Source organism: Streptococcus sp. A11, from assembly GCF_043674225.1.
GTDB lineage: Bacteria > Bacillota > Bacilli > Lactobacillales > Streptococcaceae > Streptococcus > Streptococcus suis_V.
Window position 1 is genome coordinate 53328 of sequence record NZ_JBIMJS010000005.1, and the last position, 55763, is coordinate 109090.

The 55763-nt window shown below is 45.4% G+C and carries 61 protein-coding genes and 1 pseudogene (2 of these 62 cut by a window edge); 58 read left to right on the forward strand and 4 right to left on the reverse strand.

Annotated elements, in window-relative coordinates; genetic code table 11:
- The 9 genes and pseudogenes from ACHBIF_RS04385 to ACHBIF_RS04425 all read left to right on the forward strand — a co-directional run.
- A protein-coding gene (locus ACHBIF_RS04385; RefSeq protein WP_394718922.1) for a dihydrodipicolinate synthase family protein crosses the window boundary here: on the forward strand, nucleotides 1-692 show its 3' portion. 229 nt of this gene lie to the left of the window's left edge; the window shows 692 of its 921 coding nt (coding positions 230-921); its start codon lies off the left edge, out of view; it ends in the stop codon at nucleotides 690-692.
- Nucleotides 693-704: 12 nt separating this feature from the next.
- Nucleotides 705-1601: an ROK family protein gene (locus tag ACHBIF_RS04390; protein WP_394718924.1), complete on the forward strand. Its 897-nt coding sequence runs from the start codon at nucleotides 705-707 to the stop codon at nucleotides 1599-1601.
- A 4-nt stretch (nucleotides 1602-1605) separates the two neighbouring features.
- On the forward strand, nucleotides 1606-2574 hold the full coding sequence (locus tag ACHBIF_RS04395) for an acetylxylan esterase (RefSeq protein WP_394718926.1): 969 nt from the start codon (nucleotides 1606-1608) through the stop codon (nucleotides 2572-2574).
- A gap of 116 nt (nucleotides 2575-2690) precedes the next feature.
- Nucleotides 2691-3626: a manganese-dependent inorganic pyrophosphatase gene (locus tag ACHBIF_RS04400; protein ID WP_394718928.1), complete on the forward strand. Its 936-nt coding sequence runs from the start codon at nucleotides 2691-2693 to the stop codon at nucleotides 3624-3626.
- A gap of 88 nt (nucleotides 3627-3714) precedes the next feature.
- Nucleotides 3715-4179, forward strand: a pseudogene (locus ACHBIF_RS04405) (phage tail protein).
- A 151-nt stretch (nucleotides 4180-4330) separates the two neighbouring features.
- Nucleotides 4331-5284 (forward strand): ABC transporter permease, encoded by a 954-nt coding sequence (locus ACHBIF_RS04410; RefSeq protein WP_394718930.1) that lies wholly within the window; start codon nucleotides 4331-4333, stop codon nucleotides 5282-5284.
- Nucleotides 5281-6249, forward strand: coding sequence for an iron chelate uptake ABC transporter family permease subunit (locus tag ACHBIF_RS04415; RefSeq protein ID WP_394718932.1), 969 nt, complete (start codon nucleotides 5281-5283; stop codon nucleotides 6247-6249). Before ACHBIF_RS04410 ends, ACHBIF_RS04415 begins: the two co-directional genes overlap by 4 nt.
- Nucleotides 6249-7001 carry an ABC transporter ATP-binding protein gene (locus tag ACHBIF_RS04420; protein ID WP_394719004.1) on the forward strand — a complete coding sequence of 251 codons (753 nt, stop codon included), beginning with the start codon at nucleotides 6249-6251 and terminating at the stop codon, nucleotides 6999-7001. The genes ACHBIF_RS04415 and ACHBIF_RS04420 overlap by 1 nt, the downstream gene beginning before the upstream one ends.
- Before the next feature lie 12 nt (nucleotides 7002-7013).
- Entirely contained in the window at nucleotides 7014-7979 is a 966-nt protein-coding gene (locus tag ACHBIF_RS04425; RefSeq protein WP_172021546.1) for an ABC transporter substrate-binding protein, read from the forward strand.
- Nucleotides 7980-8029: 50 nt separating this feature from the next.
- Here the strand turns inward: ACHBIF_RS04425 and ACHBIF_RS04430 are convergent, their stop codons facing one another.
- A complete protein-coding gene (locus tag ACHBIF_RS04430) occupies nucleotides 8030-9346 on the reverse strand; it encodes a DUF2974 domain-containing protein (RefSeq protein WP_394718934.1) in 1317 nt (438 codons plus the stop codon).
- A gap of 98 nt (nucleotides 9347-9444) precedes the next feature.
- Here ACHBIF_RS04430 and ACHBIF_RS04435 point away from each other — a divergent pair, with 98 nt between their 5' ends.
- From ACHBIF_RS04435 to ACHBIF_RS04465, 7 genes are all read left to right on the forward strand, one after another.
- Entirely contained in the window at nucleotides 9445-10128 is a 684-nt protein-coding gene (locus ACHBIF_RS04435; RefSeq protein ID WP_394718936.1) for a response regulator transcription factor, read from the forward strand.
- Nucleotides 10121-11101, forward strand: a complete 981-nt coding sequence (locus ACHBIF_RS04440) for a sensor histidine kinase (protein ID WP_105160640.1) — start codon at nucleotides 10121-10123, stop codon at nucleotides 11099-11101. Before ACHBIF_RS04435 ends, ACHBIF_RS04440 begins: the two co-directional genes overlap by 8 nt.
- A 210-nt stretch (nucleotides 11102-11311) precedes the next feature.
- Entirely contained in the window at nucleotides 11312-12070 is a 759-nt protein-coding gene (locus tag ACHBIF_RS04445; RefSeq protein ID WP_105160641.1) for an ABC transporter ATP-binding protein, read from the forward strand.
- Between the two features lies 1 nt (nucleotide 12071).
- Nucleotides 12072-14072, forward strand: coding sequence for an ABC transporter permease (locus ACHBIF_RS04450; protein ID WP_394718939.1), 2001 nt, complete (start codon nucleotides 12072-12074; stop codon nucleotides 14070-14072).
- 365 nt (nucleotides 14073-14437) lie between these two features.
- Nucleotides 14438-14602, forward strand: a complete 165-nt coding sequence (locus tag ACHBIF_RS04455; RefSeq protein ID WP_394718941.1) for a hypothetical protein — start codon at nucleotides 14438-14440, stop codon at nucleotides 14600-14602.
- Entirely contained in the window at nucleotides 14599-14916 is a 318-nt protein-coding gene (locus ACHBIF_RS04460) for a PadR family transcriptional regulator (RefSeq protein WP_394718943.1), read from the forward strand. Before ACHBIF_RS04455 ends, ACHBIF_RS04460 begins: the two co-directional genes overlap by 4 nt.
- Nucleotide 14917: 1 nt before the next feature.
- Entirely contained in the window at nucleotides 14918-15721 is an 804-nt protein-coding gene (locus ACHBIF_RS04465; protein WP_172021556.1) for a hypothetical protein, read from the forward strand.
- Between the two features lie 253 nt (nucleotides 15722-15974).
- Here ACHBIF_RS04465 and ACHBIF_RS04470 read toward each other — a convergent pair whose 3' ends face one another.
- Nucleotides 15975-16067 carry a type I toxin-antitoxin system Fst family toxin gene (locus ACHBIF_RS04470; protein WP_153047860.1) on the reverse strand — a complete coding sequence of 31 codons (93 nt, stop codon included), beginning with the start codon at nucleotides 16065-16067 and terminating at the stop codon, nucleotides 15975-15977.
- A 254-nt stretch (nucleotides 16068-16321) separates the two neighbouring features.
- Between ACHBIF_RS04470 and ACHBIF_RS04475 the strand changes: the two genes are divergently transcribed.
- The 12 genes from ACHBIF_RS04475 to ACHBIF_RS04530 all read left to right on the forward strand — a co-directional run bounded on the left by ACHBIF_RS04475 (nucleotide 16322) and on the right by ACHBIF_RS04530 (nucleotide 23283).
- On the forward strand, nucleotides 16322-16558 hold the full coding sequence (locus ACHBIF_RS04475) for a DUF2829 domain-containing protein (RefSeq protein WP_004194840.1): 237 nt from the start codon (nucleotides 16322-16324) through the stop codon (nucleotides 16556-16558).
- Nucleotides 16551-17249, forward strand: coding sequence for a 3-oxoacyl-ACP reductase (locus ACHBIF_RS04480; protein WP_394718948.1), 699 nt, complete (start codon nucleotides 16551-16553; stop codon nucleotides 17247-17249). The genes ACHBIF_RS04475 and ACHBIF_RS04480 overlap by 8 nt, the downstream gene beginning before the upstream one ends.
- On the forward strand, nucleotides 17246-17626 hold the full coding sequence (locus ACHBIF_RS04485; RefSeq protein ID WP_394718950.1) for a hypothetical protein: 381 nt from the start codon (nucleotides 17246-17248) through the stop codon (nucleotides 17624-17626). Before ACHBIF_RS04480 ends, ACHBIF_RS04485 begins: the two co-directional genes overlap by 4 nt.
- Nucleotides 17623-17889: a hypothetical protein gene (locus ACHBIF_RS04490; RefSeq protein WP_394718952.1), complete on the forward strand. Its 267-nt coding sequence runs from the start codon at nucleotides 17623-17625 to the stop codon at nucleotides 17887-17889. The genes ACHBIF_RS04485 and ACHBIF_RS04490 overlap by 4 nt, the downstream gene beginning before the upstream one ends.
- Nucleotides 17890-18074: 185 nt before the next feature.
- Nucleotides 18075-18200 (forward strand): hypothetical protein, encoded by a 126-nt coding sequence (locus tag ACHBIF_RS04495; protein WP_394718954.1) that lies wholly within the window; start codon nucleotides 18075-18077, stop codon nucleotides 18198-18200.
- A 124-nt stretch (nucleotides 18201-18324) separates the two neighbouring features.
- Nucleotides 18325-18870: a GNAT family N-acetyltransferase gene (locus ACHBIF_RS04500; RefSeq protein WP_105123215.1), complete on the forward strand. Its 546-nt coding sequence runs from the start codon at nucleotides 18325-18327 to the stop codon at nucleotides 18868-18870.
- Entirely contained in the window at nucleotides 18870-19310 is a 441-nt protein-coding gene (locus ACHBIF_RS04505) for an ASCH domain-containing protein (protein WP_105123216.1), read from the forward strand. Before ACHBIF_RS04500 ends, ACHBIF_RS04505 begins: the two co-directional genes overlap by 1 nt.
- A 392-nt stretch (nucleotides 19311-19702) precedes the next feature.
- The gene (locus ACHBIF_RS04510) at nucleotides 19703-20014 is read left to right on the forward strand and encodes a hypothetical protein (protein WP_105160651.1); all 312 of its coding nucleotides are present in this window, start codon (nucleotides 19703-19705) and stop codon (nucleotides 20012-20014) included.
- Between the two features lie 301 nt (nucleotides 20015-20315).
- Complete coding sequence (gene glmU, locus ACHBIF_RS04515; protein ID WP_172010054.1) at nucleotides 20316-21698, forward strand: bifunctional UDP-N-acetylglucosamine diphosphorylase/glucosamine-1-phosphate N-acetyltransferase GlmU; 1383 nt, start codon at nucleotides 20316-20318, stop codon at nucleotides 21696-21698.
- 9 nt (nucleotides 21699-21707) lie between these two features.
- Nucleotides 21708-22253, forward strand: a complete 546-nt coding sequence (locus ACHBIF_RS04520) for an NUDIX hydrolase (protein ID WP_394718958.1) — start codon at nucleotides 21708-21710, stop codon at nucleotides 22251-22253.
- Between the two features lie 8 nt (nucleotides 22254-22261).
- Nucleotides 22262-22585, forward strand: coding sequence for a cell wall synthase accessory phosphoprotein MacP (macP, locus tag ACHBIF_RS04525; protein ID WP_172010052.1), 324 nt, complete (start codon nucleotides 22262-22264; stop codon nucleotides 22583-22585).
- Nucleotides 22586-22593: 8 nt separating this feature from the next.
- On the forward strand, nucleotides 22594-23283 hold the full coding sequence (locus tag ACHBIF_RS04530; RefSeq protein ID WP_172067313.1) for a 5'-methylthioadenosine/adenosylhomocysteine nucleosidase: 690 nt from the start codon (nucleotides 22594-22596) through the stop codon (nucleotides 23281-23283).
- A 26-nt stretch (nucleotides 23284-23309) separates the two neighbouring features.
- Here the strand turns inward: ACHBIF_RS04530 and ACHBIF_RS04535 are convergent, their stop codons facing one another.
- Complete coding sequence (locus tag ACHBIF_RS04535) at nucleotides 23310-24119, reverse strand: peptidylprolyl isomerase (RefSeq protein ID WP_125265665.1); 810 nt, start codon at nucleotides 24117-24119, stop codon at nucleotides 23310-23312.
- Nucleotides 24120-24241: 122 nt separating this feature from the next.
- On the opposite strand from ACHBIF_RS04535, the gene ACHBIF_RS04540 reads away from it, so the two are divergent.
- From ACHBIF_RS04540 to ezrA, 24 genes are all read left to right on the forward strand, one after another.
- A complete protein-coding gene (locus ACHBIF_RS04540; protein WP_105110993.1) occupies nucleotides 24242-24598 on the forward strand; it encodes a DUF2500 domain-containing protein in 357 nt (118 codons plus the stop codon).
- A 258-nt stretch (nucleotides 24599-24856) separates the two neighbouring features.
- The gene (locus tag ACHBIF_RS04545; RefSeq protein ID WP_394718962.1) at nucleotides 24857-25267 is read left to right on the forward strand and encodes a VOC family protein; all 411 of its coding nucleotides are present in this window, start codon (nucleotides 24857-24859) and stop codon (nucleotides 25265-25267) included.
- Between the two features lie 82 nt (nucleotides 25268-25349).
- Nucleotides 25350-25898, forward strand: a complete 549-nt coding sequence (locus ACHBIF_RS04550) for a hypothetical protein (RefSeq protein WP_105110991.1) — start codon at nucleotides 25350-25352, stop codon at nucleotides 25896-25898.
- Between the two features lie 373 nt (nucleotides 25899-26271).
- Nucleotides 26272-27261, forward strand: coding sequence for a LacI family DNA-binding transcriptional regulator (locus tag ACHBIF_RS04555; protein WP_394718964.1), 990 nt, complete (start codon nucleotides 26272-26274; stop codon nucleotides 27259-27261).
- Between the two features lie 156 nt (nucleotides 27262-27417).
- Nucleotides 27418-28338, forward strand: coding sequence for a sugar ABC transporter permease (locus ACHBIF_RS04560; RefSeq protein ID WP_105160657.1), 921 nt, complete (start codon nucleotides 27418-27420; stop codon nucleotides 28336-28338).
- Between the two features lie 9 nt (nucleotides 28339-28347).
- On the forward strand, nucleotides 28348-29235 hold the full coding sequence (locus tag ACHBIF_RS04565; protein ID WP_394718966.1) for a carbohydrate ABC transporter permease: 888 nt from the start codon (nucleotides 28348-28350) through the stop codon (nucleotides 29233-29235).
- A gap of 151 nt (nucleotides 29236-29386) precedes the next feature.
- On the forward strand, nucleotides 29387-30997 hold the full coding sequence (locus ACHBIF_RS04570; RefSeq protein ID WP_394718968.1) for an ABC transporter substrate-binding protein: 1611 nt from the start codon (nucleotides 29387-29389) through the stop codon (nucleotides 30995-30997).
- An 18-nt stretch (nucleotides 30998-31015) separates the two neighbouring features.
- Nucleotides 31016-32377: a glycoside hydrolase family 32 protein gene (locus ACHBIF_RS04575; protein ID WP_394718970.1), complete on the forward strand. Its 1362-nt coding sequence runs from the start codon at nucleotides 31016-31018 to the stop codon at nucleotides 32375-32377.
- A gap of 132 nt (nucleotides 32378-32509) precedes the next feature.
- The gene (locus ACHBIF_RS04580; protein WP_394718972.1) at nucleotides 32510-33538 is read left to right on the forward strand and encodes a YeiH family protein; all 1029 of its coding nucleotides are present in this window, start codon (nucleotides 32510-32512) and stop codon (nucleotides 33536-33538) included.
- A 148-nt stretch (nucleotides 33539-33686) separates the two neighbouring features.
- Nucleotides 33687-34562: a tRNA pseudouridine(55) synthase TruB gene (truB, locus tag ACHBIF_RS04585; RefSeq protein ID WP_394719006.1), complete on the forward strand. Its 876-nt coding sequence runs from the start codon at nucleotides 33687-33689 to the stop codon at nucleotides 34560-34562.
- Nucleotides 34563-34595: 33 nt separating this feature from the next.
- Entirely contained in the window at nucleotides 34596-35519 is a 924-nt protein-coding gene (locus tag ACHBIF_RS04590; protein WP_394718974.1) for a bifunctional riboflavin kinase/FAD synthetase, read from the forward strand.
- Complete coding sequence (locus ACHBIF_RS04595) at nucleotides 35512-36243, forward strand: potassium channel family protein (RefSeq protein WP_105110984.1); 732 nt, start codon at nucleotides 35512-35514, stop codon at nucleotides 36241-36243. Before ACHBIF_RS04590 ends, ACHBIF_RS04595 begins: the two co-directional genes overlap by 8 nt.
- A 79-nt stretch (nucleotides 36244-36322) precedes the next feature.
- Nucleotides 36323-36724 (forward strand): Spx/MgsR family RNA polymerase-binding regulatory protein, encoded by a 402-nt coding sequence (locus ACHBIF_RS04600; RefSeq protein ID WP_105123231.1) that lies wholly within the window; start codon nucleotides 36323-36325, stop codon nucleotides 36722-36724.
- A 6-nt stretch (nucleotides 36725-36730) separates the two neighbouring features.
- Complete coding sequence (locus tag ACHBIF_RS04605) at nucleotides 36731-37009, forward strand: UPF0223 family protein (RefSeq protein WP_105123232.1); 279 nt, start codon at nucleotides 36731-36733, stop codon at nucleotides 37007-37009.
- A complete protein-coding gene (locus tag ACHBIF_RS04610) occupies nucleotides 36999-37760 on the forward strand; it encodes an inositol monophosphatase family protein (protein ID WP_394718977.1) in 762 nt (253 codons plus the stop codon). Before ACHBIF_RS04605 ends, ACHBIF_RS04610 begins: the two co-directional genes overlap by 11 nt.
- Entirely contained in the window at nucleotides 37757-39058 is a 1302-nt protein-coding gene (locus ACHBIF_RS04615; protein WP_394718979.1) for an RsmF rRNA methyltransferase first C-terminal domain-containing protein, read from the forward strand. The genes ACHBIF_RS04610 and ACHBIF_RS04615 overlap by 4 nt, the downstream gene beginning before the upstream one ends.
- A 136-nt stretch (nucleotides 39059-39194) precedes the next feature.
- Entirely contained in the window at nucleotides 39195-40064 is an 870-nt protein-coding gene (locus ACHBIF_RS04620) for a phosphate ABC transporter substrate-binding protein PstS family protein (protein WP_172010043.1), read from the forward strand.
- 2 nt (nucleotides 40065-40066) lie between these two features.
- Nucleotides 40067-40984: a phosphate ABC transporter permease subunit PstC gene (pstC, locus tag ACHBIF_RS04625; RefSeq protein WP_105110978.1), complete on the forward strand. Its 918-nt coding sequence runs from the start codon at nucleotides 40067-40069 to the stop codon at nucleotides 40982-40984.
- Nucleotides 40974-41861, forward strand: coding sequence for a phosphate ABC transporter permease PstA (gene pstA, locus ACHBIF_RS04630; RefSeq protein WP_105123236.1), 888 nt, complete (start codon nucleotides 40974-40976; stop codon nucleotides 41859-41861). The genes pstC and pstA overlap by 11 nt, the downstream gene beginning before the upstream one ends.
- Nucleotides 41862-41885: 24 nt before the next feature.
- Entirely contained in the window at nucleotides 41886-42689 is an 804-nt protein-coding gene (gene pstB, locus ACHBIF_RS04635; protein ID WP_105160662.1) for a phosphate ABC transporter ATP-binding protein PstB, read from the forward strand.
- Between the two features lie 12 nt (nucleotides 42690-42701).
- Nucleotides 42702-43460 (forward strand): phosphate ABC transporter ATP-binding protein PstB, encoded by a 759-nt coding sequence (gene pstB, locus ACHBIF_RS04640; protein WP_105110975.1) that lies wholly within the window; start codon nucleotides 42702-42704, stop codon nucleotides 43458-43460.
- A gap of 30 nt (nucleotides 43461-43490) precedes the next feature.
- Nucleotides 43491-44147, forward strand: coding sequence for a phosphate signaling complex protein PhoU (phoU, locus tag ACHBIF_RS04645; protein WP_105110974.1), 657 nt, complete (start codon nucleotides 43491-43493; stop codon nucleotides 44145-44147).
- 404 nt (nucleotides 44148-44551) lie between these two features.
- Nucleotides 44552-46504: a DNA topoisomerase (ATP-hydrolyzing) subunit B gene (gene gyrB, locus ACHBIF_RS04650; RefSeq protein ID WP_105110973.1), complete on the forward strand. Its 1953-nt coding sequence runs from the start codon at nucleotides 44552-44554 to the stop codon at nucleotides 46502-46504.
- A 98-nt stretch (nucleotides 46505-46602) separates the two neighbouring features.
- Nucleotides 46603-48327 carry a septation ring formation regulator EzrA gene (ezrA, locus tag ACHBIF_RS04655; RefSeq protein ID WP_394718984.1) on the forward strand — a complete coding sequence of 575 codons (1725 nt, stop codon included), beginning with the start codon at nucleotides 46603-46605 and terminating at the stop codon, nucleotides 48325-48327.
- A gap of 212 nt (nucleotides 48328-48539) precedes the next feature.
- Here the strand turns inward: ezrA and ACHBIF_RS04660 are convergent, their stop codons facing one another.
- Nucleotides 48540-50735, reverse strand: coding sequence for an LTA synthase family protein (locus ACHBIF_RS04660; RefSeq protein WP_394719008.1), 2196 nt, complete (start codon nucleotides 50733-50735; stop codon nucleotides 48540-48542).
- A 194-nt stretch (nucleotides 50736-50929) separates the two neighbouring features.
- On the opposite strand from ACHBIF_RS04660, the gene ACHBIF_RS04665 reads away from it, so the two are divergent.
- The 6 genes in view from ACHBIF_RS04665 to ACHBIF_RS04690 are tightly spaced (at most 53 nt apart) and all read left to right on the forward strand, a layout consistent with a single transcriptional unit that may run on beyond the window.
- Entirely contained in the window at nucleotides 50930-52090 is a 1161-nt protein-coding gene (locus ACHBIF_RS04665) for a class I SAM-dependent rRNA methyltransferase (protein ID WP_394719010.1), read from the forward strand.
- Complete coding sequence (aroD, locus tag ACHBIF_RS04670; RefSeq protein ID WP_172062066.1) at nucleotides 52087-52761, forward strand: type I 3-dehydroquinate dehydratase; 675 nt, start codon at nucleotides 52087-52089, stop codon at nucleotides 52759-52761. The genes ACHBIF_RS04665 and aroD overlap by 4 nt, the downstream gene beginning before the upstream one ends.
- Before the next feature lies 1 nt (nucleotide 52762).
- Complete coding sequence (gene aroC, locus ACHBIF_RS04675) at nucleotides 52763-53929, forward strand: chorismate synthase (protein ID WP_172062067.1); 1167 nt, start codon at nucleotides 52763-52765, stop codon at nucleotides 53927-53929.
- Nucleotides 53930-53936: 7 nt separating this feature from the next.
- Entirely contained in the window at nucleotides 53937-55040 is a 1104-nt protein-coding gene (locus tag ACHBIF_RS04680) for a prephenate dehydrogenase (protein WP_394718987.1), read from the forward strand.
- 9 nt (nucleotides 55041-55049) lie between these two features.
- Nucleotides 55050-55388 (forward strand): YlbF/YmcA family competence regulator, encoded by a 339-nt coding sequence (locus ACHBIF_RS04685; protein WP_105110968.1) that lies wholly within the window; start codon nucleotides 55050-55052, stop codon nucleotides 55386-55388.
- A gap of 53 nt (nucleotides 55389-55441) precedes the next feature.
- Nucleotides 55442-55763, forward strand: partial view of a DUF3885 domain-containing protein gene (locus ACHBIF_RS04690; protein WP_394718989.1) — the 5' portion only. Its footprint extends 290 nt past the window's final position; the window shows 322 of its 612 coding nt (coding positions 1-322); its start codon is at nucleotides 55442-55444; its stop codon lies beyond the right edge, outside the window.

Here is a 55763-nt window from a genome sequence, read left to right on the forward strand (position 1 = left end):
CCATTATCAACCATGTGGCCTGCAACAATCTCAAGGACAGTCAAGAATTGGCCCGTCACTCTGAAGAATTGGGTGTTGATGCCATTGCGGCTATTCCACCGATTTATTTCCGCCTGCCAGAGTACGGCATCGCTGACTACTGGAACGGGATCAGCAGTGCCGCACCAAATACGGACTTCATGATTTACAACATTCCGCAGTTAGCTGGTGTGGCTTTGACGCCAAGCCTCTACAAGGAAATGCTGAAGAATCCTCGTGTCATCGGGGTGAAAAATTCATCCATGCCAGTGCAGGACATTGACACCTTTATCAACATTGCTGGTCCAGACTATATTGTCTTCAATGGTCCAGATGAGCAATTCTTGGGCGGTCGTCTCATGGGAGCTGGCGGTGGTATCGGTGGTACCTATGGTTCTATGCCGGAACTCTTCCTGGCCCTAGATGACTTGATTGCCAAGAAAGAACTGGAAAAAGCCCGTGAACTCCAGGCTGAAATCAACCGAATTATTACGAAACTCTGCTCCGGTCACGGTCACATGTACGCTGTCATCAAGGAAGTTCTCCGCATCAATGAAGGCCTGGACATAGGATCAGTTCGGGAACCATTGTCCTCTCTTAAAGATACAGATTTGGCCATTGCCAAGGAGGCGGCGGCCATGATTACTCAAGCTAAGATAACGTTTATCAGCTAATGGAGGTGACTTATGACACGCTATTTAGCAGTAGATATAGGTGGTACCCAGATCAAATACGGACTGGTTAATCAGGATGGGAAACTTCTGGAGCAGTATAAAATGGATACCCAGGCTCACCTGGGAGGGCCACATATTCTTGCGACAGTTAAGGATTTGGTAAGAAAATACAAGGACAATTCTGATATTTCAGGTGTAGCTATTTCTTCAGCAGGAATGGTCGACCATGTTAAAGGTGAAATCTTCTACTCTGGACCGCAAATTCCTAACTACGCCGGAACAAAATTCAAGGCTGAAATTGAGGCTGAATTTGGATTGCCCTGTGAAATAGAAAATGATGTCAACTGTGCAGGTCTAGCAGAAGGAATTTCGGGTTCGGGTCAAGACAATCAAATTTGCCTTTGCCTGACGATTGGCACAGGTATTGGTGGCTGTCTTCTTATCGACAAGGAAATCTACCACGGATCCAGTAATGCAGCCTGTGAAGTAGGCTATCTCCCCTTGTCTGACGGGGCCTTTCAAGATATTGCTTCAACGACAGCTCTAGTTCAGCATGTGGCAGACCTGCATGGGGATAATCCATCCGAATGGGATGGTTATCGGATTTTTCAAGAAGCCCAAAATGGCAACAGCAAGTGTCAAGTGGCTATTCATCAACTAGTGGACAATCTTGGTAAGGGCATTGCAACCATTACTTATGTAGTCAATCCGGAGATTGTCATCCTAGGTGGTGGAATAATGGGGCAGAAAGAATATCTGGAACCCATGATTCAAGAAGCAATAAAACGTCATTTATTACCAAGCTTGGTTGAAAAAACAAGGATTGCATTTGCTAAACATGAAAATGCAGCTGGCATGCTAGGGGCCTTCTATCATTTTGCCCAAAAACAGGGCTTGAAAGTTGGGTGAGTCTATGATTGATACCATGTCCCTGGAGGCTATGCGTACCTATCGTGGTCGTCATGAGCTTCCAGAAGATTTTGATAGTTTTTGGCAGCAGCAACTAGCTGCATTGCCAGAACTGCCAGATTATGATTTGCTTGAAAAGCCAGCTGGTTTGCCTGGTGTGATTTGCTATGAACTCTATTTTACAGGTACCAACGGCTCACGGGTCTTTGCCAAAACTATTTTTCCGGAAGCTGAACAGCCTGTGCCTGTTCTCTTCTATTTCCACGGCTACCAAGGCCAATCACCTGACTGGGCTGAATTGCTCAAGTTTACGGCAGCTGGCTACGGTGTTGTGGCCATGGACGTGCGTGGTCAGGCCGGTTGTTCCCAGGATTTGGGCCAATTTAAGGGCCTGACAGTCAAGGGGCAGGTCATTCGTGGCATGTTGCAGGGACCAGACCATCTTTTCTACAAGGATGTTTACCTGGATGTCTACCAGCTGATTAAGCTAGTGGCTGGCTTTGACTTTGTGGATGAGCACCAGCTGATGAGTTATGGGGCCTCCCAAGGCGGGGCCCTGGCTCTGGTAGCGGCCAGCCTCTATTCAGACCTATCAAAATGCCTGTCTATTTATCCTTTCCTATCGGACTTCAAGCGAGTCTTGGAATTGGGTAATAACAGCGAGGCCTATGATGAGCTCTTCCGTTATTTCAAATACTCGGATCCCTTCCATGAGACGGAGGAGCAGGTATTGCAGACCCTGTCCTACATTGACATTAAAAACTTGGCTCATTTGGTAAAATGCCCTGTGGCCATGGTGACTGGTCTAGAGGACGGAGTTTGTCCACCTTCGACCCAGTTTGCGGCCTATAACCGCCTGGAAGTTGAAAAAGAAATGAAAATCCTTCCAGACTATGGGCACGATGCCCTCAACGTCAAGGTTAATGACTATGCCTTTGATTACTTGGTGGGGACACGATTTTTAGGTGATTAATTTTTCGATACAATGAATGCAGAAACTAGGTCGTGAAAAGCCTGGTTTCTTTTGTTTTCAAGAGTCATCTTTTATGGTAAAATGTAGGAGATTATTAGAAAAATGAGGTTGTAGACATGTCTAAATTTTTAGTTTTTGGTCACCAAAATCCTGATACAGATGCCATTGCATCATCATATGGCTGGGCTCACTTGGAGCGTGAAGTGTTTGGTCGTGATGCGGAAGCAGTTGCACTTGGAACGCCAAATGAAGAAACAGCTTTTGCCCTTGACTATTTTGGTGTTACTGCACCGCGCGTGGTTGAATCTGCAAAAGCAGAAGGCGTTAGCCAAGTCATCTTGACAGACCACAATGAATTCCAACAATCAATCGCAGACATCAAGGATGTGGAAGTAGCTGCTGTTATTGACCACCACCGTGTCGCAAACTTTGAAACGGCAAATCCATTGTACATGCGTTTGGAACCGGTTGGTTCAGCATCTTCAATCGTTTATCGTGCCTTCAAAGAAAATGGTGTGACGCCTCCAAAAGAAGTGGCTGGACTTCTCCTATCAGGTTTGATTTCAGATACCCTTTTGCTTAAATCGCCAACCACTCATGCAACAGATTCACAAGTAGCAGCTGAATTGGCGGAAGTTGCTGGTGTAAACTTGGAAGAATACGGCTTGGCACTCTTGAAAGCAGGTACCAATCTTGCTAGCAAGTCAGCAGAAGAATTGATCGACATCGACGCAAAAACCTTTGGTTTGAATGGCAATGATGTGCGTGTAGCCCAAGTCAATACAGTGGACATTGCGGAAGTCTTGGAACGTCAAGCAGAAATTGAAGCAGCTATGACAGCAGCATCAACAGCAAATGGCTACTCTGACTTTGTTTTGATGATTACCGACATTGTGAACTCAAACTCCGAAATCCTTGCCCTCGGTAGCAACATGGACAAGGTGGAAGCAGCCTTCAACTTCAAGTTGGAAAACAACCATGCCTTCCTTGCGGGTGCCGTTTCCCGTAAGAAACAAGTGGTACCACAATTGACAGAAGCGTTTAACGCCTAATGAATTTTTTCTACCGACCTCGAACCTGAAGTTGGTAGAGAAGCCTTACCTAGCACCTTCGGGTGCTTTCTTTATTGAAAGGAAAATCATGGCTTATACAGTAAATTTTAAAGAAGTCGAAACGACAGGCTTGGAAACTAGTCCAGTCGCAGAAGTCTTGGCCGGTCTGCGTGCCAACGAAGCTCGCTATTTCTGGAACAAATACAAGCAGGAGTTCGTGGTCTATAGCCCAGAGGAGAAGCCTGAAATCCTGCCCTTCATAGAGCAGGTCTTGGCAGAGCGGGACATGAACTTTCCATACACCCCGCTTAACGTAGCCCAGCTTGAGGTAGATGGCGTTCTCTAGTCTTTTGTCTTTTATGACAATGGCCTGGCTGTCAATGTCCTCTATACGCTAGAAGAAGGAGGCAAACGAGCGGTCGGTTTCAAATTGTCGGACGGGATTGACATTCCCAAAGAATTTGAAGGAAAATTCAAGTTTGCCCGCCAACGCTCCAAACTAGCTGGGGAAATCCGTGGGACTTACTTTAATGTTAAGGGTGAATATTTATAAGTTAGAATCTCAAGCAGTTGATTTTGCTTGGGATTTTTTTATGCTGTTGAGACTGATTCTATTTTAAATTAGAATTATCTGACAATTATAATCAAAGATTGACATTTACCTGCTTTTCTGTTAAGCTTGTACTATTGAAAAATGAGGTATCATGAAAAATAAAATTCTCCTAGCTGGTCTGACGGCTAGTTTAATCATTCTTTCTTTATCCATTGGCAGTCATGTCGGCTTTTCCTGGCTTGGGCTTTTTCAGGGACAGGATACGTCTAAGACCCTCTTTTGGGAATCGCGACTTCCCAGAACTCTTGCCATTATCTTAGCCAGTGGGGCTATTTCCTTGTCGGGCTTACTCATGCAAACCGTGTCACAAAATCCCTACGCAGCCCCCTCGACAACAGGGACGACAGAGGCAGCCCAGCTGGGTATTCTCTTGTCTTTATTTGCCTTTCCCAAGGCCACTCTCTTTCAAAAAATGAGTTTTGCCTTTCTTGCTGCCCTGCTCTTTACAACGGTTTTCATCCAAGTTATCCGGCGCTTGCAGTTCAAGGAAAAGTGGGTTCTGCCCTTGGTAGGGCTGATTTACAGTGGTATTATCGGCTCTTTTGCCCAGATGATTGCCTTTCGGTTTAACCTCATTCAGTCCATGACCGCATGGAGTCAGGGTTCTTTTTCCATGATTCAGCGCAATCAGTACGAATGGCTCTTCTTGTTGGTTTTCGTTTTGATTGCCATTTGGTACTATTCGGATGCCTTTTCGGTCATGGCTCTGGGTGAGGATGCCAGTCGGAATTTGGGTTTGCCTTACCAAGCCTATGAGACCTTGGCTCTAGCCTTGGTGTCTCTGACCTCGGCTGTGACCATGATTACGGTCGGCGCTCTGCCATTTCTGGGCGTTATCATTCCCAATCTGGTTCGGCAGTACGCAGGCGATTATTTCAAGAAAGTCAAAGGCTTGGTGGTCATCTGGGGCATCCTCTTGGTCTTGGTCTGTGACATCTTGGCACGTTTGGTCATCTGGCCTTACGAGGTCTCAGTTTCTTTGATTTTGGGAGTGGTCGGCACCCTAGCCTTTCTCCTCATTATCTGGCAAGGAGCGCGTGCATGAACCGTATCAAACGCTCAACCTTGCTTCTGATTGGCATTTTGTCGGCCATCGCTGTTTTGGGGACGCTATTTTATCTCCTGCCAGATGGTAGCCTGCCCAATTCTTACATCCTGAACCTACGCTTGAAAAAATTGCTGGTCTATCTGGTGGTGGCTGTCATTGCTAGTTTTTCCACCTTCAGCTTTCAGGCGGTGACGGGCAATCGATTCCTGACCCCGTCTGTGCTGGGACTGGAAAGTTTCTACGTCCTTATGCAGTCTCTTTTCCTATTTTTCTTTTGGAAATGGTCGCAGGGATTGGCACCAAATTCCCTGACCGAATTTTTCATGGTGCTATGCTTGCAGGCTGGATTTTTCTTGCTCTTGCAACCAGCTATCAAGGCACTTTTGAATAAGGGAATTGGTCTTATTCTTCTCATTTGCATGACCTTGGGAACCTTTTTCCGTAGTACATCCACCTTTCTACAAGTCTTGATGGAGCCCAATGAATATGACAAACTGCAGTCCAAACTCTTTGCCTCCTTGCAGAATGTCAATGAAGGCGTCCTACTTGTGGTAGTGGGATTGGCCATTCTGATTTGTGGTTTGCTCTACCGCAAGGGCAAGGTACTGGATACCTTTTATCTGGGAAAAGACAATGCTCGGCTCTTGGGCGTGGACGTGGAAAAGGAGCAGCAACAGCTTCTCTGGTTGGTTGCTCTGTTAGTTTCAGCCTCCACAGCCTTGGTCGGTCCCTTGTCTTTCTTGGGCTTCATTCTGGCTAATCTCACCTATCAGCTGGTCAATGATTTTCGTCATCGAACCCTCTTTTTAGTTGGCTCTCTGCTCGGCTTTGTTAGCCTTTTACTGGCTCAAACCTTGGTCGAAAGAGTCTTTAACTTCAATATCAGCATTCGGACGGTCATTGAATTGATCGGTGGTATTTTCTTCTTTTATCTCTTGTACAAGGAGCGTAATAAGCTATGATTAAAATGGAAAATATTTCCAAGAAATATGGGACCAATCCAATCTTAGACGAAATTGGTCTTAACATCGAAAAAGCTAAGTTTACCGCCTTTATCGGACCAAATGGCGCAGGCAAATCAACGCTTTTATCGCTGATTAGCCGACTTTTGCCCAAGGAGCAGGGGCTGCTCTATATCAAGGGGCAGGAAATCGAAAGTTGGGACTCGGTTGAATTAGCCAAGGAATTATCCATGCTCAAGCAAAAGGTGGATTATCAAGTCAAATTAACGGTCGAGGAGCTAATTTCCTTCGGTCGCTATCCCTACAGCAAGGGGCGCTTGACAGCTGTCGACTATGAGCATATCAATCAGGCTATTTCCTATATGGAATTGGAGAATTTCCGCCATCGTCCTATTGACCAGTTATCGGGGGGGCAGTTGCAGCGGGTCAACATTGCCATGATTTTGGCTCAGGATACGGAGATTATCCTCTTGGACGAGCCGCTCAATAATCTGGACATCAAGCAAGGGATTTTGATGATGAAAACCCTCCGTCGTCTGGTGGATGACCTGTACAAGACGGTGGTGGTTGTCATTCACGACATCAATGTGGCTAGCCAATTTGTCGACCAGATGGTCGCCTTTAAAGACGGCAAGGTCTATTCCCAGGGGCAACCCCATGAGGTCATGACGGAGCCTATCCTCAGCTCCCTTTATGATATGGAGCTGACCATCGCCGATATTGACGGCAAGAAAATTTGTCTCTATAAATAGAAAGGAAAAATTATGAAACGCATCACACTCGCATTTTTAGCACTCTTTAGCATCATTGCTCTAGCTGCTTGTTCGTCAGCGGAGCAGGTCAGCACCTCTCAGGACATTACTATTCAAACCTCGACGGGTGAGACAACCGTTCCAAGTAATCCCCAAAAGATTGTGGTTTTGGACTACGGTGTGGCTGACAGCCTGCGTGCCCTTGGCAAGGAAGACACTATCGTCGGGATGCCAAAAGACAGCCTGCCAACCTATTTGAAGGACTTGAAGGATAAAAAAGAGATTACAAACGTTGGTAATCTGCGCGAAGTCAACCTTGAAACGGTTGCGGAGTTGGAACCGGATTTGATTATCCTGTCCAGTCGTACGCAGGACCAGCAGGCAGAGTTTGAGAAAATTGCGCCAGCTATATACTTTGAGACCTCTACTTCTGATTATTTGAACTCTGTCAAGACCAATGCTACTGAATTGGCAAAACTCTTCGGAGACGAGGCAGTCAAAGAAGCTGAAAGCAAGCTGGCTGATATCGACACACTTGTTCAAACAGCTCAAGACAAAAACAAGAACACCCAATTGACCACTCTAACTGTCCTGCTCAATGAAGGCAGTATGGCAGGCATTGCTCCAGACGGCCGTTATTCCTTTATTTATAAGACACTGGGCTTTCAACCAACTGACCTCAAGCTGGAAGAAAACACCCAAGGAAATCAAGGCAGAAGTCACGGTTCCAGCCTGAGCTTAGAGAGTGTCAGCCAGATCAACCCAGACATCATCTTTGTTGTTGACCGCACCCTGGCCATCGGTGGCGACGATACGCAAAATTCGGACATTCTCAACAACGCCCTCATCCAGGAAACCAATGCTGGTAAGAACAAGAAAATCATCACGCTGACACCAGACCTCTGGTACCTGTCAGGTGGTGGTCTTGAGTCAACCAAGCTTATGTTTGAAGAAGTAGTTGCTCATCTTGAAAAATAAAATGCTCGACTAGAACATCAAATATAATAGAAAAAACTAGCTTTTCTAGGCTAGTTTTCTTTGTCTTTCTTATCGCTTGGTCCTCTCAACCAGTCGTTCCAATCTGGGAATTTGAAGTTAGGTACTCTGAGAAAATCGTCCGGCTGGACCTTCCTTCTTTCGTTCACATAGTTTTCTGTGTTGTTTTTGAAACCAGGAACCTTCAATTCAGGACTGGGAAAATGGAGGGAGAACTGAGGCAATTTGAAATTGGTATGAGGCAGGTTTTGGTAGATGCCTTCCAGCCAGATTTTATAGCGGGTGTCAATTAGTAAGCGGCTCAATTTGTCCAACATCTGGGCCTTTTCATCTGGCAATTCCTTGCGCAGTCGGTCGATTTCCTGCAATTTTTGGAGGGGATTGACGGTCAAGTCCGCTAGTTTTTCAATACCAGCCTCCATGATGAGCCCGAAGAAGAGATCGAAAAATTCCTGTAATTCCTCCTCTGTCAGGCTGGCTGTCCAGGTTTTGAGGGTTTGGTCAACCTGCAAGCTATCCTCTGTTAGTGCTGGAGCAGGCTTGAAGTCGTTGCCGTTAATTTCCCAGGAAAAGCTAATATGCTGGAGGAGACCAATGGTATTGCTCTGGACGATTTGAACATGGTCAGGAGTTTCCAGCATCATACCGACCACAGAATTTTGCGGGATAATGGGGTGGACCCGATCAGCAAGCATCAGGTAGCTCGGACTTTCCAGATGTTTCTTATGGAGTCCAGGAGCATCGTAGGGATAGACCTGCAAAATCCGTTCCTGCAAGTCAGGCGCAAGCTTGCTGCTGGCATAGAGTGCCAGGTTGCCCCCCTTGGAGTGACCAGAGATATAAAACAGTCCTGGCTGGCTCCCTATCAGCCCTTCCAAGTATTCCTTGGCGGACTTTTGGGCAGGAATCTCCTCCATGTAGGTCATGTGGAAATCTTCCTTCCAGCCGATAATGGTATCATCTGTCCCCCGGAAGCAGGTGACAATGGTCTGCCGGTCTAGGCGGTAGCTGATGACCGCAAACTGTTTCTGCAGGTCCAATTCATATTGGTCGACATAGGCAAAGGCCCGTAGATGCTTGAAGCGCTTGGCCTGGGCTAGCAACTGAAACATGGCTAGTCGGCTCTTTGTCACCATAGAAAAAGGTGGGAATTCATCCTGGTATTTAGCTGCGAAATCTTCTGCTAATTGGTCGATTCGGACGCCTTTTTCAGTAAAGTCAGCTGGGACTAGACTGTCGAAGGGCAGATAGGCTAGCTCGGTCAGGGCCAAAATATCTAGCTTGTTGAGCGGCCGATCATAAAAACTATCGAATTGACTTTCTTTTAGGTAATCAAGTAGGTTTGCCATAGTAGTCTTAGTATAGCGGATATTGTGGAAAATGACAAATTTGAAAGGTTTCTGGAGCAATTTTACGATATAATAATAGTATAGCCAAGGAGGTCCCTATGCAAAAGATTCTATTGATAGAAGACGATAAGGTCATCAGCCAGCTGGTGGCCAAGAATTTACGAAATTGGAGCTATGAGGTGGAGGAAGTGGCTGACTTTCAGGATATTCTCAGCCAGATTGACCGCTTTCAGCCACACTTGATTCTCCTGGATATCGGTTTGCCCTTTTTCAACGGTTACTATTGGTGCCAGGAAATTCGCAAGGCCTCCCGCATTCCGATTATGTTTTTGTCCTCTCATGACCAACCCATGGACATTGTCATGGCCATTAACATGGGGGCTGATGATTATGTGACCAAGCCCTTTGAGATGACGGTCCTCTTGGCCAAGATACAAGGCCTGCTCCGTCGGACCTATGATTTTGTTGGTGAGCAGAGCCTACTCTGGTTTGGAGAGATTTCCCTTGACCTTAAGACCATGCAGGTTCAGTACGACCAGAAGGTGGAGGAGTTGACCAAGAACGAATTTCAGATTTTGCGGGTTCTTTTCGAGCATGGTCAGGAAGTGGTCAGTCGGGAGGAGCTCATGCGCCAGCTCTGGAATAGCGATATTTTCGTAGATGACAATACCTTGTCTGTCAACATGGCCCGCCTTCGGAAGAAGTTGGATGAACTGGGGCTACCGGGCTTGATTGCTACCAAGAAAGGGGTCGGCTACGGCCTGGTGAAAGCTCATGACTAGAGAAGATTATCGGCTCTTTCTGACCAGCTGGATCCGCCACCGCCTGCCCTATCTCCTGGCCTACCCGGCCCTGGCCCTCTTCATCTACGGCCTCAGTTACCTCTTTGAGCTGGACCGCCCCCTCATCTCCTATGGTCTCTTGCTCCTGAGCCTGGTCTGGCTCTTGGCATTAGGCTGGGACTTGTTGGCGGATGTTTCTCGCTTTGGTAAATACTGGCGTGGTCAGCAGGCGGCATCAGGTAGCCCAGCAGAGCGGTATTTGCAGGAAAAGGTCCAGCAGCTAGAAGCCCAAAACAAGCTCTTGCAGGAGCAGCAACTTCAAGCCAAGACCGAATTGGACGACTACTATACCCTCTGGGCCCACCAGATGAAGATCCCGATCGCTGCCAGTCAGCTCCTGGCCAAGGAAATCGACCAGCCAGACATCCGTTACCAGCTGGAAAACCAACTCTTCAAAATCGAGCAATACACAGGTCTGGTCCTCAATTATCTCCGCCTGCAATCCTTTCATGACGACCTGGTTATTGAGCGGGTGGACCTGGAAGAACTGGTCAAGAACCTGGTCAAAAAATATTCCCTCTTTTTTATACAGGCCAGAACCAAGCTGGATTTGGGAGACCTATCGCGAGTCCTAAAAACAGACAAACGCTGGCTGGGTCTCTTGATTGAACAAGTCCTCTCCAATGCCCTCAAATATTGTGAGAATGGGACCATTTCCATTTTCCTAGACGGTCATGACCTGGTCATTCGAGATACGGGTCTGGGGATTGCGGAGAGTGACCTGCAGCGGATATTTGAGCGTGGTTTTTCAGGTTTTAACGGTCGTAGAACCCAACAGTCTTCGGGCCTTGGGCTTTATCTCTCCAAGAAAATCGCTGCGGAGCTGGGCTATTCCCTTGCCCTCAAATCCAAGTTAGGCCAAGGCACTGAAGTCCGGATTGGGATAAAAGAGACAGAACTGGCCTTGGATTAAGTGACAATTTTGTAAGGTAAATGAAAGTTTGGGCTATGGCAGGCCTTGGGTTGAAACTGTAAAATGGGATTATAAAAATAAGAACTTGTATTCACAGTTCGGTAACTGATTTAAGGCTAGTTTGCTACCCCTCATAGCCCTTAATTAGCAAAAACTATCTCTTATCTCAGTGACCGCACTTGTGGATACAGTTTCCAAAGGAGAAGTATCATGGTTCTACTAGACGTGCAACACGTACAAAAGATTTATAGTTCTCGGTTTAAGGCGGGGCAGGTCGAGGCTCTCAAGGATATCCATTTTACGGTGGAGGAGGGCGAATACCTGGCCATCATGGGTGAGTCAGGTTCTGGAAAATCCACCTTGCTCAATATTCTTGCGACCCTGGACAAGCCGACCCGTGGCCATGTCCTGCTCAATGGTGTCAATACAGAAACTATTAAGAGCAAGGAATCCGCTGCCTTTCGCCGAGAGAAATTGGGCTTTGTCTTTCAGGACTTTAACCTCTTGGACACCCTCTCTGTCAAGGACAATGTGCTTTTACCATTGGTTCTATCCCGTTTTCCGCTTGACCAGATGAATAAGCGTTTGATTCAAACCCTCAACAGTCTGGGAATTGCGACCTTGCAGGACAAAATGCCCTACGAGATTTCGGGTGGTCAGCAGCAACGGGTAGCGGTGGCGCGTGCCATCATCACCCAGCCAGAAATCCTCTTGGCGGATGAACCGACTGGAGCCCTCGACTCCAAATCAACAGCAACCCTTCTCGATATCTTTGAAAAAATCAATCAAGAAGGGCAAACCATTTTGATGGTAACCCACTCGACAGCGGCAGCCAGTCGTGCCAAACGGGTCCTCTTTATCAAGGACGGTATCCTCTACAATCAAATCTACCGTGGTGAGCGAACTAGTCAGGAAATGTACCAGCTGATTTCAGATACCTTGACAGTCATGGCGAATCGAGGTGAGTAGTATGTTTGGACTAACCTTTCGATTGGGCTTAACCAATCTCAAAAAGAACCGCAGGCTTTATTTTCCCTATGCTCTGATGACCATTTTATCCACAGCCATTGCCTATATTTTTGCCTCGCTTGCCTTTCATCCTGATTTAGGTCAGGTCAAGGGGGCCAATGGGGTGATTCAAGTGCTGGGCTTTGGTATGATTGTGGTCATGTTGGCCGTTTCCATCATGGTCTTCTATGCCAATAGTTTTGTTATGAAGCAGCGGTCAAAAGAGTTTGGCGTCTATAGTATCCTAGGCTTGGAGAAAAAACACCTCCTCTTGATGACTTTTCTGGAAAATCTGGTCTTTTCAGCCAGCACTATTCTGTCAGGCTTACTCTTGGGTCTGGCTCTGGACAAACTCTTCTATGCGCTTTTGCTGAAGGCCATGCAGATGCCTGTAGTTCTGGCGTCAACCTTTCAGTTGAAGAGTCTGGTAACTGTAGTCATCTACCTCTTTGGAATTTTTGCCTTGGTCAGCCTCTTTAATATTGGAAAACTGGGCTTGACCGACTCACTCAAACTGGTTCAGGGCAAGAAGCGAGGGGACAAGAAAACAGGCTTCCTCTGGCTACAAACCCTCTTAGCCCTTAGCCTATTGGGGGCAGGCTACGCCATTGCCCAACTAGTGACCAGTCCGCTGACAGCTATTCCAAGTTTCTTCGGAGCGACGCTTCTGGTTATCTTTGGGACTTATTTGCTTTTCCAATCAGGTGTCATCAGTCTCTTAAACTGGCTAAAACAGCGTCAGACTTATTACTACAAGCCAGAGAATTTTATTTCTATATCCAACTTGATTTTCCGTATGCGGAAAAATGCTCTGGGCCTTGCGACCATTACCATCCTATCTAGCATGTTCTTGGTGACCATGGTTGGAGGACTCAATATTTACATCGGTGGCAAAGATTATATCGCCAATCAAAATCCAAATGACTATTCGATTGATGTTGGTATGCAGCCAACCACTTCAAAATCACAAGTGGAGGAGTGGGCGGAAGCTATCTTAGAAGAGAAGGATATTCCTGTTGAAAGTAAGGTGGTCTATCCTTACCAGCAAGCCTCTTTTACTGAGGTGACAAACCAGCACGTAAGATTTTTTACGGTTGAAGATGTGGCTAGCGTAGATTTCTCTGACCTGGGTGTTGGTTTTTTCCTTGATCAAGCCAGCTATGAAAAGATGACGGGAGAAAAACTCCAGTTGGCATCTGACCAAGTGGTAATTTTTAGTAAGGGAGTCCAGTATCAAGCGGGTCAAACTCTCACCTTTGATGAAAAGGAGATGGAAGTTGTCCAAGTCTTGCCCAAGAATGTGACCTTGGGTCATCTGCCTGACCATATGTCTTTCAATGTCAGTCAGTACTTAGTCGTTGTGGTTCAAGATTTGACGATATTTGAAAATCAAGCTGAGAATCGCTATTATATGGGCTTTGAAAGCAGTCTATCAGAAGAAGAACAAGTAAGTAGCCAGGAGGTCTTCCTATCCGGTACTTTTGAAAGCGAACTGTGGACTTCTAATATTTTGCCAGATGGTACTAACACGGTTAGTCTCGCCTACCGTGCCTATGCGATGCGAAGTTTCTTCAGTTTTGCAGGCTCACTTTTCTTCATCGGCCTCTTGCTTTCACTTATCTTTTTGATGGCGGTGGTGCTGGTGATTTACTTCAAACAAATTTCAGAAGGCTATGAAGACAGAGATCGCTTCGTCATTATGACCAAGGTTGGTCTGGATGAGGATCAGACCAGACAGTCCGTTCGCAAGCAATTGCTGACAGTTTTCTTCCTGCCTATCCTACTTGCCTTTGTTCACCTAGCCTTTGCCTACAAGATGCTATCGTCTATCTTGTTGTCTATCGGCGTGGTCAATGCAGGACTTATGATGCAGGTGACAGTGGCTATCTGTGGTGGCTATCTCCTCCTCTACCTAGTGGTCTATGCCATCACGACACGGTCTTACAAACAGATTATTTCCTAAACTTGGGGCAACCCAAGTTTTTTTATATGTTTTTAGATATATTGCTACCGCAACTTTTTATTTCCAACCTCCAACAATTTCCAAGATTGTTTGGACACAAACTGCGTATGTTTTATTTCCCACCTTCAACAGTCTCTCCCCAGACTGTTGAAGCAATCTATCACTGTGCTGAGATGTTGACACTAACTTTGAGTAGTAGTGCTGATTTTTTCTCATTTTCCACTATTTTGCTTTACATACTAGCTACCTTGTGTTACACTATAGATACAAAACTAATAGGTAAAACAAACTAGTGATAGAAGACAAAGAAATCACTTTTATTTTTATCAGACTAGTTGGTATTACAAACTAGGTAGGGAGGCAGTATGAAGTTGGATAAGAAAAGTCGGGAAAATTGGAAACTAGCAGCTGTCACCCTTGTGACGGCGATTATAACAGGCTGGGCTTTGGATTCTATTTTGATCTTAGGTATCATGTTAGCATCAGGCTTATTGTTTGGATTTTTTACAGATGATGAGGAGGGCTTATGAAAGAAACCCAGATGCTCAAAGGGGTCCTAGACGGCTGTGTTTTACAAATTATCAGTAAGAAGGAGATTTATGGGTATGAGTTGGTCCAGGAGTTGAGAAAGCAGGGCTTTGAAAACATGGTCGGGGGAACAGTCTATCCACTCCTTCAGAAGTTAGAGAAAAATAGCCTGATTTTTAGTCAGAACAAGCCTTCGCCAGATGGACCCGACAGGAAGTATTTTTATTTGACGGACCAAGGGCAGAGCTACTTAAACGATTTTTGGGTCCAGTGGGGAGAACTCGTCGAAAAAGTGGAGAAAGTGAAAGGAGAATAAGATGAGCAAACAAATGGAATACCGCAAACATATTGAAGTGATTGAAAACCAGCTGACCAAGGAAAACAAGGAATACATGGGCCGTATCAATGGTTATATGATGATTGCCTCTGTCTTTCACAGGCAGGAAGAAGCAGTGACTGCTCAGCTTTTATCCATTTACCAAGATGTTCTGGAAGCCCAAAAAGACGGGCTTTCTGCGGAGGATTTTCTGGGCAAAGACAGCAAGCAGATGGCGGATGATTTGTTGAACTATTTGCCTCCGATCGGAGTCAAGGAAGTTGGACGCCTGGCAGGGCTTGTCTGGCTAGTCTATGTCGGCAGTCGATTTCTCATGGAATTTGCAGGATCAGGCACAGTCCAATTTAATTGGTTAGCACTGGTGTGTGATAGTTTGCTGGCCTTTCTACTGCCGGCTGGCATCATGCTCTTGTTACGGAATTTGATTTACCAAACTTCTAAACTGAAAATTTGGGCGACCTATATTGGTTTTCCACTGGTCTATGTAGCAATTTTGGCCGGTCGTTTCATCCTATTGCCGGATGGTACAGACATCTCTTTGACTGGTTGGACAAGCCTGATTCCAGTCATCCTCATCGGTCTCGCTCTGCTATGTTACCGTAAGGAAAAGCTAGTCAGCCATGTCTTTATGCCAACCTATGGACTCATGCTTGCTGGTGGAATTCTCAATCTGGTTATGATGGTGCCAACTTGGTTAAATCTGGTCTTGGTTATTCTGCCAGCGGTGGTTTTCTGGATTGGCTCTATGGTCTTGCTGGTGAGAAAACCGAAAGTGGTCAAGTAATTTTTTGGTATAATGAGATGAACTATAAAATAATTAACTAAGATATTCGGAGGATGAGGTGATATATTTCAGAGGAGAAAGACTAGAAGTCAATCGACATGTTGGTTAAAAACATTTGACAATTGAATGAGGGGATGCTATACTTTAGCTAATGATAAGTAAGTTCCATTGGAACACAAAAAGCCCCTGACAGATTCCACAATGTCAGGGGTTTTCTTTTGGCTCTTAGCTAGTTCTAGCTAGCACCCTAGGGTTATTTGTTGCGTGAGTTGAGCCAATACTCAAACAATGCTGTTAGGATAGATACCAGCAAAGGTGCAACAAACACGATGATAAATAAGTCCATTAGATCACTTCACCCCCTCTCTATCCCAAAGGGGAAAGGAAAGATACCAGAAATCTGTCCAGCCTATCAAAGGCTCAAAAAGTCTTTGGATCATTCTATTTTCCTGATAAACCAACAAGATTGTATTTTCAACGGTCGGATAGATACAAATTACTGTAACTTCACAAAAAGGTGAAAAAATTACAAAATTAACTCAATACAAGGTGCTAGAAACCTTATTAAATCAACGTTTATAGACAATAAAGGAGTAAACCATGACATTTGAAGAGATTTTACCCGGCCTCAAGGCCAAGAAAAAGTACGTCCGCACAGGCTGGGGCGGGGCGGAGAACTACGTCCAGCTCTTTGACACCATCGAGGTCCACGGGCAAAAGCTAGAGGCGACCCCCTATTTCCTCATCAATGTGACCGGCGAGGGTGAGGGCTTCTCCATGTGGAGCCCGACCCCTTGCGACGTCCTTGCCACCGACTGGGTAGAAGTCCATGACTAAGACAGCCCTCATCACAGGAGTTTCCAGCGGCATCGGACTGGCACAGGCAGAGATTTTTTTGGAAAATGGCTGGCGTGTCTACGGGGTTGATCAGGCTAGCAAGCCTGATTTGGCAGGCGATTTCCACTTTCTACAGTTAGACCTGACAGGCGATTTATCGCCTGTATTTGACTGGTGTCAGGAAGTTGACTTGCTCCTTCACACAGCTGGCGCTTTGGACGATTACAAGCCACACTTGCAAGTCACCGATGAAGCATTAGAGCAACTCTTCGCCGTCAACTTTTTCTCGGTGACTAGACTGACCCGCCCCTATTTGGAAAAAATGGTGGCTAGAAAATCGGGGACCATCATTACCATGTGTTCCATTGCCTCTAGTCTGGCTGGTGGCGGGGGTTCTGCCTATACAGCCTCCAAGCACGCTCTAGCAGGCTTCACCAAGCAATTAGCCTTGGATTACGCCAAGGACCATATCCAAGTGTTTGGCATTGCACCGGGCGCGGTTCAGACAGGTATGACGGCTGCCGATTTTGAGACGGGTGGCTTGGCGGATTGGGTCGCGGAGCAGACACCGATTGGTCGTTGGACCCAGCCTGAGGAAATCGCAGAGCTGACATTTATGCTGGCCTCTGGCAAACTAGCATCCATGCAGGGACAGATTATCACCATCGACGGTGGTTGGAGTTTGAAATGATAAAAAATGTTTTACTAGGCTTGGTCAAGACCCTGCTTGTTCCCCTAGCCTTGTTGCTAGTTACCAAATTTTGGTGGAACTGGCCCGGTGCCTTAGTTTATTTGCTCATTTTGAATGCCTATCTGATGTTATTTTATCTGTTTGAAGTATCCAAGCAGCAGTTGAAAAAGAAGTTGGCCTTTATTCGGTCGGCGCTCTGGTGTCAGTTGATTTTCTTGGCTTTCTTTCTCACCATTGGTCTGCCTAATAGACACGGTCAGACCAGCGAGAGTTTTTGGCAAATGGCCCATCCTGTCAAATTTCTAATCGTCGGCTTGGCAGTAGCCGTCGTCATCAGTCTGTTCCTATGGAAGAAAAAGGAAGCGGGTCAGTCATGAAATGTGTAGCCTTGGTATTTGAAGATTTTGAAACCTTGGATTTATTTGGTCCGGTGGAATTGTTGGCTGGTATTTCAGCTATTGAACTTTCCTATCAGTCACTAGCTGGTGGGCTAGTCCGTAATCGTCAGGGGGTAGAAATACTGACTCAGCCTATTGTTCTGGCTGGTCCTATTGATATGTTGCTCCTGCCGGGTAGTCGGGGAACGCGTACTTTGGTTGCAAATGAAGCCTTCTTGACCAGCTTTGGACAACTGGCTTAGCAAGCATCATTTGTTTTGTCTGTTTGCACTGGTAGCGCCCTCTTAGCAAAAGTGGGTCTGCTCGATGCTAAGGAGGCGACCAGCAATAAACTTGCTTTTGACTAGGTCCAGCGGTCAACTGGAAGAGACAGGCATGCTGGGTTCGTGAAGGGAAGTATTACACTTCTTCAGGTGTCTCCGCGGGCATGGATATGGCGCTCGGTTTTGTGCGGGACCAATTTGGTCAGGAACTGGCTGAGCAGATTGCCCGACAGGCAGAATATCATTGGCAGGATGACCCAGACAGGGATGATTTTGCTCCTGCCGGGTAATTTGGAAACAAGCAGCTTGGCCGTTGAACTCAGTCTTGAGAAGGTAGAGATTTGTTTGGGATGAACTGGTTGCTGCGTAGAGGGCAGATTATCAACAGTTAGAGTTTTGAAATAGGAGAATTTTATGATAGAAACACCACGTTTATTGCTCCGTCCTTGGACGGTGGATGATGCGGAGAACCTCTTTGCTCTGGCCTCGCATCCTGAAATCGGACTGCGTGCAGGGTGGCCAGCCCACCAATCCTTAGAAGAAAGTCGAAACGTTATCGAGACGGTCTTTACCCAACCAGAAACCTATGCTCTTGTAGATAAGATTACTGGAAAGCCTGTCGGTGCTATTAGCTTAATGATTGGCGGTGCTAGTAAATTGACGACTTCGGATAAGGAAGCGGAGCTGGGCTACTGGCTAGGACGTGATTATTGGGGACAAGGTTTGGTTCCAGAGGCAATCCGAAAACTGCTCTGCCATGCCTTTGAAACCCTAAAATTAGAAACTGTCTGGTGTGGCTATTTTGAGGGCAATGAGCAATCCAGGCGTGCCCAGGAGAAGTGTGGTTTTACCTATCATCACAAGCTGGAGAATGTTGAGTGTTCGCTGATTGGTGAGGTTCGGACGGAGCATGTGACCCGTCTGACCAGAGCTAGTTGGCTAGAAAGTAAGGAGGAATGATGATTCCAATACAATTATGGCAAGAATATTTGACCGTCAATCCGCAGGCGGGCCCTGAGCCAGAGGCTTGGGCTTTTGGTGCAGTACCAGATGAATTAGCTGACCTAGTGGCGCGTGGAATCAAGACGGCAACCAGCTCTGCTTACCCACTTTACGAACTAGAAGGGGAAGAAATTCCACAGATTGGTGGTTACGACATCATTCTTGATAGCCAAGGTAATTCCGTTTGCATTATCGAAACGACCAAGGTTTATGTTACCCCTTTTTCGCAAGTGACGGAAGAACATGCTTTTAAAGAAGGCGAGGGTAATCGTAGTCTGTCCTATTGGCGTCAGGTTCATGAGGAACTCTTCACCATTTGGCTGGAAGAGGGAGGTCTGACCTTCTCTGAAGATATGCTGGTGGTCTGCGAAGAATTTGAATTAGTCTATCCAAAATAGAGAATATTTCCGAGTTTGTAGACAAAGTCTCTTTTCGGACTTTCCTGAGGTGATGTCGGACGGTAGTAAACTTTCTAGTTTCTGGGTTTACTCCTCAAACAGTCTCCCAGACTGTTTGAGCTACCTTCGGAATTCCATACCTAGTCATTGAGCCTAAGGTCTCAATGACTCCGAACGCTAGAAACGACAACGTTTCTAGCGTTTTCATCACAGCAGAAAGTCCCGACTTAGGGCTCACTCCGCTCGCAAAATAAACTTAATTTTTATTTTTCATAGCAGAGCTACTCAGTTTATTTATCCAGAGTTTAGTTTGTCTACGTTCTGTATTTCCTTGTATTTTTTTGTTGATTTGATATAATAAATATAAATAAAAGATTCACAAGGAGGTCTTTATGGACAAAGAAAAAGTGCTTGGTTTGTTGGACCAGTTGAAACCCATACTGGCTGGTAAGGCAGAGTCAATCGGTGCTGAAATGGCAAAACAGCTGACTGCAACCCTTGACCATACTCGGGCTGAAGTAGTGCGGAGCGAGGGGATGGCTCTGGGAATAAGATTGCAGGGCTTGGTTCAAGCTGTTTCCAATGCTAGTCTACCGGGAACAGAACTGCGTTTCACAGACGAGGAAAAACCTGTCTGGGAAGAACTAAAAAGCTTGACAGATAAAGAACGGACAGATATTTTTCGAGGTGTCCACTTGTTTTAATTGTCGGCCAGGAGGATGACCAGATGAAGCGATTATTGATGATGATAGTTATATTTTTGTCCGTCTTTGGTGTGTTTTTCGGACTGCTCGATTTACCAGATAATTGGTTCACTATGTTCCTAGCAGTTTTTAGTGCCACTTTGTTATCCGAACTGGCCTATAGAAAATGGCTCCATAAATTCTAAAGAGGTTTCGACCTCTTTTTCTTTATCCAATGCAGACTTGATTTTTGCTCTGCCATTTTCCAAAACAATCAAAATTTGCTATAATGGTAGCAGTATCTATGAAAAGAGAGTAAATCATGAGCAATAACTATGCAATTATCCTAGCGGCGGGCAAGGGAACCCGCATGAAGTCAGACCTGCCAAAAGTTCTCCATAAGGTGGCAGGCATCACCATGTTGGAGCATGTCAAGCGAGCTGTGGATGCTGTCAATCCTGCCAAGACCGTGACGATTGTGGGCCACAAGGCAGAATTGGTCCAAGCGGTCCTTGAAGGTCAGTCTGAGTTTGCCCTGCAATCAGAGCAGTTGGGAACAGGCCATGCAGTCATGATGGCGGAGCCAGCTCTAGCAGGTCTTGAGGGCCAGACTTTGGTTATCGCAGGTGACACACCTTTGATTACGGGTGAGAGCTTGAAAAATCTGATTAACTTCCACATCAGTCATAAGAACGTGGCGACGATTTTGACAGCTCAGGCGGACAATCCTTTTGGCTACGGTCGCATTATCCGTAACGCTGACGGCGAAGTACTGAAAATCGTTGAGCAAAAGGATGCCAGCGATTTCGAACAACAGGTCAAGGAAATCAATACAGGTACCTATCTCTTTGACAACAAGCGTCTCTTCGAGGCTCTCAAGGATATCAACACGGACAATGCCCAAGGGGAATACTATTTGACCGATGTTATTTCTATTTTCCGTCAGGCTGGTGAGAAGGTCGGGGCCTATATCCTCCGTGATTTTGATGAGAGTTTGGGGGTCAATGACCGTATTGCTCTTGCGACGGCGGAAGCTGTTATGCGCAAGCGGATCAATGAAAAACACATGATCAACGGCGTAACCTTTATCAATCCAGATGCGACTTACATTGACATTGACGTAGAAATCGGTGCGGAGGCAGTCATCGAGGCCAATGTTGTCCTCAAGGGCGCAACGACCATCGGTGAGCGGACAGTTTTGACCAACGGCACCCGAGTTCGTGATTCCAAGATTGCAGCGGATGTGGTTATTACAAACTCCGATATTGAAGAATCTGTCATTGAAACAGGCGTGACAGTGGGGCCATTCGCCCATATCCGTCCTCAGTCCATTCTTGGTAAAGATGCCCACGTCGGCAACTTTGTTGAAGTTAAAGCTACGACAATCGGTGAACAGTCCAAGATTGGTCATCTGACTTATCTCGGTAATGCAACCATTGGAAAAGATGTCAACGTCGGTGCTGGTACGATTACAGCCAATTACGACGGGCAACACAAGTACCAGACAGTGATTGGTGATGGTGTATTTGTCGGCTCAAACTCAACCATCATTGCACCGGTAACTGTTGGCGATAATGCCCTCCTAGCAGCAGGTTCAACCATTACCAAAGATGTTCCGACGGATTCGATTGGAATCGGTCGCGGTCGCCAGGAAAATAAAGAAGGCTCTGCCAAACGTTTTCCTTTCCACCCTAGTCAAAAGTAGGAGTTTTTCATGAACTTTGAAGAAAAAACTATTGAGCGGACAGAGATTTTTAAGGGCAAAATTTTTGACGTCGTTGTCGATGATGTTGCCCTGCCAAATGGCGGAACCAGCAAGCGTGAGCTGGTTTTCCACAAGGGAGCAGTCTGTGTGCTGGCTCTGACAGCGGAGGGTAAGATTATCCTGGTCAAGCAGTATCGCAAGGCCATTGAACGCGCTATTTATGAAATCCCCGCTGGCAAGCTGGAACTGGGTGAAGAATTTACACAAGAAGATGCAGCCCTGCGGGAATTGGAAGAGGAAACCGGCTATCGGGCAGACAAGCTGACCCTCTTGGCAGACTTCTATTCTGCTATTGGTTTTTGTAACGAGCGCATCTATCTTTATCTGGCTGAAAATCTGGTCAAGGTAGAAAATCCCCGTCCCATGGACGAGGACGAGGTCATCGAGCTATATGAAGTGACCTTGGATCAGGCCCTGGACTTGGTGGCAAGTGGTGACATTTGCGACGCCAAGACCATCATGGCTATTCAATATGCACAACTAATGAGAAAGTAGGTCTAAACATGGGCAAGCCCCTGTTGACAGATGAAATACTAAAACGATTTAAGAAGGGTCAGAAACTGGAAGATACCAGTCAGTTTGGCCATTACAATCCGGATAAGGAAGTCTATTTGGAACCAGATGATTTTCAGGACTATCTGGACGAGGAAGGATACGAGGGCTATGTAGAAGGGCATACCATCCGCATCCCTGTCCAACCCTCGGTTGTTAAAAGCCGACGGATTGAGACCAATAAGCGCGAAGCCTTTCGCAGCAAGGTCAATACAATCTTGTTTTGGGTAGTGATTCTTGTTCTTCTGTTTATCGTAGCGGTTATTTTTTGGTAGGAGAGATTATGAAATTTGGAATTATCGCAGCCATGCCCCAGGAACTCAAGGTTTTGGTGGACTATTTGCAGGAGCCAGTCGAGACAGAAGTGCTTGGCAGAACCTATTATCAAGGCAAACTTGGCCAGCATGAGGTAGTTTTGGTCCAGTCAGGCATCGGTAAGGTCATGTCAGCCATGTCGGTGGCCATTTTGGTGGACCGCTTTGCTGTTGATGCCATTGTCAATACAGGGTCGGCTGGTGCAGTGGCAGAGGGCATTTCAATCGGTGATGTGGTAGTGGCTGACAAGTTAGCCTACCATGACGTGGATTTGACAGCCTTCGGCTATGCCTATGGGCAAATGTCAGGGCAGGAACTGTATTTCCCGGCTGACCAGGCCTTACTTGAGAAGGTGACAGCCGTTTTGGCAGAGCAGGAAATCGACAGTCATGTGGGTCTAATCGCAACAGGAGACAGTTTTATTGCAGGTGCTGACAAGATTGCGGCCATCAAAGGACATTTTCCACAGGTCCTTGCTGTTGAAATGGAAGGAGCCGCCATTGCCCAGGCAGCAGTCAATCTGAGCAAGCCTTTCTTGGTCATTCGTGCCATGAGCGACACGGCTCAAGGCGATGCTAATATTACCTTTGATGAATTTATCATCCAGGCAGGCGAACGTTCTGCCAAGACATTGATTGCCTTTTTGGAGAAAGATTAAAACCCAGTCGTCGACTGGGTTTTGGTCTATTCTGTCGGGAAGGTGTAGTCTTTCAGGATTTCGATGCTTTCGATTTTCACATCTGTTTTGGGTTTGTCGTTTTCGCCGGTTTCTACAGCGGCGATTTTATCCACAACGTCCATGCCTTCGGTAACTTGACCAAAGACGGTGTGCTTGGTATCCAGGTTTGGATTGCCCCCGTTTTTGTAGGCTTGTAGGATTTTTTCAGGATAGCCTGCGCCAGCCAATTGACCGGACATATCGGTTGTGTTTTGGTTGATGAAGAACTGGCTGCCGTTTGTCCCCGCGCCAGCATTGGCCATGGAAAGAGAGCCACGGATATTGTAGAGGAAGGCAGAAATTTCATCCTTGAAACCATAGCCGGCATCCTTGGTCGTCCCCTTGCCAGCCCAAATGGACTCGCCACCGGTACCATTGCCCAGGGGATCTCCGCCTTGAATCATAAAGTCCTTGATAACCCTGTGGAAAATCGTACCATCGTAGTAGCCTTCTTTGGCGTGGGTCAGGAAGTTTTCCACCGTCATAGGGGCCAATTCAGGGAAGAGCTTGATGGTGATGTCTCCCTCGGTTGTTTTTATCTTGACCAGGGCCTCATTGTCAGCAACCTCTGGGCTCAACTGTGGAAAAACGGCGTCAGGATTGTTGACAGCGTAGGCCAGGTCTTTTTTGAATTTGCTGGATGCTGTTGAGTCAGAAGTTGTTTGCAGGGTAGAGCTTGAATTAGCCTCTTCAGTGCTGCTTGGTGTCGTTGTTGAGTTGGCGCAGGCTGTCAGTAGGAGGCTGCTAGCAAGGCCTAGAAAAAGTAGTTTTTTCATTTGTGTCATCACTTTCATTTCAAAATTATGCTTCATTTTATCATGATTTTAGTCAATATTCAATTTCCTGGCCATTCAAAATATGATATACTATTCTTATAAATGTAAAAGGAGTATCTACTATGTTTGACAATCTTTTAGGTCCAGGTGGAAGTGTGGATGTAATTATGCTATTCATTTATGCAGTTGCCACCATTATTTTGGGGATTGTTGTCTATCAAATCGTCCGAAATTTTTTGGAATGGCATCGCAATAACCAGTCTCCGGTGGAAATTCGGCAGGCCAAGCTAGTGTCCAAGCGCACTCATGTCTTTGGCAATGAAATGGCTAGGACCAATTACTATGTGACCTTTGAATGGCAGAAGGAGCGCAGGGAGTTTCGTGTCAAGCCTGAGGAATATGCCCTACTTGCTGAAGGTGACCAGGGAGAATTGACCTTCCAAGGCAGCCGCTTGCTCCAGTTTAAAAGACAAGATTAGACCAAGTTCCTGCAGTCATCTTCTGGCTAGCAGGAATTTTATTTGATTAAAAATAACTAAAGATTTACAAATGATTTTAAGTTAATATTTTAATAAATATCGATAAAAAGTTGATTATTTCAATATTTATGAATTGACTTTAATTATCTGAAATTCGTTTATTTTTGAAATTTACTACAAAAATTGTATAATAAAAACTGCCGTTTTGCATAATGAAGAAGTTACAGAATGCTTATTTATCAATGTTAGGATGTTAAAATGATACAAGCGCTAGAAATCAATCTAGTAATGAATGGAAATGGGGTGGAAGCGGTCCAGTTTTACCAAGATGCCCTGCAGGCTGAGGTCTGTAATCTGAAGAAATGGGCAGACTTTGTCCATCCTTGTCCCAAGGAGCACGAACATTTGCTTTTGAGTGCTGAATTAGTGGTCGGAGAGCATCGACTGATGATTTCGGATGAAAATCCTGCCTTTGAATACCGACAGGGCTACAATGTTTCGGCCTCTATTGTGGTGGATACGGCGGATAATGCTAGACGTATTTACGAGAAATTGAGCCGGGATGCACGGAAGATTATTGCTGAATACCAGGAAACACCCTGGGCTCCTGCCTATGCCAACCTTGAGGACCAATTTGGTATCTGCTGGCAGATTATGGTTGGTGCCTAACAGTCTGCAGTTCTTCTTCTTGTTCTATGCCCATAAATAGGCTATAATTGAGTAGAAGTTTAAGTTTGGCGAGGAAGAGAACATGTCATTTGAGAAACGCATTGAGGAAATGTATAAAGACCATGAGGTCAAGCCTTATATTTCTCATGAACGCGATTTGGGTCAATGGTTGCTAGAACCCAAGCCGGTTCCCAAGCGCAATATGGTCCGTCTGGAAGAGGGAATTTTGCCGGGCGATATTATCTTGCTCTGGCGCATTAGTCTAGGTTCTTTTGAAACGACGACGCCCTATTCCAAGTATTTTGAGTACAGCTATGGGATTGACGGTCCTGCCCATATGGAACAACTGATTGCGGATGGCTATGCCCGCGTCGAAACAGCATTTGAGTCGCTGGATCACATTACTTCAACGGCCAAGAAAAATATTCTTAAGGCAGAAGGTGTGACCGGTTTGTCGAAAATGAAGGCGGCAGAAGTTGATCAAGCCCTCAAAGACCATTTGACGGAGGAGCAATTGGCACCTTACTTCAAGGTTCGTGGCTACGCCTTGACCGAAAAAGGCCAGGCAGCACTGGACAATCACCCAGAAGTCATTGCCAAGCACCCGATGAAGAAGATGTATAAATCGTAAGGAATGGACGGCTCTATTTAAAACAAAAGGCTATAAACATTTCACGGACTTTAGGGGTAAATAACAATGAGCAAACTATTTAAAAATAAGAATTTCTATTTAGTATTATCTCTTCTAGTTTTGTTTGTTTTGTATTTTAGCAATCTTGATTCAAGATGGTTCTTTCTAGCTTATTTTGTTTATCTTATTCCTTATTGTTTGTTGGATTTATTTGATTATTTGAAAAGAAAGAAAAAGAAATAATTAGACTTTGTCAGCTCAATGGACTGGCTCAGCTGGTCTATTTTATTTTTTCTTGACAGAAAACGCTATCAATGATATTCTAGTGTAAATTATTGAAACGTTTCAAAAATGTTTTGGAAAGGAGCCGTTTGTGGAAGAACAAAAATCAATTACTATGAAAGATGTTGCACGGGTTGCCGGTGTTAGCGTTGGGACAGTTTCAAGGGTTATCAACAAGGAGCCTGGCATCAAGGAAGCAACTCTTGAAAAAGTCAATACAGCCATTAAGGAATTGAACTACATCCCAGATGTTTACGCCCGTGGCATGAAAAAGAACAAGACAGAAACCATTGCCTTAATCATTCCGACAGTTTGGCATCCCTTTTTTGGAGAGTTTGCCTATCATGTCGAAGTAGCCCTGAGCAAGAAGAACTACAAACTCTTGCTTTGCAATATCTCAGGCCCTAAGCGGGAACTGGACTACCTAACCATGCTCCAACAAAATAAGGTGGATGGCATTATCGCCATCACCTATAGTCCAATTGATGATTACCTATCGTCCAATATCCCCTTTGTCAGTATCGACCGCACCTATGAAAATAAGGCTATCCCTTGTGTCAGCTCGGACAACCAGGCTGGTGCGGAGCTGGCAGCTGATACCTTGATAGCAAAAGGTGGCCGCCATTTTGCCTTTATCGGTGGGCACAATAAAACCATCAACGAAACCAAGAAGCGAAGAATCTATTTTGAAAAACGGATAGTAGAAGCTGGTTTTCCTTGTCAAGTCTTGGATTTGGAAGAACCCTATGATGATTTTGTTGGAACAGTAGAGAAATTTTTGATTGCCAACCCGCAAATTGATGCCATTTTTACCATCAATGATTTTGTGGCTCTTGACACCCTTTCCATTTTGGAAAAACTGGGACGACGGGTTCCAGAAGATGTGCAGGTAATCGGCTATGACGGTATTCAATTGGCAAGTGAACGTTCTTTAGAACTTTCCACCATTCGTCAGCCATTGGAGGCTATGGCCCAAGAAGCAGTTGCCTGTTTAGTCGATATTATTGAGAAAAGGGAGCGTCCTCTCCAAGTCACATTACCAATTTCTTACCTAGAAGGAAAAACGACAAAAAATTTTTAAAAAAGTAGTTGACAGAAAGCGGTTACAATGATAAAATAAAATCATCAATAAACAGTTGGTTTTATTTTTACAAGAAAAATGAAACGTTTCAAAAATAGAGGAGTTTATCCTCTTTCTAAAACAGAAAATTTTGAAACGTTTCAAAAAGAAGTTCTTATGAAAACATCTAAACTGCAACAAGCTAGTCTATTAGATAGAATCAAGCAACAGAAACTCTTGTTACTGATGTTACTTCCAGGCTTGGTCTTGACTTTCATCTTCCGTTACATTCCCATGTACGGGGTGCTGATTGCCTTCAAGGACTATAACCCTTTAAAAGGTGTTCTAGGTAGTGAGTGGATTGGGTTTGAAGAGTTTACCAAGTTTCTCTCTTCTCCAAACTTTGGTAATTTGCTTGCCAATACCTTGAAATTGAGTGTCTACGGACTTCTCCTAGGATTTCTTCCACCCATTATTTTGGCAATCATGCTCAACCAATTATTGAGCGATAAGGCTAAAAAACGGATTCAATTGGTGCTATATGCTCCAAACTTTATCTCGGTCGTGGTCATCGTCGGTATGATTTTCCTCTTCTTCTCGGTAGGAGGACCGGTCAATTCCATCCTAGGTATGTTTGGGTTGGAGGCCAACTTCCTGACGAATCCTGATTACTTCAGACCTCTCTATATTCTCAGTGGTATCTGGCAGGGAATGGGTTGGGCATCAACGCTCTACACAGCAACCTTGGTCAATGTTGATCCGGCCTTGATTGAAGCAGCTAAGTTAGACGGTGCCAATATCTTCCAACGTATCTGGCATATTGACTTACCAGCGCTAAAACCAGTTATGGTCATTCAGTTTATCCTGGCAGCAGGGGGCATCATGAACGTTGGTTACGAAAAAGCCTTTCTGATGCAGACTTCCCTCAACCTAACCAGTTCTGAAATCATTTCAACCTATGTCTATAAAATCGGTTTGGTGTCAGGGGACTACTCTTACTCAACAGCGGTTGGCTTGTTCAATGCCTTTATCAATATTATCCTGCTGATTGCAGTCAATAAGATTGTCCAACGCATCAACGATGGACAAGGCTTATAGGAGGTTCGTATGAATACACAAATGTACACAAAATTTGACAAGCGAATGCTGATTGTCAATAAAATCTTGCTGGCATTTCTTGTTCTCATAACAGTTGTGCCTATGGTCTATATCTTAGTCGCTTCCTTCATGGATCCGCAGGCTTTGGTCAGCAAAGGCATTAGCTTTGATCCAAAGGACTGGACAGTAGAAGGCTATCAACGGGTATTTTCAGACAAGTCTATCCTACGCGGATTCTTCAACTCCCTCTTTTATTCCTTCTCCTTTGCCTTTGTGACTGTAGCCATTTCGGTCATGACTGCTTATCCTCTTTCAAAAAAGGATTTGGTTGTGAAAAAATGGATCAATGCCTTTCTAGTTTTCACCATGTTCTTCGGTGGTGGACTCGTTCCGACCTATCTCTTGGTTAAAGATTTGGGAATGTTGAACACTGTCTGGGCCATTATTATTCCTGGAGCAGTCAATGTTTGGAATATCATCTTGGCACGGACCTATTTTCAAGGCTTGCCAGATGAGTTGGTTGAAGCAGCCGTTATGGACGGTGCCAATGAATTTCAGATTTTCTGGAAAATCATGATTCCGCTGGCAAAACCGATTATGTTTGTACTCTTCCTCTATGCCTTTGTCGGTCAATGGAATTCTTACTTTGATGCTATGATTTACATCAAGGATCCAGACTTGGAGCCACTCCAACTAGTACTTCGTAAAATCCTCATTCAAAGCGAGCCTGCTAAGGACATGATTGGTGCCCAGGCTGCCATGAATGAAATGAAACGAATCGCAGAAATGATTAAGTATGCGACCATTGTCATCTCTAGCTTGCCACTCATTGTCATGTATCCATTCTTCCAGAAATACTTTGATAAGGGTATCATGGCTGGTTCATTAAAAGGTTAATCCTCTTCGAAAATCAAAAGCAGACGTTGTTGACTTGATTTGATGAACGTCAGTTCTATCTGCATCTGCGTCGCCTAGTCTGTTTTTGATTTTCATTGAGTATAATAAGTATTAATTATTTTTTAGAAAACAATATAGGAGGTTGTTTCTGATGAAACACAAATTTGGAAAAACAGTTGTTACGCTTCTAGCAAGTACCGTTTTGTTGGCTGCTTGTGGCTCAAAAAATACCGCATCAAGCCCTGATTATGAATTGAAAGATATTCAGTTCCCTTTGGAAAAATCCGTTACGCTTAAGTTCATGACAGCTAGTTCACCTCTAGCTCCAGCTGATCCTAATGAAAAGTTGATTTTTCAACGTCTTGAGGAAGAAACTGGCGTTCATATTGAATGGACAAACTACCAGTCAGACTTTGGTGAAAAGCGGAATTTGGACATTGCTTCGGGTGACTTGCCAGATGCCATCCATAACGACGGGGCTTCTGATGTGGAATTGATGAACTGGGCTAAACAAGGTGTTATCGTACCAGTTGAAGACTTGATCGATGAGCATATGCCAAACCTCAAGAAAATTTTGGATGAAAATCCAGAATACCGTTCTATGATTACAGCACCAGACGGTCATATCTACTCATTCCCATGGATTGAAGAGCTAGGTGAAGGCAAGGAATCCATCCATACTGTCAGTGATATTGCTTGGATTAACAAGGGATGGTTGGACAAACTTGGTCTTGAAATGCCAAAAACAACAGATGACTTGATCAAGGTACTTGAAGCCTTCAAGACCAAGGATCCAAATGGAAATGGCAAGGCAGATGAAATTCCAATGTCCTTTGTCAACGGTAACGGCGGCGAAGATTTCAAGATTCTCTTTGGTGCCTTCGGTGTCGGTGATAACGATGAGCATATCGTCGTAAACAATGATGGAACAGTTGACTTCACAGCGGACAACGAAGATTACAAAGAAGGTGTTGAGTTCATGCGTACCCTGCAAGAAAAAGGCCTCATTGACCCAGAAGCCTTTGAACAAGACTGGAATACTTATCTTGCAAAAGGTAGTGAAAACCTCTATGGTGTGTACTTCACATGGGACAAGGCAAACATCACTGGTATGAATGATACCTATGACATCTTGCCAGTCTTGGCAGGTCCTGACGGAACCAAGCACATCACTCGTACCAACGGTATGGGCTTCCAACGTGACCGCATGGTCATTACTTCAGCTAACAAAAACTTGGAATTGACAGCCAAGTGGATTGATGCCCAATACAAACCAATCCAGTCTGTTCAAAACAACTGGGGTACCTATGGTGATGAAACCCAACAAAACATCTTCGAATACGATGCAGCGACAGATAGCTTGAAACACTTGCCGTTGAACGGTACTGCACCGGGCGAATTGCGTCAGAAGACAGAAGTTGGTGGACCGCTTGCTATTCTTGATGAGTACTACGGAACTGTGACAACTATGCCAGACGATGCCAAATGGCGTTTGGACTTGATGCACGAAACCTATCTTGACTATGTGACCAACGATGACATCTACCCTCGTGTCTTCATGGAACAAGAAGATTTGGACAAGATTGCCCAAGTTGAAGCAGATATGAACGACTTCATCTACCGCAAACGTGCAGAATGGATTGTCAACGGTGGTATCGAAGAAGAGTGGGATAGCTACTTGAAAGAATTGGAAAGCTATGGTCTTTCTGACTGGTTAGCTATCAAGCAAAAATACTACGATCAGTACAAAGCAAATCAGTAATTTAAAAGGAGGCTGCCTGTGAAAACAGTTGATAAAGCCAATCAATTTATTCAGACAGAAAAAGGAAAAATCAATCCGATTTTCAAACCGCAAGCCCATTTAACACCGGAAACTGGCTGGATTAACGACCCCAATGGATTTATCTACTTCCGTGGAGAATATCATCTCTTCTACCAATTCAACCCTTACGAAAGTGTTTGGGGACCGATGCACTGGGGTCATGCGAAAAGTAAGGACTTGGTCAACTGGGAACAGCTTCCAGTTGCCCTAGCTCCTGATAAAGCATACGATAAAGACGGCTGTTTCTCGGGCTCTGCCATTGTCAAAGATGATGTCCTCTGGCTCATGTACACAGGTCATATCGTCAACGAAGACGGGACAGTTAGTCAAGTTCAGAACATGGCCTTCTCAACTGACGGTATTCACTTTGAAAAAATCGAGCAGAATCCAGTCGCAACAGCAGATGGACTGCCAGAAGAAGTGATTGCCAATGACTTCCGCGATCCGAAGATTTTTGAGAAAGATGGTCACTACTACTCTGTTGTCGCAACCAAGCACAAGGACAATGTCGGCTGTATCGTCTTACTCAGCTCTCCCAACCTGACGGATTGGAAATTTGAGTCTATCTTCTTGAAAGGTGAGGCCAACCAAGGCTTTGTCTGGGAATGTCCTGACTACTTTGAAGTAGATGGTCAAGAGTACCTGATTATCTCTCCAATGCGTTACCAAAAAGACGGAAATAACTTTACCAATATCAACTCCAACATCTTCGTGACAGGCCATGTGGACTGGGATAAGAAGGTCTTTGTGGCAGATTCCTTTAAGGAAATTGACCACGGACATGACTTCTACGCAGCTCAGACTACCCAAGGTCCAGAAGGCGAACGTGTCATGGTAGCCTGGATGCATACTTGGGGTCGCAAGTTGGTGACCAATGACCTAGGCCATAAGTGGTACGGTCAGATGACCCTTCCACGCATTCTCAAGAAGACTGAAAACGGATTGCACCAAGTTCTGCCAACAAGTGTCTTGGAAGCCTTCAAGGATATTGAAATTGGACAAAGTATCCAAGGTCCAAGCAAGCTCTCTCTTAAACTGGAAGATAGTTTGGAAGTAAAACTTGGAAGCGACCAAGATTACCTGCAATTTGGTTACGATAAGGAAAGCCAAGAAGTCTACATTGACCGTAGCCACCTCAAAATCCAGCAAGCTGGTGAAGAAGAGTGGCCAACGGTTCGCCGAGCAGTTACTGTCCAAGCGACAGACCTACTGGTCTTGGTTGATAGCAACTGTGTGGAAATCCTTGTCAATGACGGGCAGGAAAGCCTGACATCGACTTTCTATATTGAGGGTGACTACCAAGTTACCGCTCTAGATTAACTGCCCCCTAAAATTCAAGACCTGCTTGTGCGGGTCTTTTCTAATGGGCCTGAGGTGTTTATCATCCCTCCCAGGCATTTTTTACAGAAAAAGAGTATAATGTTTGAAAAGTTTCCTTTGGGGGAGGTTAGGATGGAATTTAGGAGAAAAGCAGCTGGTATCGGTGTTTGTGCCATTATTGCCTTGGCCAGTCAGTGGCTGGGAAGTCAATTTCCGCTGGTTGGTGGAGCAGTCTTTGCCTTGATAATAGGACTGGTCTTAGCATTTTTTATCAAGGATAGCTATGTTTTGGATGCTGGATTGGCCTTTACATCTAAAAAAATATTGCAATATGCGGTTATTCTACTAGGGTTTGGTCTCAATCTGGGTGTCATCTGGGAGACTGGCAAGCAGTCCTTGCCTATTATCCTTGCGACGATTTCAACAGCCCTGCTAGTGGCCTATCTTGGGAACAAGTATTGTGCGATTGAAGCGCCGATTGCAATCCTGGTCGGAGTTGGTTCTTCGATTTGTGGGGGTTCTGCCATTGCAGCAACAGCGCCTGTTATCAAGGCCAAGGATGAAGAGGTTGCCCAAGCCATCTCGGTGATTTTTTTCTTTAATCTCTTGGCAGCACTGCTATTTCCCAGTTTAGGACAAATCCTGGGATTTTCCACCCAATCGGGTCAAGAATTTGGCTTGTTTGTAGGAACTGCCATCAATGATACCTCCTCTGTCACAGCGGCAGCAAGCACCTGGGATAATCTTTACCAGCTGGGAAGTCAGACCCTAGATACAGGTGTAACAGTCAAATTGACACGAACTCTGGCCATCATACCGATTACTCTTGTTCTGGCCATTCTGCAAGCCAAAAAAGCTCGGTCCAGCCAGTCAGATTTCTCGCTCAAAACGGTCTTTCCGACCTTTATCCTCTTTTTCCTTGGGGCCAGTCTTTTTACGACGATTTGGACTGGTCTGGGCTATTCTCAAGCAATTTTTGCGCCCATCAAGGATTTGTCTAAGTTCTTCATCACCATGGCCATGGCAGCGATTGGACTCAAGACAGACCTGCTTCATCTGCTCAGGACAGGTGGAAGAGCCATTCTGCTAGGGGCCAGCTGCTGGATTAGCATTACCTGCATCTCCCTCCTCTTGCAGTATCTGCTAGGGATGATTGGCTAGTCAGGAATTTATAAACCTGTATTTACAGTTCAACACCTTTAACTAAGGAAATTTTCTAAATGACATTTACTTGTAAATACAGCTTCTTAGAAAGTAAGCGAGGACTTGCTCACAAGAGCGGTCCTTTTATGGTATAATTAAATCTATGATTTCAGGAATTATCAATTTAAAAAAAGAGGCTGGCATGACCAGTCATGATGCGGTTTTCAAGCTCCGCAAGATCCTACAGGAAAAGAAAATTGGCCATGGGGGGACCCTGGACCCAGATGTGACAGGTGTTCTACCCATTGCGGTTGGCAAGGCTACTCGCATGATTGAGTTCATGCAGGAGGAGGGCAAGGTCTACGAGGGCGAGATTACCATTGGCTACTCGACTACGACAGAAGATGCGTCCGGGGAAACTTTGGAGACGACGCCTGTTTTGGAAATAGCAGAGCAGGCAGTGGATGAGGCTATGGCTAGCTTTGTCGGTCGGATTACCCAGATTCCGCCTATGTACTCAGCTGTCAAGATCAATGGCCGTAAACTCTATGAATATGCACGAGCAGGAGAGCAGGTAGAGCGTCCCCAACGCCAGGTGGACATTTACAGCTTTGAACGCACTAGCCCTATTCAGCTGTCAGACGGCTGTGCCAGATTTACGTTCCGTGTCAAATGCGGCAAGGGAACCTATGTTCGGACCCTGTCTGTGGACCTGGGTGCCAAGCTAGGTTATGCCAGCCACATGTCCAAATTGGAGCGGACTGGTTCAGCAGGCATGTGCCTGGATGACGCCCTGACCTTGGAGGAAATAGCGGTCTTGGTTGCTAGAGATGATTTCTCCTTCCTTCGCCCCATTGAGCAAGGCATTGGTGATCTGCCGATTGTGACCTTGAATGAAGAGCAGGTGGCAGATGCTGGCTTTGGCCGTTTTCTCCAATTGGATGCCAGTGCAGACCGAGTAGCTGGCTTATATGAGGACAAGTTGATTGCTGTTTTTGAAAAACGAGACGACCTCTACAAACCAAGCAAGGTTTTTGCCTAGTTTTCGTCCAAAAATATGATAAAATAAACTGTTATGGAAATTATAGAGATAAATGATTACAGGGATTTGAACCAGCAGGAGCCTACGGTGCTGGTTTTGGGTTATTTTGATGGGATTCACCTGGGCCACCAGGCACTCTTGCAGCGGGCCAGAAAAATTGCGGATCAAGAGGGGTTGACCGTGACGGTTTTGACCTTTCCTGAGTCACCCAAGCTGGCTTTTGCCCGCTTCTCGCCGGACTTACTCCTTCATTTGACCAGCCCGGAGCAACGCTACCAGCTCTTGGCAGACCATGGTGTAGAACGGCTATTTTTGACGCCCTTTACCAGTGAATTTGCCAGCAATCAGCCGGAGCAATTTGTAGAACGCTATATCAAGGGGCTCAAGGCTCAGGTCTTGGTGGCAGGTTTCGACTATCATTTTGGCAATTGCAGAGCAGATGTTACGGCTTTGGCAGAACTGTTTGATGGTCGGGTTGAGGTTGTGGAGGCAGTGACCATGGGCGGTGAAAAAATTTCTTCCACCCGCATTCGCCAAGCTATTAAAGAAGGGAATGTCACCCTTGCTAATCAATTGCTGGGCTACACCTTTACGACTCAAGGCCTGGTTGTTCACGGGGATGCTAGAGGTCGAACCATTGGCTATCCTACCGCTAATTTGGCTCCTTACGATAGAGTTCATCTACCGTCGGACGGTGTTTATGTAGCAGATGTAGAGGTCGGTGGCCGACGTTACCGAGCCATGACCAGCGTAGGGAAAAATGTCACCTTTGATGGGACTGAACTGCGGATTGAGGCCCATATTTTTGACTTTGAAGACTTTATCTACGGAGAAAGCATGACTATTTTCTGGTTGGAAAAAATTCGTGACATGATTAAGTTTGATGGCATTGAGGCTCTGATGGAGCAGATGAAGAGTGATGAAGCCTATTCACTCAACTGGGGGCAGCATGATTAAAAAATGGGTCCAACACCCTATTTATGAAAAGGTCATGACCTATCTGGCCCTGGCCTACGTTCTTTTGATTGTCTTGGAACTGCTGGATACCAGCCTTGTGTATAATTCTGGCTTTCAGACCTTGGATTGGTGCCTCTGGTTCATTTTTGTAGTGGACTATTTCGTTCAGCTTTATTATGCAGAAGATAATCTGCAATATATACAGGACCATATCTTGGAATTGATTGCCATTATTCCCTTCGATTCGGTCTTTCGTTTCCTGCAGATTGGTCGGCTGGCGCGGCTTTTTCGCCTGGTCAAGGTTGCCCGCATTTTTGCTCTGTCCAATCGTTTCTGGGACACGCTCAATAAGCTCCTCCACACCAATAGCCTGTCCAAGGTTCTGATGCTCAATGTATCAGCTGTCCTAGTGGCCAGTGGGGTCCTGTCTATCATCGAGAAGAAGTCCTTCTTTGATGCCCTCTGGTGGTCTATTGTAACCATGACAACGGTTGGTTACGGGGATATTGTTCCTACGGATACTATTTCAAAAATTATGGCCATCCTCCTGATGTTGATTGGCATCTGCACCTTCGGTATGGTGACTTCGACCATTACCCGCTTTTTTACCGACAATGAGCGCGAGACCAAGATGGATATTCTCCTTGCCAAAATCGAGGAACAAGGTCTGAAGATTCAGGAGCTGGAGAAAAAAATCGACATTTTGATTAAGAAAGAGGAATAAATCCAGGAATAGCCTTGAAAACGTTCTAAAGTTACGATATAATATAAGTGATTAGGAATGTAGAAGGGAGCTGAAACAGATGATTACCTTGTTTTTATCGCCGAGCTGTACTAGTTGTCGCAAGGCGCGTACATGGTTGACCAATCATGAAGTCCCTTTTATTGAGCACAATATTATGACCAGTCCGCTGACTGCTGTCGAGCTTAAGCAAATTTTAGCCTTGACAGAAAATGGAACGGACGACCTCATTTCGACACGTTCTAAGGTTTTTCAAAAGTTGAATGTGGATGTCGATGACCTGTCCATTGGTCAATTGATTGAATTAATAGAAACCCATCCGAGTCTCTTACGTCGTCCCATTATCTTGGATGAAAAGCGGATGCAGATTGGGTTTAATGAAGATGAAATCCGTGCCTTCCTTCCTAGAAAATACCGTAAACAAGAATTAAAAAATGCTACATTGCGAGCAGAAATAGGATAAATTGATATGAACAAAAATTATTCATATCCACTTGATTTTTCGTGGAGCACAGAGGAGATTTCCTCCGTGCTTTCTTTTTTGAATCAGGTGGAGCTGGCCTATGAAAAGGGAGCTGATGCAGGACAGGTTTTGACAGCCTACCGTGCCTTCAAGGAAGTGGTTCCCAGTAAGGCCCAAGAAAAGCAAATTGACCGTGATTTTGAGGATGTTTCTGGCTACTCTAGCTACCGTGTAGTCAAGGCTGCCCAAGAAAGGCAGAAGGGGGTGGTCAGACTTGGACGCTAAATATCAGTTTGCCCTGACGATTGTCAAGGAAGCCGGGAACTTTCTCCTGGAACATCTGGACGACCAGTTGGAAATCACTGCAAAGACTAATCCCCAGGACTTGGTAACCCATGTGGATATGGCTATCCAGGAGCGTCTCAGTCAGGCTATTTTATCGCATTATTCTGACGACCATATCTTGGGTGAAGAAGGTGGCGATGTTTCCAGCATTGATACTGGTCATGTCTGGGTCATCGACCCTATTGATGGGACCACGAACTTTATCGCGCAGAAGGCGGATTTTGCCATTATGCTGGCTTATTTTGAAGAAGGAAAAGGGATTTTTGCGGTCATTTACGATCTCATGAATGATGAGATTTTGCATGGTGGTGCTAACTATCCTGTCAAGCTCAATGACCAACTCTTGCCTGCTCCCCAGAAGAAGGATTTTGCCTACAGTTTGCTGGGGCTAAATGCCAAGATTTATGCAGAAAATGCCTATGGTTTGCGGGATTTGGCCCAGCAAACCCTGGGGACGCGATCGGTAGGAAGTGCTGGGATTGGCTTTTTACAGGTTTTGAAGGGTCGTCTTCTGGCCTACGCCTCCTATATTTATCCCTGGGATTATGCGGCAGCAGCCATACTTGGTCAGGCCCTTGGGTTTAGTCTCCTGAGTTTGGAAAATGACCAGCCACTTTACCAGGGACGGGAGTATGTTCTCTTGGTGGCCGACGCCAATGTTGAAGAAGTAAAAAGGTATCTGACATCATGAATTTACCACAAGATTTTATTGATAAATATAGTGAATTGCTTGGACCAGAAGCCCAAGCATTTTTTGAGAGTTTTGACCAGCCAGCTGTTTCAGGGTTTCGTACCAATCCGCTTAAAGAGGCCCAGATGGAATTTGTGGATGCCATTCCGGACATGCCCTGGTCTTACTATGGCAAAGTTTCAGGAAAATCCCCTGAGCACGTGACAGGTCTGGTCTATTCCCAGGAACCGGCCGCTCAGATTGTCGGTCAAGTAGCTGCGCCTGCAAAAGGGATGAAAGTCCTGGACTTGGCGGCAGCCCCAGGAGGCAAGTCGACCCACCTGCTTTCCTATTTGGATAATACTGGCCTCTTGGTCAGTAACGAAATATCGACCAAGCGTTCCAAGATTTTAGCTGAAAATATTGAACGGTTTGCTGCCAGAAATGTTATCGTGACCAATGAATCAGCCGACCGTTTGGCAAAGGTTTTCCCTTCCTATTTCGATATGATTGTTCTGGATGCCCCCTGCTCAGGTGAGGGCATGTTCCGCAAGGATCCGGATGCCATTCAGTACTGGTCTGCGGACTACCCGGCCCAATGTGCGGCTCTACAGAGAGAAATCTTGGAGTCTGCAATAGAGATGCTGGCTCCCCAGGGACAACTGATTTATTCAACCTGCACCTGGTCGCCTGAGGAAAACGAAGAAATTGTAGCCTGGTTAGTAGAAGAATTTCATCTAGAGTTGGTGGATATTCCTAAAATAAATGGAATGGTGGAGGGCATTGGCTGTCCTGAGACGGCTCGTATGTATCCGCACCATTTCAAGGGGGAAGGGCAGTTTGTGGCCAAGTTCCGCTATGCCGGTCAGGGAAGAAGCAAGAAAGTCAAGTCTGGCAAGTCCAATCTCAACCGGGAACAAAGCCAGCTCTGGAAGGAGTTTGCGGAACAGCAGTTGCGGGTTCAGTTGGACGGTCTCCTGCAGGTCTTTGGCGACAATCTCTATCTCTTGCCTGCCGGTCTGCCAGACTTATCCAAGGTTAAGATTGCCCGAAATGGTCTTCATCTGGGCGTTTTCAAGAAGAAACGTTTCGAGCCAAGTTTTGCCCTTGGTCTTGCCCTGCATAGCCATGAGGTGAAAAAACGAGTGGACATTGGCTTGGATGATTTCACCGCCTATGTGGCTGGTCAGCCTCTTGAAGTGTCCAAGGATTTGCCTAATGGTTGGTATCAGGTAGCGGTTGCTGGCAATGGTCTGGGATTTGCAAAAATTGTCAATGGGACCTTGAAAAACAGCTTTCCCAAAGGCCTTCGTTTTTAAGAGATGCAAGCAGATTATTTTTGCAACTTGTACGGTTATATGTTATAGTGGAATGGTGGAAAAATCTTGTAAATTCTATGTAAAAAATACATAAAATAGAGGAGATTCCACTGAAAAATGTAAAGGAAAAAACGACATGAAAAAAAAGCATAAGCTAGGTATTGCAGCTTTATTTTTAGTTTCTAGTTTGGCCCTTTCTGCTTGCTCGTCATGGATTGATCGTGGAGAATCCATTACAGCAGTAGGGTCGACAGCCCTCCAACCCCTGGTTGAGGCGGCAGCGGATGAATTTGGCTCTGTCAACATCGGTAAGTCTGTCAATGTCCAAGGTGGTGGTTCGGGTACTGGTTTGTCACAGGTTCAGTCAGGAGCTGTCCAAATTGGTAACTCAGACGTATTTGCTGAGGAGAAGGATGGGATTGATGCCAGCCAGCTGGTGGACCATCAGGTAGCAGTTGCAGGTCTAGCGGTCATTGTCAACGAAGAGGTGACAGTAGACGACATCTCGACAGAGGACTTGCGTAAAATCTTCACTGGTGAGATTACCAACTGGAAGGAGCTAGGTGGTAAAGACCTTCCAATTTCCATTATCAACCGTGCAGCAAGTTCGGGTTCTCGTGCGACCTTTGACGGCATCATCATGCAAGGTGAAAAAGCCATTCAAAGTCAGGAACAGGATTCAAACGGGATGGTTAAGTCCATTGTAGCCCAAACGCCAGGAGCGATTTCTTATTTGGCCTTTGCCTATCTAGATGAGTCAGTTCATACCATTAAATTGAACGGGTTTGAACCGACGACTGAAAATGTAGCGACCAACGACTGGCCAATCTGGGCTTATGAGCACATGTACACCAAGGGCGAGCCTGAAGGTTTGACCAAGGAATTCTTGGACTACATGTATTCAGAAGAAGTCCAAGAAGGTATCGTTGCCAGCATGGGCTATATTTCGATGAATACCATGAAAGTTGAAAAGACAGCTGATGGCGTGGTCACAGAGAAGGAGTAGAAATGAAAAATCAACAACTTGAAAAAGAATTGTCAACCCCTTCTAAGAACTCTCGTTTAGAGAAATTTGGTCAAATTTTGACCTTCCTTTGCTTGAGCTTGATTGTCTTCATTGTTGCCATGATTTTGATTTTCGTGGCCCAACGCGGACTTTCGACCTTCTTTGTGGATGGCATTAGCATTGTAGATTTCTTGTTCGGTGACAAGTGGGAACCGGCATCCAAAACTTTTGGTGCCCTACCAATGATTTCTGGTTCCTTTATCGTTACCATCCTGTCAGCAGTGATTGCAACGCCGATTGCTATCGGAGCAGCAGTCTTTATGACAGAGATTTCACCAAAACGTGGTGCTAAGGTTCTCCAGCCAGTTATCGAATTGCTGGTCGGTATTCCATCAGTAGTTTATGGTTTCATCGGTTTGCAGGTGGTGGTACCCTTTGTCCGCTCCATCTTTGGCGGGACAGGTTTTGGTATCTTGTCAGGTGTATTCGTACTCTTCGTCATGATTTTGCCAACGGTAACCTTTATGACAGTGGACAGCTTGAAGGCCGTTCCTCGTCACTACCGTGAGGCAAGCTTGGCCATGGGTGCGACGCGTTGGCAGACTATCTGGCGCGTTATTCTGAACGCAGCTAAACCAGGTATTTTCACAGCTGTTATCTTCGGTATGGCCCGTGCATTTGGTGAGGCCTTGGCTATTCAGATGGTGGTGGGTAACTCAGCGGTTATCCCAACGTCCTTGACAACACCTGCTGCGACCCTGACCTCTGTCTTGACCATGGGTATCGGTAACACGGTAATGGGAACGGTCCAGAACAACGTCCTCTGGTCACTGGCCCTTGTCTTGCTCTTGATGAGCTTGGTCTTCAATATGATTATGAAATTTATTACGAGAGAGGGTAAGAAAAACTATGCACGCTAAGAAAATGGATAAACTGGCGACTGGTATTCTTTACTCTATCGCCACAGTTATCGTCGTTATTTTGACAGCCCTTATCCTCTTTATCCTACTAAGAGGGTTGCCTCATGTGGACTGGCATTTCTTGACCAGCAAGTCATCTTCCTATAAAGCAGGTGGTGGTGTTGGTATCCAACTCTACAATTCCTTCTTCCTCTTGGTTGTAACGCTTTTGATTTCAGTTCCTCTGTCAACTGGTGCTGGTATCTATCTAGCGGAATATGCTAAGAAAGGTCCATTGACCAACTTTATCCGTACCTGTATTGAAATCTTGTCCTCTCTGCCATCGGTAGTCGTTGGTTTGTTTGGTTACTTGATTTTCGTTGTCCAGTTTGAATATGGTTTCTCTATCATCTCAGGTGCCTTGGCCCTGACTGTATTCAACCTGCCACAGATGACCCGTAACGTTGAGGATAGCCTGCGCCACGTTCACCATACACAACGTGAGGCCGGTTTGGCCCTTGGGTTGTCACGCTGGGAAACAGTTCTCCACGTGGTCATTCCTGAGGCTTTGCCAGGTATTGTTACTGGTATTGTCCTTGCATCCGGTCGTATCTTCGGTGAAGCAGCAGCTCTGATTTATACCGCTGGTCAATCAGCTCCGGCCCTTGATTGGTCCAACTGGAACCCGCTCAGCGTTACCAGCCCGATTTCGATTTTCCGTCAGTCAGAAACCCTAGCGGTTCATATCTGGAAGGTCAACAGTGAGGGAACGATTCCTGATGCAACACAAGTATCTGCAGGTTCTGCAGCAATCCTCTTGGTATTTATCTTGATTTTCAACCTTTCTGCCCGTTATATCGGTAAGAAACTTCATGCGAAAATGACTTCTGCAGCATAAGCAGTCGACTTATAAGGAGAAAAAATGGCAGAATATAACTGGAATGAACGCCATATCATTACCTTCCCAGAAGAAAAAATTGCCCTTTCGACAAAGGATGTACATGTTTACTACGGTAAAAATGAGGCTATCAAGGGCATTGATATGCAGTTCGAGAAAAATAAAATCACAGCCTTGATTGGTCCGTCAGGTTGTGGGAAATCGACTTACCTTCGCAGTCTCAATCGGATGAATGATACCATTGATATTGCCAAGGTAACCGGCCAAATCCTCTATGAAGGAATTGACATTAACAAGTCAAACATGAACGTTTACGAAATCCGTAAGTACATCGGTATGGTTTTCCAACGTCCCAACCCATTTGCTAAGTCCATCTACAAGAACATTACCTTTGCCCATGAGCGTGCAGGTGTCAAGGACAAGCAAGTCTTGGATGAAATCGTGGAAACCTCGCTCAAGCAAGCAGCCCTCTGGGACCAGGTCAAAGACGATTTGCACAAGTCAGCCTTTACCTTGTCAGGTGGTCAGCAGCAACGCCTCTGTATCGCGCGTGCTATCTCTGTAAAACCACAGATTTTGCTTATGGATGAGCCAGCTTCAGCCCTGGACCCAATTGCGACGATGCAGTTGGAAGAAACCATGTTTGAACTCAAGAAGAATTATACGATTATCATCGTGACTCACAACATGCAACAAGCAGCCCGGGCCAGCGATTATACAGCCTTCTTCTACCTGGGTGATTTGATTGAGTATGATAAGACATCAAACGTCTTCCAAAATGCCAAACTCAAGTCAACCAGCGACTACGTTTCAGGACACTTCGGATAGAAAGGAGACACCATGACAACACCTATTTTACAAGTAAAAGATTTGTCTGTTTACTACAATAAGAAAAAGGCTTTGAACAGTGTCTCTATTGATTTCTACCCAAATGAGATTACAGCCTTGATTGGTCCTTCAGGTTCTGGTAAATCAACGCTTTTGCGGTCTATCAACCGTATGGGCGATTTGAACCCAGAAGTAACCTTGACAGGAGCTATTGATTACAACGGCAAGAATATTTATAGTCCACGCACAGATACTGTTGACTTGCGCAAGGAAATCGGGATGGTCTTTCAGCAACCCAACCCATTCCCAATGACCATTTATGAGAATGTTGTCTATGGTCTTCGTATCAATGGTATCAAGGATAAGGCCGTCTTGGATGAGGCAGTAGAACGTTCGCTCAAAGGTGCTTCTATCTGGGATGAGGTCAAGGATCGTCTCCATGACTCGGCCTTGGGTTTGTCAGGTGGTCAGCAGCAACGTGTTTGTGTGGCCCGTGTATTGGCAACCAGTCCTAAGATTATTTTGATGGATGAACCTACCTCGGCACTTGACCCGATTTCGGCTGGTAAGATTGAAGATACGCTCTATGGCTTGAAAGAAAAGTACACCATGGTTCTGGTTACCCGCTCTATGCAGCAGGCGTCCCGTATCTCAGACCGTACTGGTTTCTTCTTGGATGGCGACTTGATTGAGTACAATAAAACCAAGGAAATGTTCTTGAATCCAGCTCACAAGGAAACCGAAGACTATATTACTGGTAAATTCGGTTAATCTTCATTTAGATATAGAAAAGAGATATATATGTTAAGAGCACAATTTGAAGAAGAATTAGGAAAATTGCATAATCAATTCTATGCCATGGGGAACGAAGTACAGGCGCAAATCAACAATGCAGTCCGTGCCTTTACAACTCATGACCGTGAATTGGCTAAGGAAGTCATCGAGGCAGATAGCAAAATCAATGAATTTGAAGTCAAACTTGAGAAAAAGTCACTTGAAATCATTGCCTTGCAACAGCCTGTATCAACAGACTTGCGCCGTGTTATCACTGTCTTGAAGGCAACCAGCGACTTGGAGCGTATGGGAGACCATGCTGTTTCTATCGCCAAGGCGACTATCCGCATGAAGGGTGAAGTTCGTATCCAGATTGTTGAAGATGAAATCAAGAAGATGGGTAAAGAAGTCCGTAATCTGGTAGAAGCGGCTTTAGAACTCTACTTGAACGCATCAGAAATCGAAACAGCCTACGAAGTGGCAGCTCGTGATGAAATCATCAATAATTTCTACGCGACAATCCAGGAATTGACCACTGAAGAAATCAAGAAAAATCCGGACGCTTTGATTGCCGGACGTGATTACTTCCAAGTCTTGACCTACCTGGAGCGTGTAGGGGATTACGCGAAAAATATCTGTGAGTGGATGGTCTATCTCCGCACAGGTGATATCACAGAATTGTAAGAATAGCATAAACTATTGAAGTCTTTAGCATCCGTCTAGAGGCTTTTTTCTTGGGTTCTGTGTCTTGATTGTTGGGGTGAGAGTTAGGGTCTGCTTCTCAGGGGAATTGTCTGCTTTTAGTAGGAATTGGCGCTAAAATATGGTATAATGAAGGGTATTCGTTAGAATGTTTTAATACTCTTCGAAAATCAAAAATATCCGTCGTCAAGCGCATTGGTGAGTGAAAAGCCCCGGGGGAGGTTTTCAGCCTGTCGCCTTGAAACGAGAGAACGACAGAGTTCTACCTTCGGCGTTTTTGAGGCGAACAAGTTCGCTCTATTTCCAGCCTTCAACTGTTCCCCAAACAGTTGAAGCTAGGCTAGATTGATTTTCATTAAGTATAACTAGAAAAATAAGGGATGAACATGACAGAAGAAATCAAAGATTTACAAGAAAAAGCCCAGGAATATGATGCCAGTCAAATTCAGGTCCTAGAGGGACTGGAGGCTGTTCGCATGCGTCCGGGTATGTATATCGGGTCTACTTCTAAAGAAGGCCTCCACCACCTGGTTTGGGAAATCGTCGACAACTCGATTGACGAGGCACTGGCAGGCTTTGCCAGCAAGATTGAAGTCTTTATTGAGCCAGATAATTCGATTACGGTTGTTGACAATGGCCGTGGTATCCCGGTTGATATTCAGGAAAAAACAGGTCGTCCGGCCGTTGAGACAGTCTTTACCGTTCTCCACGCCGGTGGTAAATTTGGCGGTGGCGGCTACAAGGTGTCAGGTGGTTTGCACGGTGTAGGTTCATCGGTCGTCAATGCCCTGTCTACCCAGCTGGATGTCCATGTCTATAAAAATGGTCAGGTATATTATCAAGAATACCGTCGTGGTGAAGTGGTAGATGATTTGAAGGTCATTGGTGAGACAGACCGCAATGGTACTACCGTTCACTTTATTCCAGACCCAGAAATCTTCACGGAAACGACCGAGTTTGACTTTGCTAAGCTCAATAAACGTATCCAGGAATTGGCCTTCCTCAACCGTGGTTTGCAGTTGACCATCAGCGATAAGCGTGAGGGGCAGGAGCAGACCAAGGAGTACCACTATGAGGGCGGTATTGCCTCTTACGTGGAATATCTCAATGAAAATAAGGATGTCATCTTTGAGACGCCGATTTACACAGACGGTGAGATGGACGACATCACCGTCGAAGTGGCCATGCAGTACACGACCAGCTACCATGAAAATGTGGTCAGCTTTGCCAACAATATCCATACCCATGAAGGCGGTACCCATGAGCAAGGTTTCCGTACGGCCCTGACTCGTGTTATCAATGACTATGCTAAGAAAAATAAAATCCTCAAGGAAAATGAGGACAATCTGACTGGTGAGGATGTTCGTGAGGGTCTGACCGCCGTTATCTCTGTCAAGCACCCTGGACCGCAGTTTGAAGGTCAGACCAAGACCAAGCTGGGCAACAGCGAAGTTGTTAAAATCACCAACCGTCTCTTCTCAGACGCCTTTGCGGAGTTTCTTTTGGAAAATCCACAGATTGCCCGTCGAATTGTAGAAAAAGGCATTCTGGCCAGCAAGGCTCGTATTGCTGCCAAGCGGGCGCGTGAAGTCACCCGTAAGAAGTCAGGTTTGGAGATTTCCAACCTGCCTGGTAAATTGGCTGATTGTTCGTCAAATGACGCGACTAAGACAGAGCTCTTTATCGTCGAAGGGGATTCGGCTGGTGGTTCGGCTAAATCCGGTCGTGACCGTGAGTTCCAGGCCATTCTGCCTATCCGTGGTAAGATTTTGAATGTGGAAAAGGCCAGCATGGATAAAATCCTGGCCAACGAAGAGATCCGTAGTCTCTTTACAGCTATGGGGACTGGTTTCGGGGCAGATTTTGATGTTGAGAAAGCACGTTACCAAAAATTGGTCATCATGACCGATGCCGATGTCGACGGAGCTCATATCCGCACCCTTCTCTTGACCCTCTTTTACCGTTACATGCGTCCGATTGTCGAAGCGGGTTACGTCTATATTGCCCAGCCACCAATCTATGGTGTCAAGGTCGGAAGTGAGATTAAGGAATACATCCAACCAGGAGCCAATCAAGAACAAGAACTCCAGGCAGCCTTAGAAAGACATAGTACAGGACGTTCCAAGCCAACCATTCAGCGTTACAAAGGTTTGGGAGAAATGGACGATCACCAGCTCTGGGAAACAACCATGAATCCTGAAAATCGTCTTATGGCACAAGTTTCAGTAGATGATGCTGCTGAGGCAGATAAAATCTTTGATATGTTGATGGGAGACAAGGTTGAACCCCGTCGCGAGTTTATCGAGGAAAATGCGGTTTACTCAACATTGGATATTTAGAACATATTCACTGAAAAAAATTGTGCACTAGCTAGCAATATATGGTATAATAAGGCGATATATTCTAGTGAATCACTATACTATCTAAGGAGAACTACATGTCTAGAGGAACAATCTATTTAATCGTAGCGATTGTTGTCATTTTAATTGTTGCCTATGTAGCCTGCCTCATCATCCGTAAGAGAAACGAGCAGAAGTTGCTCCAGTTGGAGGATCGTAAGGAAGAGCTATTTAACCTGCCTGTAAATGATGAAGTGGAGCAGGTAAAGACCTTGCACTTGATTGGTCAGAGTCAAATTTCCTTCCGCGAGTGGAATCAAAAATGGGTGGACCTTTCCCTCAATTCATTTGCAGATATTGAGAACCATATTTTTGAAGCAGAAGGGTTTAACAATGCTTTCCGCTTTGTCAGCACAAAGAATGCTATTGACAGCATTGAGAGCCAGATTGACCTGATTGAAGAAGATATCACGTCAATCCGTCAAGGCTTGGCAGAGCTTTCCGAACAAGAAGAGAAAAATACTGGTCGTGTCAAATACGCCTTGGATATGTTTGAAGAATTGCAGGCAACTCTGCAGAAAAATTCAGGCAAGTACGGCGATACACTTCCAGAGCTTGAAAAGCAAGTTAAGAATATCGAAGTTGAATTTTCAGAATTCGTTATGCTCAATTCTTCTGGTGACCCGCTTGAGGCAGCTGAAATTCTGAACAAGACAGAGGAGCACATGATTGCCCTCAATCAAATCATGGATCGAATCCCTGCCTTGGTGGAGAAAGTGGATGTAGACTTCCCAGAGCAGTTGGAAGATTTGGAGTCTGGTTACCGTAAGTTGGTTGAGCAGAATTACCTGTTCACAGAGACAGACATTGAGTCGACTTTCCAGGAAATCCGTGTTGCTATTCGTGAAAATTCAGCCCTCATCGTGTCATTTGATTTGGATGTGGCTGAGGCTGAAAATACCCATATTCAAGAGCGCATTGACCATCTCTATGATGTATTCCAGAAGGAAATTGATGCTCACAAAGAGACAGTTAAAATCAGCAAAACCCTGCCCAAGTATTTGGAGCATATCCGCAGCAATTCAGATAAATTGACAGAAGAGGTTAACCTTCTTCAAGCTACCTACGTTTTGGCGGATAGCAAGGTTTCTCGTATTCAACAATTGGCAAATCGCTTGACATCACTGGATACTGTTGTGACAGAAGGTGTTGAAGATTTGGACAATCCTCAGGTAGCCTATTCAATTCTTCAGGAGCGCTTGGAACATGCCCTTGCAAGTTTGAAAGAAATTGAAGAAGAGCAGCTAGTTTTGGCAGACTATCTCAAGACCCAAGAGGATTCAGAAAAATCGGCTCGTATCAAAGCAAATCTCTACATTCATAAGCTGCACACCCTGAAACGCTTTATGGAAAAACGAAATCTTCCTGGTATTCCAGAATATTTCCTTTCAAGTTTCTTCCGTACCAGCGATCAGGTGGAAGCTTTGGCGGCAGAGTTAGAGTATTCTAAAATCAATATTGAAATCATCAATCGATTGTTAGAGAATGCGACCTATGATATGGAAAAATTAGAAGAAATCGCCTATTCAATCGTTCAGTATTCTACACTGACAGAGCAGTTGCTTCAGTATTCTAACCGCTACCGTTCGTTCGATGAGAATGTTCAAAAAGCCTTCAATCGTTCGCTTGCAATTTTTGAAAAAGATTTTGATTATCAAGCATCATTTGAAGAAATCTCATTTGCCTTGGAAGCAGTTGAACCAGGCGTTACAGAACGTTTTGTTCGTTCATACGAAAAGACTCGCGAAAGTATTCGTTATTAACAGAAGATTAAAGACTGAAGCAGTAGCTTCAGTCTTTGTTTGCGCTTTGGAGATAGCAGCGAAGCAATTGGATTAAGGTTGAAAGGACAGTTGTATAGGTGCAATCTACATAAAAAAACTCCTCAGAATGGTCATTCTAAGGAGTAGTGAAATATGTCAACAGGTTTCAAATTAATGACACAGGGAAAGGAAGTTAGCTTATCTCCCATTTCCTAATTCCCTGCGCTGGTGCTGGTTTCCGTTGTTGTGTCAGAATCATCTGTGTCGCTGGAAGTTGTCGCACTTGCCTCAGCTGTTTCTTTATGCAATTCCTGGTAGCTCGGTGCTTTAAAGAGACTGACGGTCGATTGTTTATTTTTTCGTGCCCAGAGGCTGGTTGACTCTTGACCAAGAGTTTCTTCTCTTTCTAGCATTTTTTTCAGGGAATCTTGATAGGAATAAGTTGAAACATCTGGGAATCCGATATCGGTTTTTAAGAAGCGGAAGAGATCGCCAGTTTGAATGGCATCGCTAGTTGCTAACTGAGAAGCTACCCGATTTTTTATATTTTCGATTTTAGCCAAAGTCGTTTCATCTGGATTGGTGAGTTCGATGCCACTATCGGTGTAGTAGAGCTTGCCGGCATAGGATGTATATTCTGGTGTAACAAAGGTATCTGCTGTTCGCATGGCAACAATCTGTTGTTTCTGCGGTGACAGTAAATCTTGTCCAACTTGTAGGAATTGACTGGTTTCAATGCCTAGTAAGTGCTCAATGGTTGGCAAGGAGTCTATCTCGCCACCGTAGGTCTCAATGATTCGTCCCTCTGTCATTCCAGGTACCACAATCATGTAGGGAACCCGTTGTAACATGGCGTTGTCGTATTCGGACCAGGTTTCTGGGTCCTTGCCAATGAGGGCAGCCAAATCCGGGTTACGGGAATTAGAAATACCGTAATGGTCGCTGTAGAGGACAATGATAGAATTTTCGTAGAGGCCACTTTCTTTCAGGTAGTCAAAGAAAGCCTTGACTGCTGCATCGAGATAGTTTGCTGTCGCAAAGTAGCTATTGATGGTCGCATCCTCTCCCTTGGCCAGTGGGAAGCCGACTTCGTCGCCGCTCAAGCTGGTTGTGAAGGGATAGTGATTGGATACGAGAATGTATTTGGCGTAGAATGGTTGCTGGAGAAGTTCCAGATACTGAATGGAATCAGCCAGGACAACCTTGTCATTGAGCCCGTATTGGAAGGAATTTTCTTCCGTCGGTTCTGAGAAGTAGGAAATATCAAAGAAGTTGTTGTATCCCCAGCGCTTGTAAGTGTTGTTTCGGTTCCAGAAGGTGCCGGTATTTCCGTGGAAGACAGCTGAGTCGTAACCGGCCAACTTGGATAGGATATAGGGAGCAGCTTGCTGGCTATTGCTTCCCCCATACTGGACCATAAAGGAACCCTGGTCGAGTCCGAATAAGGATGTATCCATCATGGTCTCAGCATCAGAGGTTTTCCCCGCTTTGACCTGGTGGAAGAAGTTTGAGAAAGCAAGGGTAGAGTTGGAATGGTAGAGGGAGTTGAGGAAGGGAGTAACCTCGTATTCCTGGCCGTCGACCTCTAGTTTGTAATCAATGATGAACTGCTGTAGACTTTCCAGGTGCAGGTAGATGACATTTTTCCCCTTGGCCTTGCCAAAAAATTCAGGATTTGGTGCTGCATAATTGGTTTGGATGAAGCTTTGCACAGGCTCCAAATCGGCTGCGCTGGCACCGGAACGGTCCTTCTCCGCAGAATAGGTCTGGTTGGCATTATAGCTTAAGTAGGCTGGTAAGCCCAGGGCCCGAACGATATAGGTATTGGAAAAACCGCGGGACAAGAGCTCTGGGCGATCAATTTCTGCTAAGAATAGGTTGATCGAAAAAAGCAGAACAGATAGTGACGTTAGGGCCAGAGCCTGTTTCTGAGGGAAAACTGAACGGTCTGAGCTTATTTTTTTAGCGCGAATCAGGAAAATCAGACCAACAAAATCTAAGAAATAAACTAGGTCCCAGGGACGAAATAACTTGGTCACTGCTTGTCCCTTAAACCCTTCGGAAACGCTGGAAGATGCCAAAATAGTCGAGACGGAGAAGAAATCTGAAAATTCTCGGTAGTAGACGGCATTTGCGAACAGCCAGGCAAAGAGGAGGAAGTAAATTGTCCCTGCCGTTGCGTAAAAGAGCTTGCAATTTTTGATATAGAGGGCCAGCCCCAGCAGCAGCAGCCCCAGTGGAATAGGGTTGATAATGGCAATCAGCAACTGGTAGGGGTTGGATAGGTCCAGGTTAAAGTCAACAAAATAGGCCCACAAGGCCTTGAGCCAATAGCTGGTCAGGAGAGCAAGAATAAAAGCCAGTCGGCCACTCAGGTGCTGTTTCATCCATTGGCTAATCTTTTTCACCATTCTAAAGTCCTCTCTGTTCTTTCAAAAAATTTTATATGCTCCTTCACACCGAAGGCAGATTTAAAAACTGGCTCTATATAAGAGTTCTGGTCTGTGAATATAGGTTCTTACCATTATACCACATTTTCAAAACATGCTTGAATTCTAGGAGATTTTTTGTGAATCGAATAATTTTTTGGTATAATATTTCCATGAAATTGATTCTACATCCCAAAGCTGAAAAAAGGCTAAAAAGAGGACTGCATGGTCTCCTGGAACACGATTTTTTGGTTCAACCGGAGCTGGACAAGTGGGTGGAACTCTATAATCAAGCCAATCAGTTTATTGGTCAGGCCTATATTTCCAAAGAGAATAAGGGCTATGGCTGGTTGGTTAGTTCTACCAAGCAGGCAGTGACAGAGGAATGGTTTGTCAAACTCTTTGAGACCGCCAAATCTAAGCGGCAGGCCTATTTCGATTCTGAGCAGACGACTGCCTTCCGTCTCTTCAATCAAGATGGCGACGGTTTTGGTGGTTTTACAGTGGATTTGTATGCTGACTATGCTGTATTCTCCTGGTATAATTCCTTTGTCTATGGCATCAAAGAGGTGATTATTTCTGCCTTTAGCCAGGTTTATCAAGAGCTTGCAGGTGCCTATGAAAAGATTCGTTTCAAGGGATTGGATTATGAGAGTGCACATCTATACGGTCAGGAGGCTCCAGATACCTTTACGGTTTTGGAAAATGGTGTCCGCTATCAAGTTTTCATGAACGATGGATTGATGACGGGAATTTTTCTGGACCAGCATGAGGTCCGTGGCACACTGATAGATGGTCTCGCAGCTGGAAAATCCCTGCTCAATATGTTTTCCTATACGGCAGCCTTCTCGATTGCGGCGGCTATGGGCGGAGCCAGCCAGACGACCTCTGTTGATTTGGCTAAGCGATCTCGGGAGCTGTCCCAGGCGCATTTTGAGGCAAATGGTGTGGATGTTGACCAACATAGCTTTGTGGTCATGGATGTTTTTGAATACTTCAAATATGCCAAGCGTAAGGGCTTGACCTACGATGTTATCGTTATTGATCCACCAAGCTTTGCCCGTAATAAAAAACAAACTTTTTCGGTTGCCAAGGACTACCATAAGCTGGTCAGTCAGGCGGTGGAGATTTTAGAGCCAAATGGTCATTTGATTTTGTCAACCAATGCGGCCAATCTTTCCCTGGAGAAATTCAAGGACCAGATTGAAAAAGGATTCGGTGCTGTCAAGCATCGCTATGTGACGACCTATCGTCTTCCGTCGGATTTTGTATACAATAAAAAAGATGAAAGTAGTAATTACCTAAAGGTCTTTACAATACAGGTGAAAAAATGAAAATAGTCGTTCCGATTATGCCTAGAAATTTAGAGGAAGTGGAAGCCTTAGACGTTGAGCGTCTGGCCGAGGCGGACTTGATTGAATGGCGGGCAGATTATCTGCAAAAAGAAGCTATCTTGACTCTTGCACCTGCTATTTTTGAAAAATGCAATGGTAAGGAAGTGATTTTCACGGTTCGTACGACGCGTGAGGGTGGCTATCTGGACCTAGATGACCAGGAATATGTGGACTTAATCAAGGAAGTTGCTGGACTTTACAAGCCTGAGTACATTGATTTTGAATACTATTCATATAAGGCCGTCTTCGACCAGATGCTGGACTTTCCAAATTTGGTGCTGAGCTACCACAACTTTGAGGAGACACCGGCCAACTATCTGGAAATCATGTCTGAATTGACTAGTCTATCGCCAGCTGTTGTTAAGATTGCTGTGATGGCTAAGTCAGAGCAGGATGTTCTGGATGTGATGAACTACACACGAGGTTTTAAAACCCTCAATGCAGAGCAGACCTTTGCGACGATTTCCATGGGTGAGCTGGGTAAACTCACTCGCATCGCTGGTCACATAACTGGTTCATGCTGGACCTTTGCAAGTTTAGATGAGGTTTCTGCGCCTGGGCAAATGTCCCTGGCCAATACCCGCAAGTTTTTAGAGATTTTGGAGAATTAGGATGAGATATTTAACTGCTGGAGAGTCCCATGGACCACGTTTGACGGCTATTATTGAAGGAGTACCTGCCGGCCTTCCATTGACTGCAGATGACATCAATGCGGACTTGATTCGCCGCCAGGGCGGTTATGGTCGCGGAAGTCGGATGAAAATCGAGACAGACCGTGTGGAAATCACGGCTGGTGTTCGTCATGGTAAGACGACTGGGGCACCGATTACGCTCAATGTGACCAACAAAGACCACCAGAAGTGGCTGGACATTATGGCAGTGGAAGATATTGAGGACAAGCTCAAGTCAAAACGCCGGATCAAGCATCCTCGTCCAGGTCATGCGGACTTGGTCGGCGGGATGAAATACCGTTTTGACGACCTTCGTAATTCCTTGGAGCGGTCATCTGCGCGTGAGACGACCATGCGGGTGGCGGTAGGTGCCGTTGCCAAGCGCATTTTGGCTGAGTTGAATATTGAAATTACCAACCACGTTGTCGTCTTCGGTGGCAAGGAAATCGACGTTCCAGATGGTCTGACTGTTGCAGAAATTCGTGAATTGGCTGCTAAGTCTGAAGTATCTATTGTCAACCAGGAACGTGAGCAGGAAATCAAGGATTACATTGATCAAATCAAACGCGACGGAGACACGATTGGTGGTGTTGTCGAGACAGTTGTCGGTGGAGTGCCTGCTGGTCTTGGTTCCTATGTACAATGGGATAGAAAATTAGATGCAAAATTGGCCCAGGCCGTTGTGTCTATCAATGCCTTCAAAGGGGCAGAATTTGGGGTTGGTTTCCAGGCCGGCTATCTAAAAGGTAGCCAGGTCATGGACGAAATCCTGTGGAATGCAGAAGAGGGCTATACTCGCCGCACCAACAATCTTGGTGGATTTGAGGGTGGTATGACCAATGGTCAGCCCCTGGTCATCAAGGGAGTGATGAAACCAATTCCGACCCTCTATAAGCCGCTTATGTCAGTGGATATTGACACTCACGAGCCTTACAAGGCGACGGTGGAGCGTTCCGATCCGACGGCTTTGCCAGCGGCGGGAGTGGTCATGGAGGCTGTTGTGGCGACAGTTCTTGCGACAGAAATCTTGGACAAGTTCTCATCTGATAACCTGGAAGAACTCAAGGCAGCTGTGGCTAGCCACCGTGACTATGTGAAGAATTTCTAGGAGTCTCATGACAAAAACGATTTATATTGCAGGCTTGGGGCTGATTGGTTCCTCTTTGGCCCTGGGTATTCGGAAGGCCCACCCAGATTACCGAATCATTGGCTACAATCGCGGTGAGCAATCGCGGCGCGTGGCTCTGGAGCGGGGCATGGTGGACCTGGCGACAGACAATTTTACCCAGTATGCAGGTCAGGCAGATGTGATTATCCTCTGTGTGCCTATCCAGCAGACTATCGAATTTATCAAAGAACTGAGCCAATTGGGCTTAAAAGAAAATGTCCTTGTGACTGACGCAGGTTCGACCAAGGTGGCCATTGTGGCAGCGGCTGAGGAATACCTGGCACCCAAAGGTATCAACTTTATTGGTGGACATCCCATGGCAGGTAGCCATAAATCGGGCGCTGAGGCGGCAGATAGCTTGCTCTTTGAAAATGCCTATTTTATCATGACGCCTTCTAGTCTGACCAAGCCAGATGCAGTGCCACGATTGACAGATTTGTTGTCGGGGACCGGCGCTCGTTTTGTGCAAATCGATGCGGAGGAGCACGACCGGGTGACCAGTCAGGTTTCCCATTTTCCTCACGTTTTGGCATCTAGTCTGATGAATCAGGCTGGGGACTATGCTCTGGAACATCCTTTCACTAATAATTTTGCGGCAGGTGGTTTCAGGGATATGACGCGGATTGCTGAGAGTGAGCCTGGCATGTGGACCAGTATTTTGGTGACCAATCCAGAGCCGATTCTGGGACGGATTGAGGAATTTAAGGCGAGATTGGACCAAGTAGCTCAGCTATTGTCCACAAAAGACCAGGATGCTATCTGGGAGTTTTTCGACCATGGACGGAAGATGCGCAAGGCTATGGAAATTCATAAGCGGGCTGGTGTGGATTCCTTCTATGATTTGTTTATCAATGTTCCGGATGAGGAAGACACGGTCTTGAAGGTGCTGGAGGTCCTGCGAGGAATTTCTATCGTCAATATCCGTATCAACGAGGAAAACCGTGAGGATATTTACGGTATCTTGCAAATTACGTTTAAAAATAAGGAAGATTTGGAGGATGCTGCTGGACGGTTGCGTCAGCAGACGGACTACCAAATCCACCTAGATTAGGAGAAAATTATGTCAACAAATATCTATGATATTGCCAATGAGTTGGAGCGTGCTATCCGCAATTTGCCTGAATACAAGGCGGTTGAAGCGGTTAAGGTGTCTGTGGAAGCCAATCCAGAAGCCAAGTCTATTTTGGAAGGCTACATTGAGTTCCAAAAGTCTATCCAGGCTAAATTGCAGGCTGGTGACATTCCGACTGAAGTGGACCAGAAAAAGATGCTGGACTTCAATAAGCAGGTTCAAGGTAACGCTCTTTTGACAGAGTACTTCAGCAAGCAACAGCAGTTGGGAACCTACGTGGCTGATTTGGAGCGGATTATCTTCACACCGCTGAATGAATTGTTATAAGAGAAATTAAGTATGTCATGAAAATGGCATGCTTTTTTGAAAGGTAGCAAACGATGATTTTTAATAACTGGATCAAGGAGTTTCGATTAGAAAACAAGCCATTGGTAGGTCCATTTTTCTATGCGACCCCTCTGGCGCTCCGATTTGAGATTGGACCTGCAGATGAGGCTGAAATGCTTCCCAGAAAAGTCTATCTGGATAGGGCTTATGCGCGTGCGGTTGATTTGATGGAGCAAGCAGCTTCAGAATACGATTACTTAGTTCTCTCCCTACTTCATGAGGAAGGAAGAGAGATTGACACCTACCTCTGGCATTTTATATCGAAATTTAACTTTAACAAGTGTCCTGAACCTGACTTGGTTGAAGTGGAGGACT

Bases quoted from the DNA above. Each gene is read 5' to 3' on its own strand.
- ACHBIF_RS04435 (WP_394718936.1), top strand. From the start codon at position 9,445: ATGCAAAAGATTCTATTGATAGAAGACGATAAGGTCATCAGCCAGCTG.
- ACHBIF_RS04475 (WP_004194840.1), top strand. From the start codon at position 16,322: ATGACATTTGAAGAGATTTTACCCGGCCTCAAGGCCAAGAAAAAGTAC.
- ACHBIF_RS04400 (WP_394718928.1), top strand. From the start codon at position 2,691: ATGTCTAAATTTTTAGTTTTTGGTCACCAAAATCCTGATACAGATGCC.
- ACHBIF_RS04565 (WP_394718966.1), top strand. From the start codon at position 28,348: ATGAATACACAAATGTACACAAAATTTGACAAGCGAATGCTGATTGTC.
- ACHBIF_RS04580 (WP_394718972.1), top strand. From the start codon at position 32,510: ATGGAATTTAGGAGAAAAGCAGCTGGTATCGGTGTTTGTGCCATTATT.
- ACHBIF_RS04545 (WP_394718962.1), top strand. From the start codon at position 24,857: ATGATACAAGCGCTAGAAATCAATCTAGTAATGAATGGAAATGGGGTG.
- ACHBIF_RS04665 (WP_394719010.1), top strand. From the start codon at position 50,930: ATGAAATTGATTCTACATCCCAAAGCTGAAAAAAGGCTAAAAAGAGGA.
- ACHBIF_RS04620 (WP_172010043.1), top strand. From the start codon at position 39,195: ATGAAAAAAAAGCATAAGCTAGGTATTGCAGCTTTATTTTTAGTTTCT.
- ACHBIF_RS04505 (WP_105123216.1), top strand. From the start codon at position 18,870: ATGATTCCAATACAATTATGGCAAGAATATTTGACCGTCAATCCGCAG.
- aroC (WP_172062067.1), top strand. From the start codon at position 52,763: ATGAGATATTTAACTGCTGGAGAGTCCCATGGACCACGTTTGACGGCT.
- ACHBIF_RS04530 (WP_172067313.1), top strand. From the start codon at position 22,594: ATGAAATTTGGAATTATCGCAGCCATGCCCCAGGAACTCAAGGTTTTG.
- gyrB (WP_105110973.1), top strand. From the start codon at position 44,552: ATGACAGAAGAAATCAAAGATTTACAAGAAAAAGCCCAGGAATATGAT.
- ACHBIF_RS04455 (WP_394718941.1), top strand. From the start codon at position 14,438: ATGAAGTTGGATAAGAAAAGTCGGGAAAATTGGAAACTAGCAGCTGTC.
- ACHBIF_RS04445 (WP_105160641.1), top strand. From the start codon at position 11,312: ATGGTTCTACTAGACGTGCAACACGTACAAAAGATTTATAGTTCTCGG.
- macP (WP_172010052.1), top strand. From the start codon at position 22,262: ATGGGCAAGCCCCTGTTGACAGATGAAATACTAAAACGATTTAAGAAG.
- ACHBIF_RS04490 (WP_394718952.1), top strand. From the start codon at position 17,623: ATGAAATGTGTAGCCTTGGTATTTGAAGATTTTGAAACCTTGGATTTA.
- ACHBIF_RS04560 (WP_105160657.1), top strand. From the start codon at position 27,418: ATGAAAACATCTAAACTGCAACAAGCTAGTCTATTAGATAGAATCAAG.
- ACHBIF_RS04495 (WP_394718954.1), top strand. From the start codon at position 18,075: ATGGATATGGCGCTCGGTTTTGTGCGGGACCAATTTGGTCAGGAACTG.
- aroD (WP_172062066.1), top strand. From the start codon at position 52,087: ATGAAAATAGTCGTTCCGATTATGCCTAGAAATTTAGAGGAAGTGGAA.
- ACHBIF_RS04500 (WP_105123215.1), top strand. From the start codon at position 18,325: ATGATAGAAACACCACGTTTATTGCTCCGTCCTTGGACGGTGGATGAT.
- ACHBIF_RS04390 (WP_394718924.1), top strand. From the start codon at position 705: ATGACACGCTATTTAGCAGTAGATATAGGTGGTACCCAGATCAAATAC.
- ACHBIF_RS04510 (WP_105160651.1), top strand. From the start codon at position 19,703: ATGGACAAAGAAAAAGTGCTTGGTTTGTTGGACCAGTTGAAACCCATA.
- glmU (WP_172010054.1), top strand. From the start codon at position 20,316: ATGAGCAATAACTATGCAATTATCCTAGCGGCGGGCAAGGGAACCCGC.
- ACHBIF_RS04570 (WP_394718968.1), top strand. From the start codon at position 29,387: ATGAAACACAAATTTGGAAAAACAGTTGTTACGCTTCTAGCAAGTACC.
- pstB (WP_105160662.1), top strand. From the start codon at position 41,886: ATGGCAGAATATAACTGGAATGAACGCCATATCATTACCTTCCCAGAA.
- ACHBIF_RS04485 (WP_394718950.1), top strand. From the start codon at position 17,246: ATGATAAAAAATGTTTTACTAGGCTTGGTCAAGACCCTGCTTGTTCCC.
- ACHBIF_RS04600 (WP_105123231.1), top strand. From the start codon at position 36,323: ATGATTACCTTGTTTTTATCGCCGAGCTGTACTAGTTGTCGCAAGGCG.
- ACHBIF_RS04685 (WP_105110968.1), top strand. From the start codon at position 55,050: ATGTCAACAAATATCTATGATATTGCCAATGAGTTGGAGCGTGCTATC.
- ACHBIF_RS04450 (WP_394718939.1), top strand. From the start codon at position 12,072: ATGTTTGGACTAACCTTTCGATTGGGCTTAACCAATCTCAAAAAGAAC.
- ACHBIF_RS04415 (WP_394718932.1), top strand. From the start codon at position 5,281: ATGAACCGTATCAAACGCTCAACCTTGCTTCTGATTGGCATTTTGTCG.
- pstA (WP_105123236.1), top strand. From the start codon at position 40,974: ATGCACGCTAAGAAAATGGATAAACTGGCGACTGGTATTCTTTACTCT.
- pstC (WP_105110978.1), top strand. From the start codon at position 40,067: ATGAAAAATCAACAACTTGAAAAAGAATTGTCAACCCCTTCTAAGAAC.
- ACHBIF_RS04605 (WP_105123232.1), top strand. From the start codon at position 36,731: ATGAACAAAAATTATTCATATCCACTTGATTTTTCGTGGAGCACAGAG.
- pstB (WP_105110975.1), top strand. From the start codon at position 42,702: ATGACAACACCTATTTTACAAGTAAAAGATTTGTCTGTTTACTACAAT.
- ACHBIF_RS04680 (WP_394718987.1), top strand. From the start codon at position 53,937: ATGACAAAAACGATTTATATTGCAGGCTTGGGGCTGATTGGTTCCTCT.
- ACHBIF_RS04425 (WP_172021546.1), top strand. From the start codon at position 7,014: ATGAAACGCATCACACTCGCATTTTTAGCACTCTTTAGCATCATTGCT.
- ACHBIF_RS04480 (WP_394718948.1), top strand. From the start codon at position 16,551: ATGACTAAGACAGCCCTCATCACAGGAGTTTCCAGCGGCATCGGACTG.
- ACHBIF_RS04540 (WP_105110993.1), top strand. From the start codon at position 24,242: ATGTTTGACAATCTTTTAGGTCCAGGTGGAAGTGTGGATGTAATTATG.
- ACHBIF_RS04440 (WP_105160640.1), top strand. From the start codon at position 10,121: ATGACTAGAGAAGATTATCGGCTCTTTCTGACCAGCTGGATCCGCCAC.
- ezrA (WP_394718984.1), top strand. From the start codon at position 46,603: ATGTCTAGAGGAACAATCTATTTAATCGTAGCGATTGTTGTCATTTTA.
- ACHBIF_RS04460 (WP_394718943.1), top strand. From the start codon at position 14,599: ATGAAAGAAACCCAGATGCTCAAAGGGGTCCTAGACGGCTGTGTTTTA.
- ACHBIF_RS04595 (WP_105110984.1), top strand. From the start codon at position 35,512: ATGATTAAAAAATGGGTCCAACACCCTATTTATGAAAAGGTCATGACC.
- phoU (WP_105110974.1), top strand. From the start codon at position 43,491: ATGTTAAGAGCACAATTTGAAGAAGAATTAGGAAAATTGCATAATCAA.
- ACHBIF_RS04615 (WP_394718979.1), top strand. From the start codon at position 37,757: ATGAATTTACCACAAGATTTTATTGATAAATATAGTGAATTGCTTGGA.
- ACHBIF_RS04520 (WP_394718958.1), top strand. From the start codon at position 21,708: ATGAACTTTGAAGAAAAAACTATTGAGCGGACAGAGATTTTTAAGGGC.
- ACHBIF_RS04590 (WP_394718974.1), top strand. From the start codon at position 34,596: ATGGAAATTATAGAGATAAATGATTACAGGGATTTGAACCAGCAGGAG.
- ACHBIF_RS04535 (WP_125265665.1), bottom strand. From the start codon at position 24,119: ATGAAAAAACTACTTTTTCTAGGCCTTGCTAGCAGCCTCCTACTGACA.
- ACHBIF_RS04550 (WP_105110991.1), top strand. From the start codon at position 25,350: ATGTCATTTGAGAAACGCATTGAGGAAATGTATAAAGACCATGAGGTC.
- ACHBIF_RS04395 (WP_394718926.1), top strand. From the start codon at position 1,606: ATGATTGATACCATGTCCCTGGAGGCTATGCGTACCTATCGTGGTCGT.
- ACHBIF_RS04430 (WP_394718934.1), bottom strand. From the start codon at position 9,346: ATGGCAAACCTACTTGATTACCTAAAAGAAAGTCAATTCGATAGTTTT.
- ACHBIF_RS04465 (WP_172021556.1), top strand. From the start codon at position 14,918: ATGAGCAAACAAATGGAATACCGCAAACATATTGAAGTGATTGAAAAC.
- ACHBIF_RS04410 (WP_394718930.1), top strand. From the start codon at position 4,331: ATGAAAAATAAAATTCTCCTAGCTGGTCTGACGGCTAGTTTAATCATT.
- ACHBIF_RS04470 (WP_153047860.1), bottom strand. From the start codon at position 16,067: ATGGACTTATTTATCATCGTGTTTGTTGCACCTTTGCTGGTATCTATC.